This window comes from Shewanella sp. 10N.286.54.B9, assembly GCF_041468565.1.
GTDB lineage: Bacteria > Pseudomonadota > Gammaproteobacteria > Enterobacterales > Shewanellaceae > Shewanella.
Map to the genome: position 1 here is coordinate 57,672 of NZ_JBFRIY010000001.1, position 54,015 is coordinate 111,686.

49 protein-coding genes and 1 other annotated feature (1 of these 50 cut by a window edge) are annotated in these 54,015 nt (G+C 43.8%); of the genes, 12 read left to right on the plus strand and 37 right to left on the minus strand.

All coding sequences use genetic code 11. From position 1 onward, the window contains the following. Positions 1-247, plus strand: the 3' portion of a protein-coding gene (locus tag AB4135_RS00240; protein ID WP_371989386.1) for a cytochrome c. Its footprint begins 203 nt before the window's first position; 247 of the gene's 450 nt are visible here — the last part of the coding sequence; the start codon falls outside the window, past its left edge; its stop codon occupies positions 245-247. A gap of 81 nt (positions 248-328) precedes the next feature. Here the strand turns inward: AB4135_RS00240 and AB4135_RS00245 are convergent, their stop codons facing one another. After that, positions 329-1,006, minus strand: coding sequence for a cytochrome b/b6 domain-containing protein (locus AB4135_RS00245; RefSeq protein WP_371989295.1), 678 nt, complete (start codon positions 1,004-1,006; stop codon positions 329-331). 309 nt (positions 1,007-1,315) lie between these two features. Between AB4135_RS00245 and hpf the strand changes: the two genes are divergently transcribed. Continuing rightward, entirely contained in the window at positions 1,316-1,678 is a 363-nt protein-coding gene (gene hpf / locus AB4135_RS00250; RefSeq protein WP_220738953.1) for a ribosome hibernation-promoting factor, HPF/YfiA family, read from the plus strand. Positions 1,679-1,797: 119 nt separating this feature from the next. Next, positions 1,798-1,916: a sequence feature (Phe leader region), on the plus strand. A 33-nt stretch (positions 1,917-1,949) separates the two neighbouring features. Further along, positions 1,950-3,926 (plus strand): prephenate dehydratase, encoded by a 1,977-nt coding sequence (gene pheA, locus AB4135_RS00255; protein WP_371989297.1) that lies wholly within the window; start codon positions 1,950-1,952, stop codon positions 3,924-3,926. 52 nt (positions 3,927-3,978) lie between these two features. Here pheA and AB4135_RS00260 read toward each other — a convergent pair whose 3' ends face one another. The 11 genes from AB4135_RS00260 to ffh all read right to left on the minus strand — a co-directional run bounded on the left by AB4135_RS00260 (position 3,979) and on the right by ffh (position 15,127). Further along, positions 3,979-5,259: a cation:proton antiporter gene (locus AB4135_RS00260; RefSeq protein WP_371989299.1), complete on the minus strand. Its 1,281-nt coding sequence runs from the start codon at positions 5,257-5,259 to the stop codon at positions 3,979-3,981. Between the two features lie 38 nt (positions 5,260-5,297). Then, positions 5,298-5,636: a hypothetical protein gene (locus AB4135_RS00265; protein ID WP_371989301.1), complete on the minus strand. Its 339-nt coding sequence runs from the start codon at positions 5,634-5,636 to the stop codon at positions 5,298-5,300. Between the two features lie 138 nt (positions 5,637-5,774). Next, positions 5,775-6,872 carry an FAD-binding oxidoreductase gene (locus AB4135_RS00270; RefSeq protein ID WP_371989303.1) on the minus strand — a complete coding sequence of 366 codons (1,098 nt, stop codon included), beginning with the start codon at positions 6,870-6,872 and terminating at the stop codon, positions 5,775-5,777. An 89-nt stretch (positions 6,873-6,961) separates the two neighbouring features. Then, positions 6,962-8,626, minus strand: coding sequence for a hydroxylamine reductase (gene hcp / locus AB4135_RS00275; RefSeq protein ID WP_371989305.1), 1,665 nt, complete (start codon positions 8,624-8,626; stop codon positions 6,962-6,964). A gap of 360 nt (positions 8,627-8,986) precedes the next feature. Further along, positions 8,987-10,126, minus strand: coding sequence for a bifunctional chorismate mutase/prephenate dehydrogenase (tyrA, locus tag AB4135_RS00280; protein WP_371989307.1), 1,140 nt, complete (start codon positions 10,124-10,126; stop codon positions 8,987-8,989). 14 nt (positions 10,127-10,140) lie between these two features. Next, positions 10,141-11,232, minus strand: a complete 1,092-nt coding sequence (locus AB4135_RS00285) for a 3-deoxy-7-phosphoheptulonate synthase (protein ID WP_371989309.1) — start codon at positions 11,230-11,232, stop codon at positions 10,141-10,143. Positions 11,233-11,580: 348 nt separating this feature from the next. Then, complete coding sequence (rplS, locus tag AB4135_RS00290) at positions 11,581-11,934, minus strand: 50S ribosomal protein L19 (RefSeq protein ID WP_020913791.1); 354 nt, start codon at positions 11,932-11,934, stop codon at positions 11,581-11,583. A 36-nt stretch (positions 11,935-11,970) separates the two neighbouring features. After that, complete coding sequence (gene trmD / locus AB4135_RS00295) at positions 11,971-12,717, minus strand: tRNA (guanosine(37)-N1)-methyltransferase TrmD (RefSeq protein ID WP_371989311.1); 747 nt, start codon at positions 12,715-12,717, stop codon at positions 11,971-11,973. Between the two features lie 15 nt (positions 12,718-12,732). After that, positions 12,733-13,263, minus strand: a complete 531-nt coding sequence (gene rimM, locus AB4135_RS00300) for a ribosome maturation factor RimM (protein WP_020913793.1) — start codon at positions 13,261-13,263, stop codon at positions 12,733-12,735. Positions 13,264-13,283: 20 nt separating this feature from the next. Next, complete coding sequence (gene rpsP / locus AB4135_RS00305; RefSeq protein WP_044556030.1) at positions 13,284-13,535, minus strand: 30S ribosomal protein S16; 252 nt, start codon at positions 13,533-13,535, stop codon at positions 13,284-13,286. A 218-nt stretch (positions 13,536-13,753) separates the two neighbouring features. Next, positions 13,754-15,127, minus strand: a complete 1,374-nt coding sequence (gene ffh, locus AB4135_RS00310; protein WP_371989313.1) for a signal recognition particle protein — start codon at positions 15,125-15,127, stop codon at positions 13,754-13,756. Between the two features lie 394 nt (positions 15,128-15,521). Here ffh and AB4135_RS00315 point away from each other — a divergent pair, with 394 nt between their 5' ends. Further along, positions 15,522-16,310, plus strand: coding sequence for an inner membrane protein YpjD (locus tag AB4135_RS00315; RefSeq protein ID WP_371989315.1), 789 nt, complete (start codon positions 15,522-15,524; stop codon positions 16,308-16,310). A 120-nt stretch (positions 16,311-16,430) separates the two neighbouring features. Next, positions 16,431-17,705, plus strand: a complete 1,275-nt coding sequence (locus tag AB4135_RS00320) for an HlyC/CorC family transporter (protein WP_371989316.1) — start codon at positions 16,431-16,433, stop codon at positions 17,703-17,705. Between the two features lie 39 nt (positions 17,706-17,744). Here the strand turns inward: AB4135_RS00320 and AB4135_RS00325 are convergent, their stop codons facing one another. After that, positions 17,745-18,284, minus strand: coding sequence for a DUF962 domain-containing protein (locus AB4135_RS00325; RefSeq protein ID WP_371989318.1), 540 nt, complete (start codon positions 18,282-18,284; stop codon positions 17,745-17,747). Positions 18,285-18,542: 258 nt separating this feature from the next. Between AB4135_RS00325 and AB4135_RS00330 the strand changes: the two genes are divergently transcribed. Then, positions 18,543-19,487: a Dyp-type peroxidase gene (locus AB4135_RS00330; RefSeq protein ID WP_371989320.1), complete on the plus strand. Its 945-nt coding sequence runs from the start codon at positions 18,543-18,545 to the stop codon at positions 19,485-19,487. A gap of 33 nt (positions 19,488-19,520) precedes the next feature. Here the strand turns inward: AB4135_RS00330 and acpS are convergent, their stop codons facing one another. From acpS to rpoE, 11 genes are all read right to left on the minus strand, one after another. Beyond that, the gene (gene acpS / locus AB4135_RS00335) at positions 19,521-19,916 is read right to left on the minus strand and encodes a holo-ACP synthase (protein ID WP_371989321.1); all 396 of its coding nucleotides are present in this window, start codon (positions 19,914-19,916) and stop codon (positions 19,521-19,523) included. Positions 19,917-20,013: 97 nt separating this feature from the next. After that, positions 20,014-20,751 carry a pyridoxine 5'-phosphate synthase gene (pdxJ, locus tag AB4135_RS00340; RefSeq protein WP_371989323.1) on the minus strand — a complete coding sequence of 246 codons (738 nt, stop codon included), beginning with the start codon at positions 20,749-20,751 and terminating at the stop codon, positions 20,014-20,016. A 125-nt stretch (positions 20,752-20,876) separates the two neighbouring features. Beyond that, positions 20,877-21,575 carry a DNA repair protein RecO gene (gene recO / locus AB4135_RS00345; RefSeq protein WP_371989325.1) on the minus strand — a complete coding sequence of 233 codons (699 nt, stop codon included), beginning with the start codon at positions 21,573-21,575 and terminating at the stop codon, positions 20,877-20,879. Between the two features lie 154 nt (positions 21,576-21,729). Then, positions 21,730-22,722, minus strand: coding sequence for a GTPase Era (gene era, locus AB4135_RS00350; protein ID WP_371989327.1), 993 nt, complete (start codon positions 22,720-22,722; stop codon positions 21,730-21,732). Beyond that, positions 22,719-23,396 (minus strand): ribonuclease III, encoded by a 678-nt coding sequence (rnc, locus tag AB4135_RS00355; RefSeq protein ID WP_371989329.1) that lies wholly within the window; start codon positions 23,394-23,396, stop codon positions 22,719-22,721. The genes era and rnc overlap by 4 nt, the downstream gene beginning before the upstream one ends. A gap of 1 nt (position 23,397) precedes the next feature. Then, positions 23,398-24,315, minus strand: coding sequence for a signal peptidase I (lepB, locus tag AB4135_RS00360; protein ID WP_020913806.1), 918 nt, complete (start codon positions 24,313-24,315; stop codon positions 23,398-23,400). Between the two features lie 137 nt (positions 24,316-24,452). Further along, on the minus strand, positions 24,453-26,243 hold the full coding sequence (gene lepA, locus AB4135_RS00365; RefSeq protein ID WP_371989330.1) for a translation elongation factor 4: 1,791 nt from the start codon (positions 26,241-26,243) through the stop codon (positions 24,453-24,455). Between the two features lie 132 nt (positions 26,244-26,375). Next, the gene (locus AB4135_RS00370; protein ID WP_371989332.1) at positions 26,376-26,840 is read right to left on the minus strand and encodes a SoxR reducing system RseC family protein; all 465 of its coding nucleotides are present in this window, start codon (positions 26,838-26,840) and stop codon (positions 26,376-26,378) included. A gap of 13 nt (positions 26,841-26,853) precedes the next feature. Then, complete coding sequence (locus tag AB4135_RS00375) at positions 26,854-27,786, minus strand: MucB/RseB C-terminal domain-containing protein (protein WP_371989334.1); 933 nt, start codon at positions 27,784-27,786, stop codon at positions 26,854-26,856. Between the two features lie 12 nt (positions 27,787-27,798). Further along, the gene (locus AB4135_RS00380; protein WP_248974960.1) at positions 27,799-28,401 is read right to left on the minus strand and encodes a sigma-E factor negative regulatory protein; all 603 of its coding nucleotides are present in this window, start codon (positions 28,399-28,401) and stop codon (positions 27,799-27,801) included. A 26-nt stretch (positions 28,402-28,427) separates the two neighbouring features. Beyond that, positions 28,428-29,006, minus strand: coding sequence for an RNA polymerase sigma factor RpoE (gene rpoE / locus AB4135_RS00385; RefSeq protein WP_371989336.1), 579 nt, complete (start codon positions 29,004-29,006; stop codon positions 28,428-28,430). Positions 29,007-29,434: 428 nt separating this feature from the next. Here rpoE and nadB point away from each other — a divergent pair, with 428 nt between their 5' ends. Then, positions 29,435-31,045: an L-aspartate oxidase gene (gene nadB, locus AB4135_RS00390; protein WP_371989337.1), complete on the plus strand. Its 1,611-nt coding sequence runs from the start codon at positions 29,435-29,437 to the stop codon at positions 31,043-31,045. A 5-nt stretch (positions 31,046-31,050) separates the two neighbouring features. Here nadB and AB4135_RS00395 read toward each other — a convergent pair whose 3' ends face one another. From AB4135_RS00395 to rppH, 9 genes are all read right to left on the minus strand, one after another. Further along, complete coding sequence (locus AB4135_RS00395) at positions 31,051-31,488, minus strand: protein YgfX (protein WP_371989339.1); 438 nt, start codon at positions 31,486-31,488, stop codon at positions 31,051-31,053. After that, positions 31,457-31,696, minus strand: coding sequence for a succinate dehydrogenase assembly factor 2 (locus tag AB4135_RS00400; RefSeq protein ID WP_371989388.1), 240 nt, complete (start codon positions 31,694-31,696; stop codon positions 31,457-31,459). The genes AB4135_RS00395 and AB4135_RS00400 overlap by 32 nt, the downstream gene beginning before the upstream one ends. Before the next feature lie 94 nt (positions 31,697-31,790). Further along, positions 31,791-32,699, minus strand: coding sequence for a transcriptional activator NhaR (nhaR, locus tag AB4135_RS00405; RefSeq protein ID WP_371989341.1), 909 nt, complete (start codon positions 32,697-32,699; stop codon positions 31,791-31,793). Between the two features lie 56 nt (positions 32,700-32,755). Next, entirely contained in the window at positions 32,756-33,139 is a 384-nt protein-coding gene (locus AB4135_RS00410; protein WP_371989343.1) for a hypothetical protein, read from the minus strand. Further along, the gene (nhaA, locus tag AB4135_RS00415; RefSeq protein ID WP_371989345.1) at positions 33,136-34,311 is read right to left on the minus strand and encodes a Na+/H+ antiporter NhaA; all 1,176 of its coding nucleotides are present in this window, start codon (positions 34,309-34,311) and stop codon (positions 33,136-33,138) included. Before nhaA ends, AB4135_RS00410 begins: the two co-directional genes overlap by 4 nt. 324 nt (positions 34,312-34,635) lie before the next feature. After that, positions 34,636-35,487, minus strand: a complete 852-nt coding sequence (locus AB4135_RS00420; RefSeq protein ID WP_371989347.1) for a thymidylate synthase — start codon at positions 35,485-35,487, stop codon at positions 34,636-34,638. Positions 35,488-35,572: 85 nt separating this feature from the next. After that, entirely contained in the window at positions 35,573-36,313 is a 741-nt protein-coding gene (locus tag AB4135_RS00425) for a sulfite exporter TauE/SafE family protein (RefSeq protein ID WP_371989390.1), read from the minus strand. 160 nt (positions 36,314-36,473) lie between these two features. Further along, positions 36,474-38,711 (minus strand): phosphoenolpyruvate--protein phosphotransferase, encoded by a 2,238-nt coding sequence (ptsP, locus tag AB4135_RS00430; protein WP_371989348.1) that lies wholly within the window; start codon positions 38,709-38,711, stop codon positions 36,474-36,476. A gap of 19 nt (positions 38,712-38,730) precedes the next feature. Next, complete coding sequence (rppH, locus tag AB4135_RS00435) at positions 38,731-39,252, minus strand: RNA pyrophosphohydrolase (protein ID WP_371989349.1); 522 nt, start codon at positions 39,250-39,252, stop codon at positions 38,731-38,733. Between the two features lie 691 nt (positions 39,253-39,943). Here rppH and mutH point away from each other — a divergent pair. Further along, positions 39,944-40,615 (plus strand): DNA mismatch repair endonuclease MutH, encoded by a 672-nt coding sequence (gene mutH / locus AB4135_RS00440; protein ID WP_371989351.1) that lies wholly within the window; start codon positions 39,944-39,946, stop codon positions 40,613-40,615. A gap of 123 nt (positions 40,616-40,738) precedes the next feature. Next, positions 40,739-41,815 carry an adenylate/guanylate cyclase domain-containing protein gene (locus AB4135_RS00445; protein WP_371989392.1) on the plus strand — a complete coding sequence of 359 codons (1,077 nt, stop codon included), beginning with the start codon at positions 40,739-40,741 and terminating at the stop codon, positions 41,813-41,815. A 73-nt stretch (positions 41,816-41,888) separates the two neighbouring features. Here the strand turns inward: AB4135_RS00445 and oxyR are convergent, their stop codons facing one another. The 3 genes from oxyR to AB4135_RS00460 form a co-directional block, all read right to left on the minus strand. Continuing rightward, the gene (gene oxyR, locus AB4135_RS00450) at positions 41,889-42,797 is read right to left on the minus strand and encodes a hydrogen peroxide-inducible genes transcriptional activator OxyR (RefSeq protein ID WP_371989353.1); all 909 of its coding nucleotides are present in this window, start codon (positions 42,795-42,797) and stop codon (positions 41,889-41,891) included. A gap of 234 nt (positions 42,798-43,031) precedes the next feature. Continuing rightward, positions 43,032-43,397 (minus strand): Hpt domain-containing protein, encoded by a 366-nt coding sequence (locus AB4135_RS00455; RefSeq protein WP_020913823.1) that lies wholly within the window; start codon positions 43,395-43,397, stop codon positions 43,032-43,034. 220 nt (positions 43,398-43,617) lie between these two features. After that, complete coding sequence (locus AB4135_RS00460) at positions 43,618-44,538, minus strand: TIGR01212 family radical SAM protein (RefSeq protein ID WP_371989355.1); 921 nt, start codon at positions 44,536-44,538, stop codon at positions 43,618-43,620. Between the two features lie 487 nt (positions 44,539-45,025). Between AB4135_RS00460 and gltB the strand changes: the two genes are divergently transcribed. The 3 genes from gltB to AB4135_RS00475 all read left to right on the plus strand — a co-directional run bounded on the left by gltB (position 45,026) and on the right by AB4135_RS00475 (position 52,547). Beyond that, the gene (gene gltB, locus AB4135_RS00465) at positions 45,026-49,474 is read left to right on the plus strand and encodes a glutamate synthase large subunit (protein ID WP_371989356.1); all 4,449 of its coding nucleotides are present in this window, start codon (positions 45,026-45,028) and stop codon (positions 49,472-49,474) included. 6 nt (positions 49,475-49,480) lie between these two features. Continuing rightward, positions 49,481-50,890 carry an FAD-dependent oxidoreductase gene (locus AB4135_RS00470; RefSeq protein ID WP_371989358.1) on the plus strand — a complete coding sequence of 470 codons (1,410 nt, stop codon included), beginning with the start codon at positions 49,481-49,483 and terminating at the stop codon, positions 50,888-50,890. 466 nt (positions 50,891-51,356) lie between these two features. Then, positions 51,357-52,547, plus strand: coding sequence for an AAA family ATPase (locus AB4135_RS00475; protein ID WP_371989359.1), 1,191 nt, complete (start codon positions 51,357-51,359; stop codon positions 52,545-52,547). A gap of 644 nt (positions 52,548-53,191) precedes the next feature. On the opposite strand, the gene AB4135_RS00480 is transcribed toward AB4135_RS00475, so the two are convergent. Continuing rightward, complete coding sequence (locus AB4135_RS00480; RefSeq protein WP_371989361.1) at positions 53,192-53,527, minus strand: hypothetical protein; 336 nt, start codon at positions 53,525-53,527, stop codon at positions 53,192-53,194. Between the last annotated feature and the right edge of the window lie 488 nt (positions 53,528-54,015).

The following is a 54,015-nucleotide window of genomic DNA, read 5'->3' on the forward strand; positions in this document are numbered from 1 at the left end:
TGTAGCCGCTCTTTCAAAGCTACCACTTGAAGGTTTTGTCAGTGGTTCAGATAAAGGTGAAACTGAAGCACTTGCAAAGATCTGGAGTGATAAAGCGGATTTTGATGCCAAAATGAAAACTTTCCAAGAAAATGCTGCGGTACTAGCTTTAGCTGCAGAAAAAGGCGACAAGAAAGAGATCAAAAAAGCCTTTATCAATACAGGTAAAAGCTGTAAAGGTTGTCATGACGTTTACAAGAAAGACTAATCACTGTGAAGATTAGCCATTAAAAAAGCCAACCATTTTAAGGTTGGCTTTTTTATAGCAACGCCGTTATATGCATTACTGTTAGAGCATGTCGATCACAGGTAACATAAAGTAATTCAAGACCAGAGCGCCAATGACCAAGGCAATCACAAATGCTTTTAACAATGGGGCGAATGATAATGGCTTGACCTGCGACTCTGGTAACTGCTTATATCCACTGAACATAGCGGCAAGGATCTTATCCCCTTTTATCATATGTACGCCAACAGCGAGCACATGTATCGCTGCCAATATCAAGAGTAGATCGAAGTTCTTCTTATGTAACCAAGTCAGCCAAGATGCAGTATCACTGCTCACGGTTGCGTATAAGGGTCCTTCAGTAAAAATCTCATCAGTCGCAAATAAGCCGGTCACAAGTTGCACTGACACAATACCAATTAAGGCTATAACCATATAACCGCCCACTGGATTGTGCCCTACAGAGGCAGAAATCCCCTGCTGTTTTGTTTTATGCAGGTATCTAAGCACTTTTCTAGGAGAGTGAATAAACTGACTGAACTTTGCCGTGTCACTTCCAACAAAACCCCACAGCAGCCTCACGCCAATTAAGATCATTAAACTGTAAGCCAATAGCTGATGCCATTCCATCTCGCCAGACTCTGCTGTCCACCACAAACCACCAAGCAGGCACAGCATTCCCCAATGAAACAGCCGCGTTGGAATGTCCCATACTTTAACTTTGACAGTATTTTGCGTCATCGATGATAATTCTCAAAAATTAATTGGTCTTTTGTGAGCATTATATATTGAGCTGAGGGTAAGAGCTATGGGGTTATTTAGGCTAAGATTTTTTGTGAAACGGCTAATTGAGTGAGCCCTTATCCATTCAAATATGAACCTGTTTCTCGGGGTTTTCAAGGAAATTTTGGCAGTTATTGACTATATTTGTCTAAGTGATCAAATAAAAAGCGAACGATTTAAAAGACAGTGTAAAACGTGATTTAGATCACGACTTTCGTTAGTGAGATTGTTAGTCTGAATTCAAGGAAACAACAAAAGGTTCGACATATGATAAAGATTACTAGCAAGCACTTCGAAGTTACTGAATCTATCCGCGAACGTATTGAAGCAAGATTAGCAAAATTAGCACGACACGATGTGCAGCTTATTAATCCACACGTAATCATTCTACAGGAGAAACAAGGTTTTAAGATTGAAGCTTCTGTCGGCATCCCAAGTGCCAAGTTATTTGCCCAGGCGAAACATGAAGACCTATATGCAGCAATCAATGCAATGGGACAAAAGCTGGAGAAACAGCTAAATCGCCTAACACACAAACCAGAAAGCCAACGTCATGCAACACTTAAAAGAGAAGATGATGCCATTGATGACGGTTTTGACGACAACATAGAGGAGGAATACGCAGCTTGATTTCATTATTAACTTTTGTCCAAAAGCGCACCTCTGGTGCGCTTTTTCTTACAAAGTTTTCAAATAGCCCAAGTTTTGATTGACAGTAAACCTTCTCCGCTTTAGTTTAATTCCATGAACAAAATCCAAACTGCGTTTTTTACTTTCTTTTTTATGCCCCCCACCCTCGGAGGCGGAATTTCGGTGTGAAAACGAAAGTGAAAATTCCAAAGCCTCCCACACGGGAGGCTTTTTTGATTCTAAGCGCACTAAATAAGATGTAGAGGCACTAATGAGCAAACCACAACCTTTAAACCACACTCGAGAACAGATAACGTCTCTCGACAATGATCTTTTAGCTCTGCTGGCTAAACGTCGAGAATTAAGTTTAGATGTTGCTCGCAGTAAAGAAGTGGATATTAGACCTATACGCGATACGATCCGTGAGAAAGAACTGCTTGCTCGCCTCGTTAAGCAAGGCCGCGAACAAGGGTTAGATGCGCATTATGTTATCTCGCTTTATCAAAGCATTATTGAAGACTCTGTACTGAACCAGCAAGCCTACTTACATGGCCGCGCCAACCCACAAACTCAACAGCAACAATATTGCGTCGCTTATCTTGGAGCTAGAGGCTCATACTCCTATCTAGCAGCAAGCCGATACTGCGACAGACGCCAAGTAGAAATGCAAGATTTAGGTTGCCAAAGCTTTGATGAGATAGTGCAAGCGGTTGAATCTGGCCATGCAGATTATGGCTTTCTGCCAATAGAAAATACCTCTTCAGGTTCAATCAACGAAGTATACGATGTTCTGCAACACACAAGTTTAGCCATTGTCGGCGAAACTACCATTGAAGTAGGACATTGTCTGCTAGCGAAAAGTGGCACTAATATCAATGATGTAAAGACTGTTTATGCTCACCCACAACCCATTAGTCAATGCAGCCGATACCTGAGTCAGCATGGTGATTTAAAGCTAGAGTATTGCTCTAGTAGCGCTGAAGCAATGGATATGGTTTGTAATGCTCAAGATAACAGTGTTGCTGCGATTGGTAGCAGTGAGGGCGGCGCTTTATATCAACTTGAGGCTATCGAGAGTGGCCTAGCCAATCAAAAAATCAACCAAAGCCGTTTTATCGTTGTCGCCCGTAAAGCTGTTGATGTTCCTGAGCAGTTACCTGCAAAATGCACCTTGATTATGGCCACAGGACAAAAGCCAGGCGCCTTGGTCGAAGCTTTATTGGTGTTAAAGGCTAGAAACCTAAACATGAGCAAACTAGAGTCACGTCCAATACCAGGTACTCCGTGGGAAGAGATGTTCTATCTAGACATCGACGCTAATCTTTCAAGTGAACCAATGCAAGCTGCTCTAAAAGAGCTAGAAAGAACCACACGCTTTATAAAGGTATTGGGCTGCTACCCATGTGAAACGGTTAATCCAACACAACTGACCAATAGCCAATTAATGATTGAACCTAGCACATCAAAGGTAAGCACTATAGCGAGCGCAGCATCGACCAAGGAGAAACGCTATAGTAAAGAGTATAAAACCCAAGCAACCGAGGTAGTTTGTGGCCAGCTCAACATAGGTAACAACCATTTAGCCGCCGTTGCTCAACTGCATTTGCCTTTCGAAATTACCGCGTTCGAGCAACGTGCCAAAACACTAAAAGAAGCTGGATTCCAAGCGGTAGTGATCCAAGGTTTAAGCCAGCAAAGTGAACTGCTTGTATCACTCTCTCAATTTAAAAAGACCTTAGATCAGTTTGGGCTCGTATGTATTTTAATGGTTGAACATGAAACTGATTTAGCCGTAGCAGCTCAGCTAGCTGATGCGATTATATTATCAGGCACGCAAATGTATAACCAAGCAATACTCACTCAGTTAGGGTCATTGTTACTGCCTGTCATCGTTGAACGCAATACCATGGCCAGTGTCGATGACTTGCTAGATGCTGCTGAAGTGGTATTGAGTCAAGGTAATCAGCAATTGGCGCTATGTGAGTCAGGTGTAAGTACCCTGAATAACTCAGGCAAGCCGTCACTAGATTTAGCGGCCTTAGTACAGCTTAAAACAGCTAGCCATCTACCTGTACTGGTCAACCCTAGCTACGCGGTCGAAACTGCGCAGCTAGCAGGCTTTAGCACCGCAATTAGGCAACTAGGTGGCGATGGCATCATAGTCAATCTCGCCAACGTTGAACAGGCAGGTAATAGCGAAGAGCAACAAACACTACTTAACGATCTACTCAACAATTTATACCGCTAAAAACCGCTAATATTAACGGCCGTAAGCACTTATGCTCACGGCCGTTATCGTGTTACATCGTGCCTTTATCTTCGGCATTACTCTTATCAATAAGACGAGGAATCGTTGTACCTTGAACCAAGATGGAAAATACTACCACGGCGTAGGTCATCACCATCAATAGCTCTCGCAAATCAATACTTCCCCCAGATGCCAACATCACACCTGTAGGTAAACTCATCGCCATAGCTAAAGCTAAGCCACCTCTCAGCCCCCCCCAAACTAGAATTTTTTCAGCAAAAGAGTTGTAATGTTTTACTCGCCGAAAAGCCAAATATGGCAAGTAAACACTCACTGAACGGCCTAGCAGCACAATAGGGACTGATAACAACATAAACCACCAAAGCTCAGCATCGAAATCAATAAGCAGCAATAATAGACCTAACAACAAGAACAGCAGTGAGTTAAAGAAAGATTCAATCAACCCCCAAAAACTCTCTAGCGTTACGCACTCGTTCTTTTTAAGCAATTTAGGAATACTCAAATTACCAGCAATAATCCCTGCCGTGACCATGGCTAAAGGCCCTGAAACGCCAATCATATCTGCAAGCACATAACCAGCAGTGGGCAGCAATAGAGTCATCAACAGATACTGGGTTTTGTCTTCAGAGAAGCCCAACATAAAATGTAAGCCTGCGGCGAGAATAGCACCATAAATGACGCCGCCAACCGCTTCTTGTAAAAATAGACCAGCAATACCCGTGACCGTCAACGGCTCAGTGGAAAAGGCAACCTGTGAGATTGCAACAAAAATCACTAAGCCTATACCATCATTAAACAATGACTCGCCTTCAACTTGAGTGGCGATATCTTCAGGCGCACCGAGTTGCTTGATAATAGCCAGCACTGCTATCGGATCGGTTGGTGATATAAGTGCCCCAAACAACAAGCAGTAGCTAAGTTGCAGCGGTAAACCTAATAAACTGGCAACCCAATAAAGCACACCGCCAATAACAGCCGTCGAGATAAGCGTGCCAACAAAGGCTAGAATGAATATCTCCCAGCGCTGCTTTTTAAGTACCTGCAGTTTTATTTGCAGCGCGCCAGCGAACAGCAAAAAACCCAGCATTCCGTTAAGCAACAGCGCTTTAAAATCTAGCTGTTCGAGATCTGTTACCAAACTTGAATAAACCGATACCCCAAAGATCTTTCCTGCCGCTAAGATGAGTAGGCTCAACAATAAGGCTAATGCAGTGATGGTAATGGTTTCTTGCCATCGGTGTAAGCGGGAAGATATTAGTGAAATAACTAAAGAAAGCGCAGATAGCAGACAAAGGATTTCATAACTGGTCACAGGCAGTACTCATAAATTAACGCTAGGCAATGGAAAGGTTAAATACAACGACCTTCGATTAGGCTCAACCAGCCTTTAAAAATCCGGCCACTAAACCACACAGCACCAGCAACATAGAGTGTTGTACTTAGCCAAGGTTGATTACTTAAGTAGCCGACGGCCATAACCAGCAACATACTGATAATTGACCACCGCTGCCATCTAAGATGGGATGCCAGCATAGAGCTTAGGGTATTTGGGCGTTGGTTTAAGTTAATACATAAGCTTAATACTGCGGGGAGTAACACAATTGGGAAGCAGGCCATTAGCCCGTAGAGCATATGAGCAAGGCTTTTGTCTTCTAAAGGTAAAGCTTCAGTATGCGTTGTTGATACCATATTCCACTCCACCAAAAAAGAAAAGGCAGGCGTAAATTACATCACGTCCTGCCTTTAACCTTACTTTCTCATTGTGAGTTTCGCAACTTTCACTACTGATTTATTTGGAATTACTTAACATTCTTTACTGAGCATCGCTTAAAGTTCTAGCGTGACGTTAGACTTTAACTTAGTTGAGCAAGCCAATACGTAGCCTTGTGCTATCTCATCTGCAGTCAATGACATTTGGCTGGTTGATTCAGTTTCACCCTCTACAACCTTACATTTGCAAGCACCGCAGACACCTGAACGGCATGCAGCAATAATAGGTAGACCTTCGGCCTCAACACCATCAAGCACAGTTTGCTCACTAGAAAGTGCCCGGGTTCTGTCGCCAATTTGTAACATAAAGCCGTTCTTTTCATCACTTACAGCAACCTCTTTTGCCGCTGCAAGCTCACCAAGATCGCCTTTAAAGGAACCAAAGCTTTCTTGATTAAACTGCGCCATATTGAAGTTTAATGATTCAAGTAGTGCTTTGACTGCCACCATATAAGGCTCAGGACCACAAACAAATACTGTGCGACTCTGAAAATCTGCAACAAGGCGCTGTAAATTGTCAGCTGATAACCGTCCAGCTTCAGCATCGACATAAGCGCATGGCTCATTATCTAGAGTCTCTAACAGATAGTTAAGTTTAAACTGCTCACTGCGATCAGCCATCTGCTCAAGCGATTGCTTGAAAATCAGATCTTTAGTTGACTTAGCACTATGTAGAAAAGCGATATCAGGGCTAATTTGAGTATCAGCTAACCATCTAGACATCGAGTACATCGGCGTGATCCCGCATCCAGCACTCAAAAACAGGTATTTTTCAGCTTCGATATCGATCAGGTTAAATGCACCATCAGGCCCTAGCGCGCGAACAACATGACCAACATCTAGGTTGTTAGCAAGATAGTTAGAGACTTTACCGCCTTCGATCTGCTTAACTGTAAGCACAATCGAAAATGGCCGAGATGGTGATGAGCTGATGGTGTAGCTGCGACCGATTTTCTCACCATTAATCTCTAACAATAACGTGAGGAACTGCCCTGGTTTAAAGTGAAACTTTACCGGTTTGACACCTTGGAAGCGAAAACTGATGACATCGTGCGTTTCATGCCACTTTTCAACACAAACCAATTGATGTTCGCCAGCCTGCCATTTCTCAGCGGTAAAAGGGGCATTGGTTTGCCTATTGGTACTATTAGTCATATCACTTTAACCTAGTCAATATTACTGATATAAAAATGGCCACATATGAGTGGCCATTTTTACTAACTCATCACCGCCTAAACGGGCAGTTACGCCACGTTTAGAATGCGATTAAGATCCGCTTCTACAGTTGTTGTAGTACGCAGTCCAAACTTCTCTTCTAACACGTTAGCTAAGTTTGCCGTTAGGAACGCTGGCGCCGTTGGGCCAGTCAAAATGTTCTTCACGCCAAGAGACAGTAACGTAAGCAATACCACAATCGCTTTCTGCTCAAACCAAGACAGTACCAAGGTCAAAGGAAGCTCATTGATGTCACATTCAAATGCTTCTGAAAGTGCGATTGCAAGTTGGATTGCTGAGTAAGCATCGTTACACTGACCAATATCCAGTAAACGTGGGATACCGTTGATATCACCAAACTCAAGTTTGTTGAACTTGTACTTACCACAACCTAAAGTAAGGATCAGTGAATCATCAGGCGCTTGAGTAGCTATATCAGTGAAGTAGCCACGCTCCTCTTTATCACCGTCACAACCACCAACCAAGAAGAAATGCTTAATAGCACCACTCTTCACATTATCAATCACGGTTGGTGCCGCAGCCATAAGTGCGTTACGAGCAAAGCCTATAGTGATTAGATGGGGGATCTCATCATAAGCAAAACCTTCTAAAGCCTCAGCTTTAGCGATAACAGCACTGAAATCATCACCGATAATGTGACTAACACCAGGCCAGCCAACAATACTACGAGTGAAGATTCGGTCTGAATAATCGCCCACATTAGGGTCGATAATACAGTTAGAAGTCATAACTACAGCGCCAGGGAAAGTCGCAAACTCTTTCTGTTGGTTCTGCCATGCACTGCCGTAGTTACCTACAAGGTGTGGGTATTTTTTCAATTCTGGGTAAGCAAGTGCTGGTAACATTTCACCGTGAGTGAATACGTTGATGCCCTTACCTTCAGTTTGTTGCAAGATAAGCTCTAGATCTTTCATGTCGTGACCAGACACTAAAATCGCTTTACCTTTTACAGATTTGGTATTCACTTGAGTTGGCTCTGGGTGACCAAATGCATGAGTCTCGCCTTCATCCAACATCGCCATTACGCGATAGTTTAACTGACCAATTTGCATTGCGGTTTCAAATAGCTTGTCGCCATCAACTGAATCTTCACCAAGGAAAGCCATGATTTCGTGGAATTCACCAGCAACTTCATCGTTGGTTTGGTCAAGTACGCGAGCGTGCTCCATGTAAGCTGCAGCGCCTTTAAGGCCGTACAAGCAAAGTAAACGTAAACCCATGATATCTTCATGGACTTCATCTTTACCACGGTTAGGTGCAGCTTGAAGTGCTTGTGTTAGCATCTCAGGTTTAGTTGTGCCTAGTACCAACTGCATTGTTGCTGTTGGTAATTTAGCTTCAATATTTAGCTCTGAACATTTTGCTTCGTAAGCTGTTTGTAGACGGCTACGGAAAGTGTTTGCTTGCGCTGTGTACTCAATAATACGATCATCATCGAAGTTAACGTTAGTTAACGTCGCAAAGAATGCCTTTGGCACAAAAGTATCAATCTCGTGATCGATAACACCAACTTCACGTGCACGTACCGCGTATGCAGATACACCTTGAAGAATGTAAATCAGAAGATCTTGTAGATCTGATGTATCAGACGACTTACCACACATACCTTGAGTGTAACTACAGCCATTGCCCGCAGGCGTTCTAATTGTTTGCTCACATTGAATACAAAACACGACACTTACTCCTAATACTTAATACATGTATATAATTTGCATCTTTAAAGCTAAGTCTACGCCGATTGAAAAATTGCAAAAGCACTTTTTATAGACAAAGACTAAAACTATGAAAGAGATCACCTTAAGCGAACGCTAAATTATAAAGATCGACTGATATTTGACTGATATCAGCCATGGATAAGAATCAACCTAATAACGACTCTCATTCCAGTATTTTTAAAGTAAAGAAGCTTGGTTCGATTTGGTCATTGATTTTTAATTGGTGTATTTTTTAGGGGACGAAGTGGACAGTTTTAGAATGCTAAAAAACCAAAAAGGAGCCGCAGCTCCTTTTATCTCTCATAAAACCAAACTTGGTTAGCCTGTTTTCATGTCATTCACTGATTGCAGCATCGCCCGACTTTCACGTTGGAACTGCGGTGCAAAGTCACCAAACCACTTTGCAACCTCTTCGAACTGCGTAACAAACGCCTCTCGATTGCCAGACTTTAGGATCTGCAATGCCTGTGAGTAATTATCAAGGTAATCACTGATAGCAACTAAGCTTTCCTCTTGAGCAAAGATGATGTCAGCGTAGAGTTCTGGACTCTGGGCAAACAAACGCCCAACCATCGCCAATTCTAAACGGTAAATAGGCGAGCTAAATTGCAACAGCGACTCAATATCGGCTTCCTCTTTATATAGGTTAAGCCCATAAACAAATGAAGAGAAATGGCGCATTGCCTGCACAAGCTGCATCGCTTTATCATGCTTTTCAGGCTCAGCTTCTACAATGCGTGCGCCCCAGATTTTAACCTGTTCGATAAGCCACTGGTATTCAGACTCACCACGACCATGACAAACCACAACAACCTGCTTAGCAAGGCTACCCACATCAGGACCAAACATCGGGTGTAATCCCATAACTGGACCACTATGGGCTGCTAACATAGCTTCAACAGGCGCACTCTTAATTGAAGTTAAGTCTGCAAGAATACAGTTACTCGGCAATTGAGTCAGCTTAGTGGCAATCAATTCACAGGTAATATTGATAGGCACGGTTACAATAACGAGACCAGCGCCGTCGAAAATTGTTTGGCTATTGACCCAATCGTCTTTATCTAATGATTTAACTTCATAGCCAGATAATGTAAGCATCTGCGAAAATAAACCGCCAAGCTTACCTTCACCACCAACAATAACCACATGCCCCAAGTCAGCTTTGACTTGCTTAAAGCCAACATCCTTTTCATTAAGGTAAGATTCGCGCATTAAACGGCGTAAAATATCTTCAATAAGTTGCGGCGCAACGTCCATCGCTTGTGCTTCTGCGCGCCTTTTAGCTAACATATTCGCTTCGCGTTGCGGCGCATAGATAGGAAGGCCAGCACCGTGCTTTACGGCGCCTACTTGCGCTACTAAATCTAAACGTTTTCTGAGTAAGTGCAGTAATTGCTGGTCAACGCCATCAATCAAGCCTCTTAGGTTTTCAAGCTCTGCAGTGGTCTTCTCGTTCATGACTCTCTCTTCCATCAGCCGTTTGCTACTTTCAGCATATCAAACCTTGTAGGCAATACAGAAGCTAAGTCTGCCGCGCCACTGCGCAATAATGTTTCGGTCGTCTGCCAGTCAATGCATGCATCAGTCACTGACACGCCGTAAGCCAGCTCATTAACCGGTAAATCACTACTCTGCTTGCCTGCATTAAGGTGGCTTTCAAGCATTACACCAATAATCGACTGGTTGCCATTAACAATTTGCTTGAATACATCTTCACACACTGGCGTCTGCTTATTATGGTCTTTTGATGAGTTACCGTGACTACAATCAACAACTAAACGCGCATTCAGTTTTGCGGCATGTAATTGCTGTTCACATTCAGCGACACTCGCAGCGTCGTAGTTTGGTGCTTTACCGCCACGCAAAATCACATGGCCATCAGGATTACCCGCAGTTTGTAACAGAGCGACCTGACCCTTTTGGTTAATGCCCATAAAGCGGTGGCTGCTTGCTGCAGATTCTAACGCGTTTATTGCTACCCCTAGCTTACCGTCAGTACCATTTTTAAAGCCAACCGGCATCGATAACCCTGATGCCATTTCACGGTGAGTTTGCGATTCCGTTGTACGTGCACCGATAGCCGACCAAGTGATCAACTCTGACATGTACTGTGGGCTTATAGGATCTAACGCTTCAGTGGCAACCGGTAGTTCTAATTCAGCAAGCCAAATCATCAGTTCACGGGCTTTACGTAAGCCTTTATCAACATCGAATGACTCATCCATATCTGGATCGTTGATCATCCCCTTCCAACCTACGGTGGTGCGTGGCTTTTCAAAGTAAACTCGCATTAACACATAGAATTGATCACCTAGTTCGTCGTGGAGTTTTTTAAGTTTCAGAGCGTACTCTTTTGCAGCATCAATATCGTGGATCGAACAGGGCCCAGAGATCACCAACACTCGATTGTCGCGCTTATGTACGATATCCGATACCGTTTTACGCGCATTAATTACATATTGACTAGCATGAGCAGATAATGGCAACGCAAGCTTCAACTCCTCTGGAGTCACTAATACTTTTTCTGAACTAATATGAACGTTGTTTATTGTATCTTGTTGCATGCTTATCACCTGATTAAATTTGTTACTGCTGCAAAGCAAATTATCTGAATTAACGCCTGATTAAACCAACCAAACTGTAACACTGTACTGCTACACCATTACACTTTAAGAGCACTATGCCAGCGAGCAATACTAAGATCAAGCAGCAAATTCAATTAATGAGCATTTTTGTTGTTAGTTTGACTCTTCGGTGAGGTTTGAACATCAAAAGCACGCATTACTTATGAGTATTTAGAAGAGAAAGAGGCAGAAGTATAAATCGTAGCCAACAAAAAACCGCCATATAGGCGGTTTCTCGTGCGAACACTGCATCTTTTTTTAGCTAAACTAATTATTACTAAAAAGTAATTACTTAGTTGAAAGCTTCTCACGGATACGTGCAGACTTACCTGAACGTTCACGTAGGTAGTAAAGCTTAGCACGACGAACACGGCCGCGACGCTTAACTTCGATGCTAGAGATGATTGGGCTGTGAGTCTGGAACGCACGCTCAACACCTTCACCATTAGAGATTTTACGTACTGTGAATGCAGAGTGAACGCCGCGGTTACGCTTAGCGATTACAACGCCTTCAAACGCCTGTAGACGCTCTTTACCGCCTTCTACAACACGTACTTTTACAACTACTGTATCACCGGCACCAAATTCTGGTACGTCGGTTTTCATTTGCTCTTCGTTGAGCATTTTGATGATGTTATTCATTAAATAAACTCCATACTAGTAATAACTGCGCTTCGACTAAGCATCTTGTTTGATGTCGTCAACAAATTCAGCTAAAAGCTGCTCTTGTTCGCCAGTCAGAGCTAGATTTTCAAGTAATTCTGGTCGTCTTAACAAAGTTCTTCCGAGACTTTGTTGCAAACGCCAGCGTCTAATATGTTCGTGGTTGCCACTTAGTAACACGGCTGGAACATCCAGCCCATCCATACTTTCAGGACGCGTATAGTGGGGGCAATCCAGTAAACCGTCAGAGAAGGAATCCTGCTCTGCCGAAGCTTTCTTTCCTAGCACGCCAGGAACAAGTCTCGATACTGAATCAATCAAAGTCATCGCCGGAAGTTCACCGCCCGAAAGCACGTAATCTCCAATTGACCACTCTTCGTCCACTTCAGTTTGTATAATGCGCTCATCGACACCTTCGTATCGTCCACACACTAAAACCAAACTGGATGATTTTGCTAACTCTTCAACGCCTTGCTGTGTCAGCTTACGGCCTTGAGGAGAAAGGTAGATCACCTTTGCCTCTTTTCCAGCTGCAGCTTTCGCTGCATGGATGGCATCACGTAGAGGTTGCACCATCATTAACATGCCAGGGCCACCACCGTATGGGCGGTCATCCACTGTCTTATGTTTATCATGGGTGAAATCACGAGGATTCCACGTTTGCATCTCTAGTAATCCTTTACTAACTGCACGACCCGTTACACCAAAGTCTGTTACGGCACGAAACATCTCCGGAAACAGGGTTACTACCCCTAACCACATCTGCTCTACCTCGACTTAAAAGTCCGGATCCCAATCCACTAAAATCTGTTTTGCCGTCAAATCCACCTTTTGGATGAACTGTTCGGTAACAAAGGGGATCATTCGTTCCGCTTTGCCAAAGCCATCTTTCGCGTTAGCTTTAACTAGGAGTACGTCATTTGATCCTGTTTCCACGATCTCCTGAACTTTACCCATGTTATAGCCTTTGGTATTCACCACTTCACATCCGATAAGATCTCGCCAGTAGAATTCATCTTCTGGTAAAACTTCCATCTGTTCAGGGGTAACGGCAATCTCACAATTTGTAAGAGCCTGAGCCTGATCCCGTGTTTCTACGCCTTCAAGACAAGCGACTACCGCTTTACCTTGCATACGCCACTGGAGGACTTTAACCTCACGCCATTCGCCTTGCTCTTTTAACAACCAAGGAGAATAATCAAAAATACCTTCAACAGAATCGGTATAGGTAGTGATCTTCAACCAACCTTTAATGCCGTGACTTGAACCTAATTTCCCAAGTACGACGGGTTCTTGTTTACTGCTCATCAATCTATACCTTAACGCTATTAAGCAGCTGCTTTACGAGCGTCTTTGATCAATTTTGCTACACGGTCAGATGTAGCAGCACCGTTAGAAACCCAGTGCTCAACACGGTCAAGATCTAAGCGTAATGCTTCTTCTTGGCCACGAGCTAATGGGTTAAAAAAGCCAACGCGCTCGATGAAACGACCGTCACGGGCGTTACGGCTGTCAGCAACAACGATGTTATAAAATGGACGCTTTTTTGCGCCGCCACGAGCTAAACGAATGGTAACCATGCGTTTTGTATCCTCTAATGATTTGCTTTTTATCAAGCAAAAATAAAAACTGAAACTCCGTGTTCGCGGAGAGCCCCAGATAGAAAGCCGGCAGATTTTACCTGACTGACCGGCGAATGCAACCGTAATCGACGTTTATTACGCCAAAAACGATTTGCAGGCTAGAATGAAAACTCATTCTAGCCTGCAAAATTTTGTACAGGACGTTTAATAATAGACTAGCGGCCCGGCATTTTCATACCCGGTGGTAACATACCGCTCATACCACGCATCATCTTTTTCATGCCGCCTTTTGATGACATTTTTTTCATCATCTTCTGCATTTGAGTAAATTGTTTAAGTAAACGGTTTACATCTTGAATTTGTGTCCCAGACCCCATAGCGATACGACGCTTACGTGATCCCTTAATAATATCTGGACGTTGACGCTCACCGGGAGTCATTGAGTTGATAATGGCTTCCATTTGTCCGGTCATCTTACCGTCTTGAACTTGAGCAAGCGCTTCTGGTGGCAGTTGACCAACACCTGGCAGCTTCTCAATCATGTTCATCATGCCACCCATGTTCTTCATCTGCTGCAGCTGCTCACGGAAATCTTCTAAGTCGAAACTACCGCCCTTTTTGACCTTAGAGGCAAGTTTCATCGCCTTTTCTTGGTCAACGCCGCGCTCGACCTCTTCAATCAGCGATAATACATCGCCCATACCAAGAATACGCGAAGCAATTCGGTCTGGGTGGAAAGCTTCAAGCGCGTCGGTTTTTTCACCAACACCCAAGAACTTAATCGGCTTACCGGTAATGTTACGAATCGATAATGCTGCACCACCGCGAGCATCACCATCCACTTTCGTCAGTACAACACCCGTTAGCGGTAGCGCTTCATTAAAGGCTTTAGCAGTGTTAGCCGCATCTTGCCCCGTCATGGCATCAACCACAAACAGAGTCTCAACAGGGTTTACTGTCGCGTGAAGGTCTTTAATTTCGTCCATCATCGCTTCATCAACGTGTAAGCGACCTGCCGTATCGACAATCACTACATCAATGAATTTAAGCTTGGCATGGGCAATCGCAGCTTTTGCAATATCAACTGGCTTTTGGCTGACATCAGATGGGAAGAATTCTACTTCCACTTCTTCAGCTAAGGTTTCGAGCTGCTTGATTGCGGCAGGGCGGTATACGTCAGCACTGACAACCAATACAGATTTCTTTTCTCGCTCTCGCAAAAACTTTGACAGTTTAGCGACACTGGTGGTTTTACCCGCACCTTGCAGGCCGGCCATCATAATCACTGCCGGAGGTTGAGCTGATAGGTCCAAAGCCTCATTGGCTTCGCCCATCGCATTTTCTAGCTCACTCTGGACAATCTTAATAAACGCTTGTCCTGGACTTAGGCTTTTAGAAACCTCTTGTCCGACAGCACGCTCTTTTACGCTATTAACAAATTCGCGCACAACCGGTAAAGCGACATCAGCCTCAAGCAGGGCCATACGAACTTCGCGCAAAGTATCCTTAACGTTTTCTTCCGTTAAGCGACCACGGCCACTGATATTCTTCAGCGTACGTGACAATCTGTCAGTTAAGTTCTCAAACATTATCCAGTTCTTTACCGTTTTAAATTGATATTGATGGGCAGTATTATAGCGATGCCCAGATATTATGCTACTCAATGAGCCAAGTAACTTGCCTTACATTAGCCCTATCGACGACATTTTATGAAAAAACTGACCTAAGACATAGATTCAGCCTATTTTTGCAACCAATGTCACTGCCCAAATAACCCAAGCTCATGTTAATCTAACCACTGGGTTAGTGTGATTAAAACCCTAGGGCTTATGAATAGAAACTTGTACGTTACGATTTGTGATTCAGTAATTTAACTTATGGATGAATCAAGTTAATATAGATAGCGTTTAGTCTGCTTTGACTTTTGGTTAGGGCCAACAAGCTAATACAACAATTAGCTCACAATTAATAGGTTAATACTCAATGGTTATTTTTTCAGCTTCAGCCATGTTTTTTTACAGTATTGCTTTGGTTCTCGTCGCGACTCGCCTTTTTCACGCTGATGGACCAAACAGGAAGTTAGTTGCGGGCGTAGCAGCCATCGGTGTTGTGCTACACGCAGCTGCACTGTCACAAGCCGTATTTACAGGCAATGGGCAAAACTTTAGCCTGACCAATGTCATCTCTTTGGTGAATTGGATTATCACCTTTAGCTTTACCATATTACTGTTTCGTCTCAAGGTTATCGTAGTGGTACCTGTGGTTTATGCCTGCTCGGTGATCTCTGTCGCCCTTTTATGGCTTGTTCCACCAGAATACATCACCCACTTTGAGATCCACCCAGATGTATTAGTGCATGTTGTATTGTCATTAATGGCATACAGTGCCTTGATGATTGCAGCACTTTATGCAATCCAATTAGCCATCATTCAACACCGACTAAAGAGCAAGAAGCTGGTTATGACGTCTGCAATGCCGCCATTAATGACGGTTGAAAAGCAGCTTTATCACTTAGTGATTGTCGGCGTCATCCTATTAAGTTTAGCACTGGCAACGGGCTTCATATTCCTTGATGACATGTTCGAAGAGGGTAAAGGCCACAAGGCTATTTTGTCTATCCTTGCATGGTGTGTGTATATAGGCATGCTAGCGCAGCAATATTGGGTCGGTTGTAAGATTAGAACAGCCGTAGCGTATACCCTAACTGGTGGAGTTTTACTATCACTCGCCTACTTTGGTGCCCGTATTGTGAAAGAGTTGATCCTCGGTTAATTCCATTCTCGTCAGTTGGCTCAATCGATTCAGCATTGAGCCAAACTTGACATGTTTTCGAAATATCTGTAATTACTAATTTTTTACGGTTTTAATTAATCCACAGCGGAGCTCCAACTTTTGGACGAAATATCCACTGGCGTACTGTTATCTGTTCTGTTCGTCTTGATTTTACTTTCAGCCTATTTCTCTGGGTCTGAAACAGCCATGATGAGCCTTAACAGATACCGTTTACGTCATTTGGCATCAAGCGGCCATAAAGGCGCTATACGCGCGACAAAGCTACTTGAACGCCCGGATAGATTGATTGGACTTATCTTGATCGGTAACAACCTGGTTAATATCCTCGCCTCCTCTATAGCAACTATTATCGGTCTGCGCTTATTTGGTGACGTAGGTATTGCGATCTCTACCGGTGTATTAACAATGGTAGTGTTAGTTTTCGCCGAAGTGACCCCTAAAACCTTTGCCGCTCTGCACCCGGAACGTATCGCATTTCCGTCTAGCCATATTTTACGATTACTACTAGTCGTGCTGCTGCCATTTGTAAAAGCGGTCAACCTGATTACTTCTGCCGTGCTACGACTGCTTGGTATCCGTTCAACCAAGACTTCTGATGCACTAAGCCAAGAAGAGTTGCGCACAGTAGTACACGAAGCTGGAGCATTGATCCCAAGACGTCACCAAGAGATGTTACTGTCAATTATGGATCTGGAAAAAGTCACCGTTGAAGATGTGATGGTGCCACGTTCAGACTTGTACGCGATTAATATCAATGACGAGTTTAAAAGCATTAATAAACAGGTGATTCAAAGCCCGCACACTCGCGTATTGCTTTACCGAGATACTGTTGACGACGCCGTTGGTTTTGTTCATCTACGCGATGCTCTGCGGCTGCAATCTAAAGGCCAATTTAGTAAATCTTCACTTTTACGTGCCGTTAAAGAGCTTTACTTTATCCCGGAAGGTACGCCACTGAATGTGCAATTGAGCAACTTCCAGCAAAATAAAGAACGCATTGGCCTCGTCGTCGATGAGTACGGTGATATTCAGGGATTAGTCACCCTTGAAGATATTCTCGAAGAGATTGTTGGCGATTATACAACCTCGATGATCACCACTCCGAGTGAAGATATTAACGAACAACAAGATGGTAGCTTCCTGATTGAAGCAAGCATCAACATTCGTGAACTTAATAAAGAGATGGAATGGCAGTTTCCAATTGATGGTCCTAAAACCCTTAACGGCTTGATATTGGAACATCTCGAAGAGATCCCAACGGTTAAAACCAGTATGCGCATTGCTGGCTACCCCATTGAGGTGATAGAACTGGGCGATAACATGGTGAAAACGGTGCGGGTGCTGCCTCAGCACTATGCACAACCAAAAGCTTAACTAGAAACGCTAACCGAATGGTTAGCGTTTTTTTATAATTTACTTGGCTTTTTTCGCAGCTTCAAGTGCTCTGCGTTTATCCCGCGCGATTGGCGTAATCTCCGCTAACAACTCTTTTTCAAGACCAAGCTTAAAATAAACTTCTGCCATCAAAAAGAATGGTCCAATTAATAACTGATTCAAGTCATCTACAAAAGCCGGTTTTGCCTTTTCATATTTATGACCGATAAACTGAATGACCCAACCTACAACAAAGGTGGCTACGGCGAGGTAGCCCGCACCGTCATATTGAGCAACAATACTAGAGGTATAAAGCACTGGAATAATGAACAAGGTCAGACCAAACGCCAATTTTGCGTGCAACATGAAGTAATACCCCAATACCAATACCGCAAAAATAGTTGCCACATTAAAGCTAATAACGGGATCATTAAATACTGCGAAGTTGATTGGAATAAGATTAAAGCCTACAAATGCTGACCAGATGATCAGCGGCACCCCAAAAAAATGCGTTTTTATATTACTGGGGTTTAAGTGCACACTTTTATAAGTCGATAGCTGCTCTACAGCGGATTTCATTTTTATATCTCCATACAGGGTTAAGTCTAATTATAGTTATTATTTAACTTATCCTTAACCTAAAGGATTTTGCTCTCTATTAATAGAGCAAATATTCAAAGCACAACCTAGCTCGCCTCACTTTCACCAATGCTACAACAAAACAACGAGCAAAAAACTAATCCAGCTAACTGCAAATCAACTTTTTACAAACTAAATGATTGTTCTACACTCAATAAATGAAACCATACTTTTTATCCCTTTATAGGAAGAGTTGATATGCTCCCGCTAATCAAGTGCGCTCAGCCAGGCGTTTTATCTAACCCCTCTACGCATGTAGAGTACCTCACCTTCTGTTTAAAAAATCAGACTACAGCACGAGAAGAAAAGATTGCGGACTGTTTAGCCGCAATTAATGGTATTGAAAAATCAATTAACCAAAAGGATTTAACGGCAGAACTCAGTATGTCGATTGGATTTTCAGCCAATGCATGGCCACAACTGTTTTCATCATCTCCCATGCCGGCAGAGCTACATCCGTTTAAAGAGATGAGTGATGATGGCCGCCTTTTCCCTGCCACTGGCGGTGATATATTTGTCATGATCAAATCCGAACGTATTGATCTTAACTTCCAAGCCGCTAAATACATAATGAAAAGCTTTAGCCAACTAGCAACGTTGATTGAGGATATACAAGGTTATAAGTATTTAGATAACCGCGATATGATCGATTTTGTCGATGGTACAGAGAATCCAACCGGTGAAGAACGCGCCCGTGCGGTACTCGTTGCAGAAGACCAAGAGCTGCATCAGGGCGGTAGCTACTTACATGTACAACGTTATGTTGATAGACAAATAGATTGGGATAAACAGAGCACCGAGTATCAAGAGCAAGTTGTAGGTCGCACCAAAATGGATAATGTAGAATTAAGTGACTTGCAAAAGCCCGCGTGGGCACACAATGCTAAAAGCAAAGTCGAAGTCGATGGCTTAGAAGTGAAAATGCTTAGACAAAATAGACCCTACGGCAATGCACTAGAGCATGGCACCATGTTCATTGGCTTCGCGGCAACACCGAGTATTATTGAGACCTCTCTTAGCCAGATGATCCACGCAGATGAAGATGGTCACTATGATCGGTTATTAGATTTCGTCGATGCTAAAACTGGGGCCTTATACTTTGTCCCTTCTAGAACATTTTTAGATCAGTTTGATGATGAATAGGTCATTTAATTAGAGCGATATTATTCATGCTCTTTAGTTTTCTAGGATCACCGTTGCTGTCGCATAGTGTTTTTCATCTGCAATCGATAAATGTCCTCGAACGCCACCAAGCGTGCTCAACCTTTCGGCTGCGCCAGCTGTAAACGTGACAATAGGAGCGCCATTATCATTATTGCTAATCTCAATATGTTGAAACGAGACACCGCGACCAATACCAGTGCCTAACGCTTTAGCTGCAGCTTCTTTTGCAGCAAAGCGTTTCGCCAAATAGCGTCCAGGATTAGAAGAGGCGACGAACAAAGCAAGCTCCAGTGGCGTCAATACTCTTTTAGCTAAGCGGTTGTTTAGCAGTTCATCCTTACTCGTTGCAATCACTCGCGCTTCAATGCGCGCAATCTCAACAATATCAGTGCCCAAACCAACAATCATAAATTACCTTTCTCACTAAATTTATAACTAAACAAAAGCCGAGCATAGCTAGACGCTACACTCGGCTTTATCAACTCAAGCTTTAGTCAGCAACGAATTACTCGCCGCGGCGACCTTCAACCATTAGCTGCTTCATATCACGAACTGCTGTCGCTAAACCATCTATCGCTGCGCGGGCTATAATCGCGTGGCCAATATTAAGCTCATACAGCTCAGGAATTGCCGCAATAGGCTTAACGTTATGGTAATGCAGACCATGGCCAGCATTTACCACAAGCCCTTTACCATGAGCGTAAGTCGCCATAGTGCTAATACGTTTAAGTTCAGCTGCCGCTTCAGTGTCAGTTTCGGCGTCAGCATAACAGCCTGTGTGGATCTCTATCACTGGTGCGCCAACGGCAACAGCAGCATCAATTTGTGCTTTATCAGCGTCGATAAACAAAGAGACCTTAATGCCCTCTTCCGATAAGCGCGTGACAGCGGCAGCAATCTTATCTTGCTGGCCCGCAACATCAAGACCACCTTCGGTCGTAAGCTCTTCACGCTTCTCTGGCACTAAACACACATAAGCAGGCTTAATCTCGCAAGCAATATTGAGCATCTCTTCAGTAACAGCCATCTCAAAATTCATACGAGTCTTGAGGGTCTTCGCTAAGGTATACACATCTCTATCGATAATATGGCGGCGATCTTCACGTAGATGAATGGTTATGCCTTCAGCACCAGCATGTTCGGCGACTGCGGCAGCATGAACAGGATCGGGATAGTTAGTACCGCGAGCTTGGCGTAGAGTCGCAATGTGGTCAATGTTAACGCCCAGTAGGATCCGGCTCATGTGTGTTCCTTGATTAAACGAATTTATAAAGCCGCTATTGTACTGCGAGATTTAGTCTATAGCCAGCACGTGAGCAGCTATACCCCATTGAATTATTTGAGTGAAACCTAGTAAATCTCATGGAATCACTTTCTAGAGCTCGCGCTCTTCTTAATGAACAAACTACGTGAGTGCAGCGGCTTGTCACCCAGTGTCGGCGCTAACAGTTGCCGCATCAACTTTTTCGCTTCGGCAAAGTGCTCAGCCGACAACGTCTGCTGTTTAAGTGCGAATAGCATCTCACCAGTGAAGAATTTATGCTGATTATATTGTGTCGCTATTACCGGCATAAAACCATGCTCGAGTTCCAGTCGATAAAAGCCACTGGCCGTCATCTCTGCACCTGACGGGTCATACTCAAGCGACGGCATGGTTCCTAACTCTTGCAGTAGCGCCAGCTCAAAATAGCGTAACTGGCTTTGATTAAACTCCTTTGCCATTGCGATCAACGTCTGATGATAGTTAAAAAACAGCTCTTCAGCGCTATGCTGCACGGTTAGGCAGCGAATAAGCAGTTCGTTAAGATACAAGCCTGAATACAGGCAATCACCCGATAGCGGTACAGCAGGGCTTGCTGCTTCAACTTGTTTTAAATTTTTAAGATCTGACTTACCTTGCAACTGAAAAATGAGTGGTTGAAATGGCTGCACTATGCTGCGAATAGAGTTCTTACTGCTGCCAAGTCTAGCAACAGCATCAACACGCCCTCTGCCATCAACTAACAAATTGACCAACACACTCGATTCACGAAAGGGTCTAGTATGAAGAACGTAGCCACGCTCCATGATTATTTAATTCCGCTTAGTAAAGAGATAAATCTATGAGTAACCATCATAAAGCCATTCAACCACAATGCAAAACACCCAGCACCAGCCGGATACAAAAATGCCCCTTTCTATTGCTAAAAAGAGGCATTATTCAGCGCTATGACTGTAACGGTTACTCTTCGCCGTAACCTAAGCTACGCAGTGCACGCTCATCATCAGCCCAACCCGATTTAACCTTCACCCACATCTCTAAGAAAACCTTGTTATCAAACAATGTTTCCATATCAACACGCGCTGCAGAGCTAATCTTTTTGATGCGCTCGCCTTTGTTACCAATCACCATGCGTTTTTGAGTTTCACGCTCAACGAGTACTAACGCGTTGATCTGATAGACACCATTTTCCATCATTTTAAACTGCTCAATTTCAACAGTACAATCGTATGGAAGTTCATCGCCCAAAAAGCGCATTAACTTTTCGCGAACGATTTCCGATGCCATAAACTTCTGTGAACGGTCTGTGACATAATCTTCAGGGAAGAAGTGTGGAGACTCAGGTACCGATTCAACTGACATATCTAAAATCCGCTGAACGTTGGTGCCTTGTGTCGCAGAGATTGGTAGGATTTCATCAAACTCAAACTTCTTCGATAACTCTTCAAGATACGGAAATAAAGCTTCTTTATCCTTAATGTTATCGACTTTGTTGATAGCTAGAACGGTTTTACGACCATCATTACGGCTCTGCAACTTACGCAGTACCATCTCGTCATCTGGCGTCCAATTCATACCATCAACCACAAATACCACTAAGCTGACTTCAGCTAAAGAGCTGGCAGCTGCGCGGTTCATTAATCGGTTAATGGCACGCTTTTCTTCCATGTGAAGACCGGGTGTATCAATAAACACCACCTGACGTGGGCCGTCAGTATGAATCCCCATAATACGATGACGCGTCGTCTGTGGCTTTTTAGAGGTAATACTGATTTTCTGGCCTAACAATTTGTTAAGCAAGGTTGATTTACCAACGTTTGGCCGACCGACTATCGCCACCATACCGCAATAAGTTACCGCGTACTTTACTGCAGATGAAGGGTTATTCATCTGTGCGAGTAAGTCATCTAGACTCGGCTCATTGCTCTCGGGTAAATCTTTTTCGTTACTCATTTCTTAATTAACTCCAACACTTGAGCGGCTGCACTTTGCTCTGCTTTTCTGCGTGAACTAGCAACCCCGACAACGGCTTGTCTCAAGTCTTCTACAACACATTCAACGGTGAAGGTTTGCTCATGGGCATCCCCTTCAGTATGGACGACTTTATAGATTGGCAGCGGTTTTCTAAACTTCTGCAAATGTTCTTGAAGTAACGTCTTTGGATCTTTCTGATTAATTGGTTCAATCACTTGCAAGCGCGATGCATACCAGTTGAGCACCAATTTACGACATTTCTCTATATCAGAATCCAGGTAGATGGCGCCAATGATCGCCTCTACCGCATCGGCCAATATAGACTCTCGTCTAAACCCTCCGCTCTTTAATTCACCGGGCCCAAGTTTTAAATAATCACCAAGCTTGAACTCAATGGCTATCTCGGCCAACATTTTCCCGCAAACCAGTGTCGCACGCATTCGGCTCAAATCACCTTCAGTTGCCTTAGGAAACTGATGATATAGCGCGTCTGAAATCACAATCGACAAGATTGAGTCACCTAAAAACTCGAGGCGCTCATTATGCTTATTAGAGGCGCTTCTATGTGTTAGCGCCTGATCTAATAATGCTTGCTTAGCAAACTCATAGCCCAATGTACGACATAGTCTAGGGATATTTTTAATCGGTTCCATATTACACTATTCCGCCTACACGGTTAAAACGCACCCCTGTTGGGATCCAAGCTGGCAAAAAGTCAGCAGGTGTTCGGTCAAACTCAAAGCTGATCCATATTGCTACCGCTTTACCGACGAGGTTATGTTCAGGTACAAAGCCCCAAAAACGACTATCAGTACTGTTATCGCGGTTATCACCCATTGCAAAGTATTGACCTTCTGGCACGATAAACTCGGTCAACGGCACATTCTCTTGGCGGTGATAGTAGTTGATCATGTCAGGTCGTGATGGATTGATTAAAATGTCATGAGTCACATCACCAATTTGCTCTTTAAAGCGTAACAATGGCGTACCGTCTTGCGAAAACTCGCCGCGATTAACCGATACTCTTTCAACGGCTTTTAGCTCTGGGCAAGGACTTTGACCTTCTGCACAAGCAGCTTGGATATAAAGCTGCTTATTGCGGTAAACAATGCGGTCGCCCGGCAAACCTACAATACGCTTGATGTAATCAATCTGTGGGTTTTCTGGGTACTTAAAGACGGCAACGTCACCGCGTTCAGGCTTACCGGTTTCTTTTAACGTTGTGCGCCAAACAGGATCTTTAATCCCGTAGCTAAATTTTTCTACCAGAATAAAATCACCAACCAGCAATGTTGGCATCATTGAACCTGATGGGATTTGAAACGGCTCATAAATAAAAGAGCGCAAAATAAGCACGAATGCGATAACAGGAAAGATAGACTTTGATGTTTCAACAAACGCCGATTCGCGCAGTATCACTTCTGCATTCTCTTCACTTAACTCAGCTTCAGCAGCTTGAGCCATTGCCAACTTCTCACGACGCTTAGGGGCAAATACAAGCGCATCAGCCATCCAAACAAGGCCACTGCCTAAAGTGACCAAAACTAGAATTAGCGAAAAATAGGCTGCCATTATTAATTAACTCCTGCCAAACATAATTGAGTAGCGACTAAAATGCCGATGTCACTATGGTTATACGCCAGTAATGAAAGCGCCGCAAACTGCGGCGCAAAGACTAGCGATATATTAACAAATCTTAACGAATTAGCTTAATCGTTAAGCTTCAACACTGCTAAGAACGCTTCTTGTGGAACTTCTACGTTACCCACTTGCTTCATGCGTTTCTTACCGTCTTTTTGCTTCTGCAATAACTTCTTCTTACGTGATACGTCACCGCCGTAACACTTAGCTGTTACGTCTTTACGCATCGCCTTAATCGAAGAGCGTGCAATAATCTGACTACCTACAGCAGCTTGAACCGCAATATCAAACATCTGACGAGGAATAAGCTCTTTCATCTTATTTACAAGAGCAAGACCTTTAGTACGGATCAACCCTTTATGGATGATCATTGCCAACGCATCGACTCTGTCACCATTAATCAAGATATCTAAACGTACCATGTCAGCAGGCTCAAAGCGGACAAAGTTATATTCAAGCGATGCATAACCACGGCTGGTTGATTTTAGACGGTCAAAGAAGTCCATAACCACTTCTGCCATTGGTAATTCGTAGGTCAATGCCACTTGGTTTCCATGATAAACCAGGTTGGTTTGTACACCACGCTTTTCCACACACAGAGTAATAACGTTACCTAAATATTCTTTTGGTACCAGAATATTGGTCTCTACAATTGGCTCACGCATCTCTTCAATGTTATTAATCGCGGGTAGATCCGATGGGTTATCGACATAAATAGTCTCGCCATTGGTCTGGACGATCTCATACACTACCGTAGGTGCTGTAGTAATAAGCTCTAGGTTATATTCACGTTCTAGACGCTCTTGAATGATCTCCATGTGGAGCAGACCCAAGAAGCCAATACGGAAACCAAAACCGAGAGCTGATGAGGTTTCAGGCTCGAAAAACAATGATGCATCATTCAAGCTTAGCTTGTTAAGCGCATCACGGAAGCTCTCGTAATCATCGGTTGAGATAGGGAATAAGCCCGCGTATACCTGTGGTTTAACTTTCTTAAAACCAGGTAATGGCTCAAGTGCGCCATGCTTTGCATGAGTCAGCGTATCACCCACTGGTGCGCCGTGGATCTCTTTAATACCCGCAATAACAAAGCCTACTTCGCCAGTTTTTAACTGTGGAGTATCAGTTTGTTTCGGAGTAAAAATCCCCACACGATCAGCAGTATGAGTCTGACCTGTAGACATAACTTTAAACTTGTCGCCCTTCTTTAATACGCCATTTTTAATACGCACTAAAGATACAACACCTAAATAACTATCAAACCATGAATCAATGATCAGTGCCTGCAGAGGCCCTTCTTCATTACCTTCAGGTGGTGGAATTTGCTCAACAATCACTTCCAACACATCTTTGATACCGACACCGGTTTTAGCCGAGCAACGCACAGCGTCAGCCGCCTCAATGCCTACAATATCTTCAATCTCTTCCGCTACACGGTCTGGATCAGCCTGTGGCAGATCGATCTTGTTCAGAACAGGCACAACGTCCATATCCATTTCAAGTGCGGTGTAACAGTTCGCTAGGGTTTGCGCTTCAACACCTTGACCAGCGTCAACTACCAATAGCGCGCCTTCACAAGCCGCTAAAGAACGTGATACTTCATAGGAGAAATCGACGTGGCCAGGGGTATCAATAAAGTTAAGTTGGTAAGTCTCACCATCATTAGCTTTATAATCCAAAGTAACACTTTGCGCTTTAATCGTAATACCGCGTTCACGCTCAATGTCCATTGAGTCGAGAACCTGTGCGGCCATTTCACGATCGGTTAAGCCACCGCATTCATGAATAAGGCGATCTGAGAGTGTTGACTTGCCGTGGTCAATATGGGCAATAATTGAAAAGTTTCTAATATGCTTCATTATGCTGGGATGACTTAACTCGAAGTTGAAAAGAATTTTTAAGGTGCAGAATTGTACCCGATTGCGGCTTTAATACCAATTTTTATCATGCTTTTGAATTGGAAAGTTATGCCAGAGGCCAAGTATCTGCGGTTACTGCGCTATATCTATAGGCTTACCAAGAGATTTTATAATGATTGGTTGCGCCTTTTCCTCTAAGGCCTTAGCGAATTTCTTTCCTAAGGCCCAAGAAGCGACGCCACCAACTAATGCAAAAGCAATAGACAACAAGTCTTGATTCACCTCTAAGCCTGTAGCCAATAAGTTACCGGTATAAGCACCGATGAAAAAACCGACTAGAGGCAGGATGTAAACCAACATCGCGGCTTTCAGAATAACACTTTCCGGAAGACCGAGTTTTAAGCGTTCTCCAGTTGCAAAAGCACGTTCGGTTTCAATAGAAAAACGCTGAACCTTTGGTGAAAAGGCTTTAGCAACGGCTGAGGTACCGCATGAATCACTGCTGTCGCAGTGATTACAAGCACTCTTCATCTCAACTTCTACAACGACCCAGCCAGAGTTACTGTTAGCGACAACTTTGGCAACCTCTTCCATCATGGTGATAAACCTTTTACTGCAACATAATGCTTTGAGCAATGCGGCTTAACGTTTCGGCTGGCACTTTACCTACAGCAACAACCTCTGCATTACCAACACGTTCAGTAGCAAGCGATAAACCGTTACGGGTAACCAATTCATCTGGAAGTGGCGCATCGCCTGCTTTAGCAACATAAACCGAGATGCTGGCAAGGCCATCACTAATCGCAATGTACTCTACAGCTTCTTTGCTACCAATTAATCGATGCTGATCTTTTACCAGCACTTTAAAGCCTTTCGGTAACCAACCAAACTTCCAATCTTCACCTGCTGCACGTTCAGATTGCGCCATTACTGCCGGCCACTCCTGCTTGTGCGCCTCCTTAAGTATAGATGGCACCTCTTCTAAAACTAATAGCTCGACGACCATAAGCTGCTCTAACAGCTGCTTATCATTATTAATCATGTCAAATCGCAGCGGCAAGAAGGTGTCCATATCAAGCCAAACTTGATAACCATATCGATTATCATCGTTAGGTATGATGCGTACCAATTGTCCTGGTCGTCCTGCAATTCTGCTTCTGCCACCTAATACAAACTGGTATCCAGCTTCTAGATTAGAGATATCATCAGCGAAAGCGGCAGGAATAACCCCTTGAATACGTTTTGCATGAACACTATAAGCAGGTTGGTCATGCTCAATGAAAGTAACAGTATTACCAACTCGAACAGCATTCTTAGGCGGGCCATTTAGGTGTTCTAGAAATGCCACCTCTTGATCTTGAACTTTGCCATGAATATAAACCAAAGGACGAATATGATCGGCTTGAATTTGTATTAGGGATATTTTGAATTCTTGTTCGCGCAGTGCTTGGCTCATATTTTCAAGCCAAGCTTTGGCGGGCATATCTTCCCGCGCCATCGCGGGAAAACTCATGGCTAGAATAGCCAGTAGGATTAGACGCAAGCTAACTCCTTGTTACTGATTGACAGGTATCGTATCTACCTCTCTATTGTCCTCTATAACCGCACCATTATTCAATCTTTGTTGTAACATATGATCTTGAATGTAGGAGTTAATACGACGACGCTGATCAACGACTTGTTCATTAGTATAGCTTTGATTCTGCTGTACTGCGCCAGTCTGCAAGCTTACCGGTGATGCACTACCAATGAGAGGTCTAGTGTTCAAAACAGGTAAAGGAGAGTTATCTAGCAATGTCTCTTGGTTATAATTTTGCACACCAACCACTGCAACCATAGCAACGGTCGCTGCAATAGCATACTGCCCAAATTGCTTAAATAGTGGCACAACTTTACTTGAAGTAGGCTTTGTGGCCGCTTTAACAGCAGTTTGCTTAGGAGCAATAATAGCAGGCTCTTCATCAATCGCAGCCATGATACTAGCACTCAGATCAATAGATACTGCTTGTGGCAGTTCGCCACGCATCGCATCACCAATCATATGATAATCACGCCACTGCTCATGTGAATCTGCATCAGCTGCTAATTCAGCTAACGTTTGCTCGTCGAGTTCACCATCGACAGCAGCAGATACCCATTCCTGACCTAATTTATCCATTGTTCACCTATCTTTTTTCAAGGGTGCTAGCGTTCTAGCAACGGCTTAAGCTTTTTATCAATCGCCTCACGTGCTCTGAAGATCCGTGATCTTACAGTACCAACGGGGCAATCCATGACATTAGCAATCTCTTCGTAACTCATACCATCAAGTTCTCTAAGTGAGATTGCCATTTTCAATTCTTCTGGCAATGTGTCTAAAGTGTCGAAAACGACCTTTTGAATCTCATCTGACAAAACGAGTCGCTCTGGAGATGCAAACTCCTTTAACGCATCGCTGCCATCATAGTATTCAGCTTCTTCAGCATCGACATCATTCGCAGGCGCTCTACGCCCTTGTGCGACCAGATGATTCTTTGCAGTATTAACTGCAATGCGATACAGCCATGTGTAAAACGCACTTTCGCCCCTAAAGTTCGGTAACGCTCGATAAGCTTTTATAAAAGCTTCTTGCGACACATCTGCAACATCGGCCTGATTTCGTACATAACGCGATATCAGATTCACGACCTTGTTTTGATATTTTTGTACTAAAAGGTTAAAAGCGTTCTTATCACCACGCTGCACGCGCTCAACTAATTGTTGATCACTTATTTGTCCACTCATCCGAGCCGACTACTCCTAAATCTAATACTGATTTCTCAGCCGCTCGAATCATATTCACTTATGTAGACTAGCGAGTTTCAAAAAAGTTCTATAAAAATGTGAAAATGTGTCATTTTCTTTTTTTTGGAAGCAAACTTAAAAAGTTGATTACCTGAAAACATACCCATATAACACACCAAAATGCTGTCCATCTGCACTGAATGTTTTACTTGTTGAGTTAGCCATCACAAAAATCTGTTAATCACCCAGTTTTATCACGTTATATTTGATAATAAAAGCAGGCTTAAGGGCTACAGTGTTTGCAAACAGTACTGAAAAATACTTAACGTTAATTAGATACAACAAGTAATATGCGAACTTGATAAGTATCCATAAACGGCATCTTGGTTTAACATAGTCCGAATTCCCAGATGACTCTATGATACCTGATGAAACAAGTAGTTGAACACCAATCTGATATTTTGGTTATTGGTAGTGGTGCTGCGGGGCTAACCCTTGCACTGCATCTCGCTGAAAAATCAAAAGTTATTTTACTTTCCAAAGGTCCTTTAAGCGAGGGTTCAACCTATTACGCTCAGGGTGGTATAGCCTCCGTTTTCGATGAAGAGGACACGATTGAGTCTCATGTTGCCGATACATTAGTCGCAGGAGCGGGGCTTTGTGACGAGCCAGTAGTCAAGTTTACAGCCGAAAATGCACGCGCATCGATGCAATGGCTGATTGATTGTGGCGTCGCCTTCGACAAAGAAGAAACTGCAGATGGCAGCGTCGATGACGCGCCTTATCACTTAACACGTGAAGGTGGTCATAGTCATCGTCGGATACTGCATGCCGCCGATGCAACAGGTAAAGAAGTACAAGTTACCTTGCAAGAGCGAGCCAGTCGCCACCCAAATATCCAAGTGCTCGAACGTTATAATGCCATCGACTTGATTACGACTCGTAAACTAGAGAGGCCTGGTAACCGTGTACAAGGTGCCTATGTCTGGAATCGAGATTTAGAGCAAGTCGAAACAGTAAAAGCACGCTTTGTAGCATTAGCAACAGGTGGTAGTTCAAAAGTTTATCAATATACATCTAATCCAGATGTAGCTTCAGGCGATGGTATCGCCATGGCTTGGCGTTCAGGCTGCCGAGTTGCCAATATGGAGTTTAATCAATTCCACCCAACCTGCCTATATCATGCTGATGCACGCAACTTTTTGTTGACCGAAGCACTCAGGGGCGAAGGCGCCTATTTACGTCGCCCTGATGGCAGCCGCTTTATGCCAGAGTTTGATGACAGAGCAGAACTGGCACCGCGGGATATCGTCGCTAGAGCAATCGATTATGAGATGAAACGTTTAGGTTCTGATTGTGTCTATTTGGATATCACTCACAAACCCGCAGATTTTATTATTAAGCATTTCCCTACCATTCATAAACGCTGTTTAGAGTTTGGTATTGATATCACCACCGATCCGATACCAGTTGTGCCTGCAGCCCACTATACCTGCGGCGGTGTGATGACAGATTTACACGGACAAACCGACCTCAACGGCTTATACGCTATTGGCGAAGTCGCATACACAGGTCTGCATGGTGCGAATCGTTTAGCCAGTAACTCGCTATTAGAGTGTTTAGTATTTGCTAGAGCGGCTGCAGAAGATATTGAAAGCCAACTCGCTAAAATCCCAATGCCAGGCACATTGCCCGCTTGGGATGAAAGCCAAGTATCAAACTCAGATGAAGAGGTGGTAATTGCCCACAACTGGCACGAGCTACGCCTGTTTATGTGGGATTATGTCGGTATTGTCCGTTCTGATAAACGTTTAGAGCGCGCGCTAAGACGCTGCGTGATGTTGCAGCAAGAGATCCAAGAATATTACAGTAACTTTAGAGTCAGTAATAATCTGTTAGAGCTACGTAACCTTGTACAAGTTGCCGAACTCATTATTCGCTGTGCCATGGAGCGTAAAGAGAGTCGCGGGCTGCATTACAACATTGATCATCCTGAGAAAGAAGCATCACCTAAGCCGACAATATTACAACCTAAGTAATCGGCTTACTTTAATCGATTTCGGTAAGCAAGCAGTAATAGACGACACAAATTACGGTAATTTGTGTCGTCTAACATATCTCGCCATACAACTAGCCTTTTTATCTCCTGCTCACAAGCAACATCAAATATCACAGCAAAAGGCGTCACTATAGGTTTGCCTTTAACGATAAAGCTTTGTTGTTGATTCAGCTGCCCATGTCCGTCCGCCGATAAGATAAACTGGCAATTCCAGTTTCTTAAGCGCCAATACTGCCATGCAAAAAAACTACAGCATAAGGTAAAAGTGAGTATTTTACTCACAAAGATAAAAAGCGACTCAGAATAGGGCCAGATTAAAAAGGAGGTTAAGCAAATGGCAGCGATAACGGTCAACGATAAGCGCTGACCGAAAGAGCTATAAAGGTTAAAGCTAAGCTGCTGGGCGCCCACGAACTCTGACAATCATATCTGCAAACTCAGGGTTCTTACAAACTTCATGTCCCATAAACCAAGCAAACAACTCAGGGTCTTCGCACTCAAGTAGTTTAACAAAAACCGCTTTGTCAGCATTCGTCATCGCTTGATAATGTTTTTCAACAAAAGGCTGAAACAACACATCTAGCTCTAACATGCCTCGGCGACAAGCCCATCGTACTCTTGCTATTTTCATGGGTTCTGGCAATGATTCCGACAAGTTTATTACTCCAATCTCTTACAGTGGCGCTAGTGTATACCCAAATGAGCTTTACTGCCAAAACATGTGGTTAAAGCTGCTTAACTTTTACGTCATTCCCCGCAAAGAGTTCAGAAAAATCAGTATTCAATAAACGCTTTACTGCTGGATGCTGAATCATACGTTCGGCAAACATTACATGGTAAACCTCTTTTACCTCGGTCGTTTCCCCAAGCAACATCATTCCACGGTCTAAAATATCCTGCTTATAGATAGAGGGTGCGACGAAAATCCCCTGCTTAAAAAATCCAAATGACTTCATCATTGCCGCGTCATCAAACTCACCAAGGATACTGATATTAAGGTTTTTCTCATCAAACCAGCGCACTAACTGTTGGCCTAATGACGTTCCTCTACTTGGGATCAGCAATTTGCCTTGCTCTAAACATTCAGGAAATGTTTTGGAATAGCTTTCCGCTGAGAAAAAAGCAATACCACTCTCTCCCAGCTGCTTAGACAAAATCTCGGGATATTTGAGGCTTTCACCAGCACAGTCAGACAAAATCATATCTAACTTATGCCCACGAAGTCGCTCCATTAAGCTTTCATGAGTAGCCTCATAACATGCTAAATGCATCGAACCATCACTGGGTACCACAGAAAGTAACACTCGGCTGGTTAACGCTTTAGACAGGGCTGCAGCAATGCCTACTTCAAATAGTATATTCTCATCTCTTTGATAGTTAAGAATATCCATCATCTCATAGCTTAAACTAAACATCTTATCTGCGTAACGGAATACCAACTCTCCAAGCTCTGTCGGTTCAAGTGAACGTCCGACTCGCTTAAATAGGCTTCCTTTCAGCGTCCCCTCTAACACGCGGATCTGTCCAGTGACAGTCTGAGGCGTTAAATGCAGTGCTTCAGCCGCTTTAGCCACTGAGCCTTTCTTTTGGATCATCCAAAAATAGTAGAGGTGATTATAGTTAAGATTTGCCATCTAAAATGCCGTTGTTGATATAAAAAGGGCTAGCACCTGTGCTAGCCCTTAAGGAGTTACTTCAGACGCTGACAATCCATTAGACTGAACATCGCTGTAGTAAGGTCATCAGTGGTTTCGATTTTGCCTACTTTAAACGCCTCCGCTAAGCCAGATACCAGCGCATCTCGATCGGGGATTCGGTTTTGACAAAAAGTACGATTAGCTTCTTGGAAGCGTTTGCCACCTCGATATTTCAATGCTCGAGACTCATAATCATTAGACTCTAATCGCTCGCCAACCGCGGCACCTTTATACATAAGCGCGCCATCAACAACACCTTCTAGATAGTTCTGACAATGTGCATCATTGATATCTAAGTTACACGCTTCAATCTGTGAAGCGGAAGCGGTCGCAGTAAAACCTAAACCCAGTACCAACGCTATTAGTGCAATCCTCATGCTTTCTCTCCTTTTTCAGGCAATACTTTAGACAACCAGAAGTAACCAATCACCGCTGATGCAATTGAGCCTAACAAGATCCCTAGTCGAGCATAGTCACCATACATCGCCCCCTCTCCCACAAATGCGAGTGAAGAGATAAACATCGACATGGTGAAACCGATACCACACATTACAGAGACTGGAATAATCTGCTTCCAACCCACACCATCAGGCAATACAGCAAGTTTAAGTTTCACAGCGATAAAGCTAAATAACATAATACCCAATGGCTTACCGACTAGAAGACCTAACGCAATGCCCAACGGTACTGGCGATAACAATGAACTTAAGCTCATGCCGCTTAAATCAACACCTGCGTTTGCAAAGGCAAAAATAGGCAAGATGATAAATGTGCTCCAAGGATGCAAGCTATGCTCTAAGCTCTCAGAAGGCGATGAACCATCTTTAGCACGTAACGGTATACAGAAAGCGATAATCACACCCGCTAACGTTGCATGCACGCCAGACTTAAGTACGGCAATCCATAAGATTAAACCTAATACCCCATAAGGGCCGAGCGCCGTTACACCTTTTCGATTCAGCCCAATCAAGCCGACAATAGCCGCAGCGGCAACCACCAAGCTAATCGTCGATAAATCAGTACTATAAAACAGCGCGATAATCACCACGACGCCCAAATCATCAATAATAGCTAGTGCTAGTAAGAATACTTTAAGTGCAACCGGCACACGGCTGCCGAGCAACGCCATAATACCCAATGCAAATGCAATATCTGTTGCGGCGGGTATCGCCCAACCAACCTGAGTAATTGGATCGGCATAGTTGAACATTAAATAAACGGCAGCAGGAAATAGCATACCACCGATGGCAGCGAAGGTTGGCAAGGACGCCTGTGCTCGACTTGATAACGCGCCTTCTAAAAGCTCTCGTTTAACTTCCAGACCAATAAGCATGAAGAACAGCGCCATCAGTCCATCATTAATCCAGTGGATCAATGTTTTATCAATATCTAAACTACCGACACGCACCTGCATCTCAGTCTCAAGAAAACCTTGGTACATGCCTGATAAAGGTGAGTTTGCTAAAATCATTGCTAGCACAACAGCAATCATCAATAGAATGCCACCTGCTGATTCTTGGCTTAGAAAATTCCTAATTGCCCGTTCCATATTACGCTCCATAAAATCTCAATGTAACGAGTGTAGCCGATTACTCTCAAGCTGAATAATCGTTTACTTCAGAGTTAAACATCGGAATATCCGAGGTATCCAGTATGGACTTGAGATGACTAAATATCAATCCAAATTGTACATAAAGAATCAAGGGCAATTAAATGGCGTAGAATTGTCGGTGAAGCTATCCTTTTGAACTAAAAAACAACTTAGTTGACTGCTTACTTGTTAAAACCAGCTGTAATATGTGACTAGCTATGCATTTAAAAAAATTGACTCGCCTCGAATATTTCGACCAAAGCGAGTCGGATACTGGCTTAGCTATACAGAGAAGGGGTAGCGGATCCCTTCATGGTGTTCATAGCCTGTTACTTCAAAATCATCCATTGTTACCCAAGTTTCCAAATCTTCTAACGACTTAATGTCGGGGTTTATCGATAACTGAGGCGATGGAAATGGGCTGCGTTTTAGTTGCACGTTTTGCATCAGTTCTAACTGATCTTCATAAATATGTGCATTGACTATTTTATGGTAAGCGGTACCTGCTTTGTGACCTGTTATCTGGGCGATTAATGCTAACAAGGCGAATACCTGCACCTGATTAAAGTTAAGACCTAAGGGCACATCACAAGAACGCTGAAAGCTAGTCAGGTGCAATGTATCACCTAGTAGCGAGAAGTTATGAGTATGCATACAAGGCCTTAGGCACCCCATGTGAAATTCACCAGGATTATAAAAGCTTAGGATTTCCCCTCTATCATCAATCCCTTTAGAAAGGTTATCAACAATTTTACGCAATTGGTCAACTGAACCGCCATCAGGCTTGCTCCATGAGCGGCCCTGTACTCCATAAACCCGCCCCATATCATCAGTGCCCTTACGGTGGGTGTTATTGAGCCACGCTTGGTTGTCGTTAGCATTGGCATCCCATGTCTTGGCACCAATTTTACGAAAATCGGCAGCGTTATCGTAGCCACGGATATAGCCAAGCATCTCAGCAATCGCTGCCTTCCAAAAGCTTTTACGGGTCGTGATCAGTGGAAACTCATTTTTATCTACGTGGTAAACCAAGTCAGCATTAATCACAGTCAAGCAGCGTTTACCGGTACGACTATTCTCAACCCATGTGCCTTCATCAATGATTCTTTGACAAAGTTCTAAATACTGTTTCATTACTATTACCTATAAAAATAAAAACTTAAACCGTATTAATAGCAGTTTAAGGGTGATAAAAAATAACTCGATTGTTGTTAAAGTCTTATGTTAATACCAGCTTTAAACCAACAAAGGCGAGGAACACTGCAAATATTTTTTTGAGTTTAGCTGTAGGCCAATTCGTCGCAGCCTTGGCCCCTAACGGCGCAATAAGTATCGATGTAGTAGCAATCCCCACCAATGCAGGCAGATAAATAAAGCCTATCGTTCCCTCTGGTAGCGTTGCCACATTCCAGCCAGCCAATGTATACCCAATGCTACCAAATAGCGCGATTAATAGTCCGGTCGCTGATGAAAAGCCAATCGCATAGCGCATCTGTAAACCGCACCAAGTAAGAAACGGTATAAGCAATACACCTCCACCAATCCCCATCAAGCCCGCAATAATAGCAATAGCAACAGCAGCTAAAAACAAGCTCATAGTACTAGGCATTGAGCTATTAGTACTTGGACGGAAAGGAAACGCCATTTGAACGGCCATTAAGATAACAAATACAGCAAAAATCTGTTGTAAAAAGCTGGCTTCAATTAGCTCAGAAATAAATCCAGAACAGATGGCCCCCAGCACAAAACCTGGCAGCATGCTTCTAAAAAGCTGCCACGGGATGTTTTCACGTTTGTGGTGCGCCCGAGCAGAAGAGAGTGAAGTAAGAATGATCGCTGCTAGCGATGTTGCAATAGCCACATGGGGTAAGTGTTCGGTAGGGATCCCGACACTAGGCAGTATATGCAGCAAAGCAGGCACCGCAATTAAACCACCACCAATGCCTAATAATCCTGCCATAAAGCCAATAACAGCACCAAGCGCCAAACATATGCTAAATACCACCAGCCAAGTTTCCACGCCAACACCCTTAATTTTGTCTGTTAATGCCCAAAGCTTAAAGCAATCGACAGCGTTATAAAACAGCTAACTGGCTTAAAACAAATTAGCGACTAGCAAATTAGTTAAGCAGCGCCATTAGGCCTCGTTCCTGGCAATATTCAGTCACCAGTGCTTTTACCTCTTCACCAGAGCTCTGCTTAAGCACATCATCTAACAGCAGACTTAGCTCCTTCTTAGATACTCGTCTTAGTAAGTAGTTAATGCGCGATAAACTCGCTTGGTTCATACTGAGTTGGTTATAACCCATCGCCACGAGTAACAGTGCCCCAGCAGGTTCGCCTGCCAATTCACCACATACACTTATAGGTAACTGATTAACGTCACAACGCTCAATAGCGAACTTAAGCGCCCTTAGCACTCCAGGATGAAAACTATCAAAAAGTGCATTCACACTAGGGTTATTGCGATCAACAGCCAACAGGTACTGAGTGAGGTCATTTGAGCCGACAGAAACAAAGTCGACCCGTTTGGCGACTTCATCTAACTGATATAACAGTACCGGCACTTCTAACATAATGCCTACTTTAGGCATTAGAATCGGCTTTCCCAACTCCGCAGTTAGTTCCTGATGAGCCTGCTCAAAATATACCAACGCAAGGTCGATCTCTTCTAGATTACTCACCATAGGCAATAAAACATGCAGTTGGTCGCTGTCACTAGCCGCTTGCAACATGGCTCGTAACTGCACTAAAAAAAGTTCAGGATGATCTAGGCTCAACCGAATTCCACGCCAACCAAGAAAGGGGTTATCTTCGACAATCGGAAAATAATCGAGAGGTTTGTCACCACCAACATCTAATGTACGCATAACCACAGGTTTACCTTTGGCAGCATTTAGCACCTTGCGGTAAACCTCTAATTGCTCTGCCTCTCCAGGGAAACACTGCTTCAACATAAACAGGATCTCAGTGCGGTACAATCCGATACCATCTGAATCACAGCCAGTGTCCGAGTCGATACTACTGATTAAGCCGCTATTGATATACAGATAGACTCGATGACCATCGAGTGTCACCGTCGACAAAGGTAGCTCTGCAGCGTAGCGACGTTGCAAGGCTTTTTCAGCCGCGATTAAACTTCTATATTCAGATAAAATAGTTGATGAAGGCTCAACGAGCAACTGGCCTCGATTAGCGTTGATAACCACTTGGCGCTTATCAAGATTGGCATTCAAAATACCGTTCACGCCAATAATTGCAGGAACGCCTAATGCTCGCGCCAAAATAGCAGCATGAGAATTTACCCCTCCAAGCTCAGTCACAATCCCTGCAAGTTTTTGTCTCGGGAACTCCGCAAGTAAAGTGGTACTGGCTTCTCGCACAATCAAAATAACTGGCGTTTCAGGCTCTAAGAAGATCTTTTCAGGCTCAATAAGCTGCCTAAGGACACGCAAACCTACATCTTTAATGTCACTTGCACGCTCTTTTAAGTAGCGATCTTCCATATCATTAAAATGAGCGATATAACGTTTAGATACTCTACATACTGCAGTTTCAGCACTCCAGCCGAGACGGACTTCCTTAATGTACTCTCCAGCTAAGCTTGCTTTTTCAAGCAACAATAATAGTGCTGTGAAAATAGAAGCTGCTTCTTCATCTTTTTCCCTGTCAAAACGCTGGGATAAGTTACCTAAGGTATCCTTGCAGCGATTCATGGCTAACTTAAGACGAACTTCCTCCTGTGCGATGTTGGCACTTTCACGCTCTTCTAGCGCAAAAGAGAGCTGCCCACCAAGCAATAATGCTTTAGCGATAGCAATACCTTTAGATGCCGATTTACCTTCGTAATAAAGAGGTTGTAGCGCGCCGTGATTGACTAACGCCCTGCGTTTAAGGCCTTTAATCGCCATGGCGAGCTGTGCCGCCAAGGTCATTAAAAAAGCTTCTTCGCCTTCACTAAATTGTCGAGCCCGTGTTTGCTGCACAACAATGACACCGATAACTGACTTTTGGTAAACAATCGGTACAGCAAGAAATGCATTATAAGCTTCTTCAGAGACTTCAGGGATTAACTTAAAGCGGGGATGAGATGATGCATCAGCAAGGTTGACAGCTTCCTCGCGCTGGGCAACTAAGCCTACCAATCCTTGGGTCAATGGTAATTTAACTCGATTGACGGCGCTCTGCTCTAATCCATCAGTCGCAGATAGAATAAGTTGTTGCTCTTCTAAAACATAGACAGAGCAACACTCTGTCGCCATAGCTTGTTTTGTTTGCGTTACCAGTTGCTCCAGTGCGTATTCAAGATCGCGAGCTGAAGCAACAACTTGTGTGATATCCCTAAGTGTTTTTAGCACTAACGCAAACCTCTCTTAACTAATTTCTGCGCATTCCTCTTCTTTTATAGTTCGACTCTTTTACCTGCAAAGGTAACGTTGTCGGCGCAAACTCTTTCATTACTTTACGGTAGACATCCCGTTTAAATGAAACCACTTGTCTCACAGGATACCAATAACTGACCCAGCGCCAATCATCAAACTCAGGATGACCACATGCATTAAGATCAATTGCATTTTCATTACTTTTTAGCTGCAGCAAAAACCATTTCTGCTTTTGCCCAATACAAACGGGTTTACTATCTTGTCTGATCAATCGCTTAGGTAATCTATATCGTAACCAAGATCGTGTTGATGCTAGGATTTGCACGTGTTCTGGCCTTAATCCTACTTCTTCGAATAATTCACGATACATGGCTTCTTCTGCTGACTCACCTTCATCAACGCCACCTTGAGGAAATTGCCAGGAATGTTGGCCAAATCTTCTAGCCCACATAACCTGCCCAGAGCGATTACAGATAATGATGCCCACATTTGCACGAAAGCCGTCACTATCAATCACATGGACTCCAAACTTTTAAATATTAATGAATTGATTGTTTCATAAAGCTTGCGCCGCAGCAAATCTCTGTTTCGCATATTCGTTGGATAAATCAAACAAAAGGCGAACTTTATCAACAGGCACAAAACTATAAGCGCGATCATATCCACAGAATCTGTGGATATCTCTGTTGGAAACTCAATAAAACTCTACAAACCATTGCTGTAACTAGCGACAACAAATTATTTTCCCCGAACGAAAAAGATTAAAAAACACAATAAAAACAACACAATAAAAACAAAGACGTATATAAGAAAAGATCCAACAACCACAACAGCACACAATTTGACCAGTCAAATTAAAAAGGAAAACTTACGAGCATTGATAATGATGTTATTCACAAGTGCAAGTATAACATGGTAAAAAAAAGCAAATAATCACCACTTAATAGCATTGACAGATCACATTCATTACAGTAGCAACCATAAAAACGGAAGTTATCCAGTAAATCTGTGGATAACTATGTTGGAAAATTAGGGAAACAACAGGAGTAAGTTGAACAACTTATCTCTGACTTGAATAGGTAAAACCATTTAACCGTTTAATTTCATCACGTTATAATATACTTGAGCATCGTTACTATTAACCAGAAACCCTTGTTCGAATTTTAACCGCATTTGCTAATCGCCAAAACTTTAGTAAAATCTTCGCCATGAAAAAATCAACACTACCTCCTGATAGCCTCGATGAGCTTATGTCCCGTGCAGAAGCCATGGCAGGGCTGACACTCGGACAATTAGCAAACTACCATCAAGTCGAGATCCCACAAGATCTAAAACGCCATAAAGGCTGGGTTGGTCAGTTAATTGAGCTTGAACTTGGCGCCCTTGCAGGTTCAAAACCTGAACCTGATTTCATTCATTTAGGCGTAGAGCTAAAAACAATTCCGGTAAACCAAGTCGGTAAAGTCCTAGAAACGACTTATGTGACCGTTGCCCCACTGACTAACATCCTCGGTCTGACTTGGGAAAACAGCGTTGTTTGCCACAAATTACAGCAAGTACTGTGGATCCCAGTTCAAGGTGCTAGAGAGATCCCACTGGCAGAGCGTCAGATAGGTTCTCCTGTTTTATGGAGCCCTTCCCTCGAAGAGGCTGCATTATTGAAACAAGATTGGGAAGAGATCATGGAGTTAATTGCTCTCGGTAAAGTCGAAAGCATTACAGCTCGTCATGGCGAGGTGTTACAATTACGTCCAAAAGCGGCCAACAGCCAAGTGCTCACCCAGAGTATTGATCACAATGGATCGCAGTCTCAAACTAACCCACGTGGCTTTTATTTGAAGACTCAATTTACTCAAAAGATCCTTTCTGAGCTACTTTGAGTAAATTTCGCTCCAAAACTGGCATTCATTTGACTTAGATCACAAATACTACTGGATATAGTAAGGTGATTTTCTATAAACTAGCCCATCTTAAAAAAGACGTAGTTGAGTAAACCTAAAACTGTGAGAGCACGTATACAAGCGAAGAAGTTAGCCTTCGCTATTTTCGCTTGGACTGCAGCCATGGCGGCGTTCGTATTTTTCAGATACGCGCAGACTCCAGAACTTCCACAGTGGGCCATTGGTTCCGCTGATTTAGCGACGCTTTCAATTTACATGGGAATTATTTTTGGCAGCCTTCACTGGATGTCTAACCTCATTGCCGATTTCAGCGCGATTAACCGCCTACCCTACGTATTCTCAGTCATATTTAAGGGACTATTTCTTCTACTTGGTGCAACGACCCTTGCGTACATCACCCAGTACTTAAACATGTGGGCTATCGAAAACCACATGACAACCTTAAGGCAGATGCTAACAGCGCATATCTTGTATAGTCCTGCTTTCCAAGCGTTAATAGTGTATTTAGTCGTTGTAAGAGTTGGCCTGGCATTTATCGAACAAATGGCGCTACTCGTCGGGCCAAGGGTTTTATTTAATATTGGTCTAGGTAAGTACCATAAACCACGCTATGAACAGCGCTTATTCCTCTATCTGGATATGGTTGCCTCTACCACACATGCAGAGTCTTTAGGTGATTACCGCTTCAGCCGATTGATCCAAGATAGTTTTAGTTTATTGGCGGATACAGTGACCAACAACGAAGCTGAAATCTATCGCTATATGGGTGATGCAGTTCTCATACATTGGCCGCTAAAAGATGGCATCAAGCAAGATCGCTGCTTTAATATCTATCACGAATTCTCACAGCAATTGAGCTGGCAACGGCTGTATTTTGAAGAGCAGTATGGCTTTGTACCTAAATTTAAGGCCGCTGCCCATTGTGGACAAGTGGTAGCTGCGGTTGTTGGTGTACAGAAACAAGAGATTAGTTTTTTTAGCGATGTACTCAATACCTTAGCAAGACTGCAAGATCAATGTAATCCACTCGGGCAAAGGATGCTGATCTCTGGCTCGTTAAAGTCTCGACTCGATTTTGCCGACACGCGCTATAACCTTAATAGCCTCGGGCCAATCAAGCTTAAAGGAAAGCAGCACTCAATCGAAGTATTTGGTGTGACTCCTAAAACGCCTTCTTAGTGCTTTAGAAACCCTAGATATAAAAAGACCGATATACAGTATCGGTCTTTTACCATTCTCTATATTCAACTCATTAATTATTTTGCTCAAGCAACTTTTGGATCTCTAATCCGAGCGTTCTAAATGTTAGAATCCGGCTCGAGGTTTGACGCCAAACTAGGCCAATATCTCGGTATGGCGTATCGCCTGGAGGCGCCATAGTCGTTAGCTCAGTATTGTTTAAGATCCCTGCATCTATCGCCATTTGTGGCAAAAAGGTGGTGCCTAACTTGCAGTTAACCATCTGCACGAGGGTATGCAGGCTTGTTGCTGCAAACGGATTAATCTTGGTGCTTTCCCCTAACTGACAAGCACTGATAGCATGACCGGTAATACAGTGTTCAGCCTGCAGTAAAAAGATACTTTCGTCAGGCAGGTCCTGATAATCTATAGGCTCATGAATCGCATCGCTGAGATCTTCATGCACCACCATTTTAAAAGGGTCAATACCCACCTTCATACTGTGGTAACCGCTAGTATCAACAGGTAAGGCTAATAACAATAGATCCAGCTCACCTTTACCAAGCGCATCCACCAACCTATCGGTGGTGTCTTCTTTAAGGAACAGGGTGAGATTTGGATAAACCTCTTTGCAATGCTGAACCACTCGACTGAGAAGAAAAGGCGCGATCGTTGGAATACAGCCCAAACGAATTTCGCCCGTCATCGGCTCGCCTTGGTGTTTAACAAGCTCGACCAAGTCATCGACATCAGTCAATAATTTACGTGATCGCAATACCACCTCTTCACCAATAGCGGTAAAAATAAAGGACTTGTGGTCACGCTCAATCAGTTGATGACCCAATTGTTCTTCAAGGTTCTGAATACCACTGGATAAAGTTGACTGGCTAACATGGCAAATTTTTGCGGCGCGATTAAAATTTTGTTCTTGATGTAAATTAACCAAATAAAACAGGTTTTTTAAACTCGGAAGATGTTTCATAAAGCAGATTACCAATGACATTATTTATCGAATAGTTCAATTTAACCTTACCATAGATTACTTAAGGCATCCTTGAAAATATCTAACAGAATGTGAAGCGGCGCAAACAGTCGCAATAAAGTTGACGACTTAACGATTGAGAATATCTTGATATATAGATAGGGAAATAGATAGGTAAAAAAATGGCGCTGCTTAGTCAACTAAGCAGCGCCATTACAATATTTAAATCAGAGCTTATGCTTTTGATTCAAGATATTGCTTTAACTCTTGCAGATCACTAGAGCCATAGTTAACAATTTCATTTAACCAAGTTGAATGCTCGTCAGCCCAAGCTGCCTCTTCGCCATGTTGAAGAAGTTGCGCAAACTGTTGGATACGTTTAAGGCCAACTGATCCAGCAGCTCCTTTAAACTTATGAGCTTCACTACATAGTGTGTCTTTATCGTTTGCTTCATATGCATTGACTAAGTTACCGACATATTCAGGCATTAACTGTTCAAACAATACAACACTTTTAAGTAGCGTACCTGCGCCAATTGCACTGCAGTACTGCTCCAGTGTATTAAGATCCAAAATTGATTCTAATTCAGCTGTTGCCATTTAGGCACCTCTCAAAATGATTGCCGTGTAATAAAAAGACGATTTTACCACATAATACCCGCTAAAATGCTAGGCGCAACTACTAGTGTCATATGTAGTTAAATTCATTGCTAATTTAACTTTATCTTAACTTTTTTGTAATTAAAAAACATCACTCTATGCGATATGTCGAGATTTTTGCTAGCGCAGATCCAACTGCATCACAAGTTGCTTACGCCACTTAACTAAGGTTGGTTTTCAAATAATGGCCTTGGCCACCTTTAGCTGCTAAATCATCGACAATAGCGACTAAACCATCCCAACGAAAAGCACACCAATCAGGTGCTAATAACATTGGTTTTTTTGCATAGGCGGTAACCCGATGGAAAATAATATTCTCTGGGGTGTGACGTATTAGCTCACCGACACTAAAGGCGTAATCCTCTATCGCTAATAACTCCATCTTATTATTACGCCATGCTTTGGCCATGGTGCTGCCCTCTACAATATGCAAAGGATGTAACTTTAAGCCATCAACACCAGCCTCGAGGACTTTATTAAGTGTTACGAGGTAATCGGCATGCCCTTCACCCGGTAGCCCCAATATCAAATGGGTACACACTTTAATGCCACGCTCTCGAGCCCGTTTAACCGTATCAGCATAAACTCCAAAATCGTGACCACGATTGATTTTCTTCAAAGTTTTATTGTTAGCGGTCTGCAGCCCTAGCTCCAACCAAACATCGAGCCCTTGCTGCTGATACTGTGCTAACAATTCAATCACTTCATTTGGCACACAATCTGGCCGAGTGCCCACACACAGACCAACGATATCGGTATCTTGTATCGCTTCATCATACTTCTGCTTTAATACTAAGTACTCGTCATAGGTGCTAGTGTAAGCCTGAAAGTAAGCGATGTACTTAGACGGTTTGGTTGATAAGCGCTCACGCCCTTGAGTTAGCTGCGCTTGAATAGACAACTCTGTTTTATGTTCATGGCTAAATGATGCAACATTACAATAAGTGCAGCCACCTTTACCTAGGGTGCCATCTCGGTTTGGGCAGGTAAACTTTGCATCTATCGTCAGCTTACGGATCCGCTCCCCATACTGCTGCTTACACACACTGCCAAACGTCTTAACGTAACTATCCAAGCCCAAAGCCAATCACCCACTAAAGAATTTGCGCCATTCTATTCATTTCTTTAAATCATTTATTAGCGCTAGCTCAAATAACGGTAATTTCGCTGTCATCTTTATCTGGTAAACATTATTTGATAAGTAACAGTAGCTTCTGCATAAATAGTCAAGAATGAAAGTGACTATCATTTCACTGTATTTGCAATAAAAATAACTTTCTTGAAATCGACAACAATCACCCTACTTGTTACAAATTGGTAAACAACTTCAAGCGTTGAATTTAAAATTCTTTTTATTCATAAGGTTATAGGCAACATTTTACAGTTTACGTAAAGGTAAACCCAGTCATACAAGCGTATGAATTAACTGGCAATGCTTAAATGTTATGCAATAAATTGGTTTGACCTTTAGCAAACTTAAGGTTAATTTGATTGATTCGGGTGAATATCTATAGAATATTTTTGCGTTATCTCCCGTGTTGTAGTCAGTTGAGGTTAGGAGTATACCAATGAGCTTATATCATCCAAGTTTTGAACGGGACAATTGTGGGTTTGGGCTTATTGCTCAAATGGACGGTGAAGCGAGTCACCGTATAGTACGTACCGCGATTCACGGATTGGACCGCATGAAGCATCGTGGTGGTATTGCCGCAGATGGACGCACAGGTGATGGTTGCGGATTATTAATGCAACTACCTACAGAATTTTTTAAAGCTATTGCAGCAGAAAATGACTGGCATTTAAGCCGTCGTTTTGCTGTTGGTATGCTTTTTCTTAGCCAAGATGAAGAGCTGGCATCACAAACCAAGCATCTGCTAGAACAAGAGTTACAAAAAGAGACCTTAAGTGTCGCTGGCTGGCGTGATGTGCCCGTCAATACAGACGTACTCGGCCCAATTGGCAAAGCTAGCCAACCTCAAATTGTGCAAGTGTTGATTAATGCACCTATTGGTTGGCGCGAAAAAGATCTTGAACGCCGCTTATATATGGCAAGACGCCGTGTAGAACAGCAGCTCAATCATGACAAAGACTTCTATATTGCCAGCCTATCAGGCCAAGTTATCGTCTATAAAGGCTTGATGATGCCTGCCGACCTGCCCGCTTTTTATAGCGACTTGGCTGATATTCGTTTGCAAAGTGCTATCTGCTTATTCCACCAGCGCTTCTCAACCAACACCTCACCTAAGTGGCCACTAGCACAACCATTTCGGTATTTGGCCCATAATGGTGAGATCAACACCATTACTGGTAACCGCCAATGGGCTAAAGCCCGTGCTTATAAATTTCATGCACCGCTGTTACCTGACTTGCAACAAGCTGCGCCTTTCGTCAATGAAACCGGCTCAGACTCCTCATCACTCGACAATATGTTAGAGATGCTGCTTGCTGGCGGCATGGACCTTTACCGAGCCATGCGTTTGCTTATTCCACCAGCATGGCAGAGTAATCCAGAGATGGATCCCGAGCTCAAAGCGTTTTACGACTTCAACTCCATGCATATGGAGCCTTGGGATGGGCCTGCTGGCATCGTCATGACCAATGGCCGTCACGCAGCTTGTGCCGTCGACCGTAACGGTCTACGTCCATCGCGATACGTGATCACTAAAGACCGTATTTTAACCCTCGCCTCAGAAGTGGGTATTTGGGACTACGCGCCCGATGAAGTGATAGAAAAAGGTCGTGTCGGTCCCGGTGAACTGCTGGTACTCGATACACTTAATGGCCAGTTATATTCTTCGTTTGAAATCGATAACGATCTAAAACGTCGCCACCCATACAAAGAGTGGATGGCTAAAAACAGCAAGATATTAAAACCAGCGGAAGACTTCGGTCCTAATGATCAAGGCAAACGTGAGTTTAACGATGATCAACTGCTGCAGTACCAAAAGCATTTTGGCTATTCACGTGAAGAGTTAGAGCAGGTCATTTGGGTACTGGCACAGAAAGGTGAAGAAGCAACAGGCTCCATGGGCGATGATACGCCAATGGCTGTGTTGTCTAAAAAGTCACGTACCATCTATGACTACTTCCGTCAAAAGTTTGCTCAAGTCACCAATCCGCCTATCGATCCATTGCGTGAAAAACACGTGATGTCATTAACGACTTGTGCCGGTCGCGAGCAAAACCTATTTAACGAAACAACCGGTCATGCTTACCGCGTGATGTTCAGCTCACCAGTGCTACTCTTTAGCGATTTTAATCAGCTAATGGCATTGGACAGCACCTACTACCGCGCCAATACTGTCGACCTAAACTACGACTTAGAAGAGGGGCTTGAAGCCGCTGTTAAGCGTATTTGTGACGAAGCAGAGCGTCTAGCTCGAACAGGCACAACGCTACTTATTCTGTCAGACCGAGCTACCGCTAAATCTAAACAGGTTATCCCAGCGGCAATGGCAGTGGGTGCAGTACAACAGATTTTGGTCACTAAGAGCCTGCGCTGCGACACCAACATCATTGTTGAAACCGCATCGGCAAGAGATCCGCACCATTTTGCGGTGCTACTTGGCTTTGGCGCGACCGCCATCTACCCCTACTTGGTGTATGAGTGCATTTCAGATCTTGCCCAGCGCAACGGCGTAGAGAACACCCGCGACTTAATGCTTAACTTCCGTCAAGGTATCGATAAAGGTCTGCGTAAGATCATGTCGAAGATGGGCATTAGTACTGTGGCATCTTACCGTTGTAGTCAGCAGTTCGAAGCGGTTGGTTTAGCTGACGAAGTGGTCGACCTTTGCTTTAACGGCGTAATTAGTCGTATTCAAGGGGCAAACTTTGCGCTGATTGAAAAAGATCAGCAGTTGTTACATAAGCATGCCTTTAGAGCGCATCAACAGCTTTCCCAAGGCGGACTACTTAAGTACGTTGAGGGCGGCGAATACCACTGTTTCAACCCTGATGTGGTTAACACCTTGCAAGCCAGCCTGCGCGACCAAGACTATGTAAACTACAAGCGCTTTACCGAGTTGGTTGATGACCGCCCTATTGCGACTTTACGTGATTTAATTAAGGTCGAAGGTGACTTGTCTGCAATCGATGTTAACGACGTTGAAGCCGCTAAAACTCTTTACACTCGCTTTGACAGTGCCGCCATGAGTATTGGCGCATTAAGCCCTGAAGCGCACGAAGCACTCGCTGTTGCCATGAACCGTTTAGGCGGCCGCTCAAACTCAGGTGAAGGCGGAGAAGATCCACGCCGCTTTAACAGCGAAGGGAACTCAGCGATTAAGCAGATAGCCTCAGGTCGCTTTGGCGTTACCGCTCACTACTTGGTGAATGCTGAAGTGCTGCAAATTAAAGTGGCACAAGGTGCGAAACCCGGTGAAGGGGGGCAACTTCCAGGTGATAAGGTCAGCGTTGAGATAGCCGCGCTGCGTAATGCTCGCCCAGGTGTGACACTGATTTCACCGCCGCCGCACCATGATATCTACTCTATTGAAGATCTCGCTCAGCTCATTTTCGACTTGAAGCAGATTAACCCTAAAGCATTGGTTTCAGTCAAGCTGGTATCCGAGCCAGGTGTCGGCACTATTGCTACCGGCGTCGCTAAAGCCTACGCCGATATGATCACCATTTCAGGCTATGACGGCGGTACAGGTGCAAGCCCTATTACTTCGGTCAAATATGCCGGTAGTCCTTGGGAGCTTGGCTTAGCTGAAGTACACCAATCTCTAGTTGCCAATGGTCTGCGCCATAAGATCCGCCTGCAAGTCGATGGCGGCCTAAAAACCGGTAAAGATGTGATTAAAGCCGCGCTACTTGGCGCCGAAAGCTTTGGTTTCGGCACTGTGCCGATGATTGCACTAGGTTGTAAATACCTACGTATTTGTCACCTAAACAACTGTGCTACTGGTGTCGCAACCCAAAATAAACAACTGCGTAATGAGCACTACCATGGTCTACCTGAGCGAGTGATGACTTACTTCGAATTTGTCGCACAAGAGATCCGCGAGTATATGGCTGATCTTGGTGTCAGCGAATTTGAGCAACTTGTTGGCCGTAGCGATTGGTTAAGCGCGATTGATGGCGAAACCGCTAAACAACAGGCACTCGATTTAGCGCCAATTCTGTATAAACCTGAAGTACCTGCTACCTCAGCGGTCACTTGGCGCGAGATTAATCCGCCATCAGACAAAGGTGAACTCAATCAACGCCTAGTCGAAGACTGTAAAGAAGCAGTATTAGCAGGCGTGCCTATTTGTGAAATCTTCAACATTAACAATACCGACCGTTCAGTGGGCGCTAGCCTTTCTGGCTTTATCGCTACCCATGTAGGTCGTGACGGCGCTAAAGCGCCCATCACACTTAAGTTTAATGGCAGTGCAGGTCAAAGCTTCGGCGTGTGGAATGCATCAGGTCTTGAGCTTATGCTCTGCGGTGATGCCAACGATTACGTCGGTAAAGGCATGTCAGGCGGTAAGATTTCGGTTTATCCGCCACTAGGTAGCCCGTTCAAAACCGAGCGTTCAACCATTTTAGGTAACACCTGTTTGTACGGTGCATCTGGCGGTAAGTTGTTTGCATCGGGGCAAGCGGGCGAGCGTTTCGCGGTGCGTAACTCTGGTGCTATAGCTGTGGTAGAGGGGCTAGGTGATAACGGCTGTGAATACATGACAGGCGGCATCGTAGTGGTACTTGGTCAAACAGGGGTTAACTTTGGTGCAGGTATGACCGGCGGCTTTGCCTATATCTTCGATCAATTTGGTCACTTTAACCGCCGCGTTAACACCGAGATGGTCGACACTCACAAAGTACAATCGCCAATTCAGCAGCAACATCTGTGTGAATTGATTGAGCAGCATGTTAAAGAGACCAACAGCGAACATGCCAAGATGATCTTAAATGATTTCGAGAACTGGCTAGATTGCTTCATTTTAGTGAAGCCTAAGAATGTTGCAGTTGACGACTTATTAAAGTTAGCGCAACCAGAACCTGCACTAGCAGTCAGAGCGGGGTAATGAACGATGAGCAATGATTTCCAGTTTATAGAAGTTGGCCGTAAAGACCCAACTAAGCACGCAGCCAAACAGCGTGCTACGCAGTTTATTGAAATTTACCAGCCCTTTGCCCAACCACAGGTAAAAGAGCAAGCAGATCGCTGTTTAGACTGCGGTAACCCATATTGTGAGTGGAAATGCCCACTGCACAACTACATCCCTAACTGGCTGCAACTGGCCAAGCAGGGACGCATTATGGAAGCGGCAGACTTAGTCCACGAGACCAATACCCTGCCAGAGATCTGTGGCCGTGTTTGCCCACAAGATAGACTCTGTGAAGGGGCTTGTACCCTTAACGAAGAGTTTGGTGCAGTCACCATTGGTAATGTCGAAAAATACATTACCGATACCGCCATATCCCAAGGCTGGCGCCCAGACATGTCAAAAGTCACCGCCCGCAAAGAGCGAGTGGCAATTATTGGCGCCGGGCCTGCGGGCCTTGGCTGTGCCGATATCTTAGCCCGTAATGGCGTACAAGCTGTTGTTTATGACAAGAACGTACAGATTGGTGGCCTGCTGACCTACGGTATTCCCTCATTTAAGCTCGACAAAGAGGTGATGCAAATTCGCCGCAACGTGCTCGAGGGCATGGGGATCGAATTTAAGCTTGGGGTTACCGTTGGCAAAGATGTCGACTTTAAAGAGCTAATAGAAAGCTACGACGCAGTCTTTTTAGGCATGGGCACCTACACCGCGATGAAAGCCAACCTCGTTGGTGAAGATGCGACAGGTGTACATCAAGCGCTGCCCTACCTTATCGGTAATACCCACAATGTGATGGGCACCGAATGTGTTGATAACCCCTATTTAAGCCTTGAAGGTAAGCGAGTTGTGGTTCTCGGTGGTGGTGATACCGCCATGGATTGTGTTCGTACCGCCGTGCGTCAAGGCGCGACTCAAGTCACTTGTGCCTATCGCCGTGATGAAGAAAACATGCCCGGTTCACGCCGCGAAGTACAAAATGCCCGTGAAGAAGGGGTTGAGTTTCTGTTTAACCGCCAGCCAAGTGAGATCAAAACGGTTGACGGCAAAGTGGTTGGTATCGAGTGCATCGAAACCGAGTTGGGGGATGCCGATGACAGCGGTCGCCGACGTCCACAGCCGATTGCAGGCAGTGAACAAGTGCTTGAAGCCGATGCGATTATTATCGCCTTTGGTTTTCAGCCAAGCCCAGCTAAATGGCTCGGTGACTACAACATTGAGCTTAATGATTGGGGTTTAGTGAAAGCGCCCAAAGTGGCCGATAATCCATTCCAAACCAGCAATCCAAAAGTGTTTGCCGGCGGCGATATGGTTCGCGGATCAGATCTTGTGGTCACTGCCATTGCCGAGGGGCGCGACGCCGCTATGGGGATCCTCAACTACCTAGAGGACTAGTGGTAGTCATTGGTAGTAACTAACAAGAAACTATGGCGTCAATATGGCGTTAATCAATTAAAATGTTGTTTGTGATTGGCGTTCCGAATGGAGCGCTTTTTTTTACTTAATACATAGGTAAAAAGAGCACCGATTTCAGCGAATGCCAAATTCTGTGTTTGGCACCATCGGCCATATAAGCTCAACAAAAAACCGCTTATTAAAAGGTCAGTTTGGTATCCATACCTGTCGTTAAAGTGCTTGATAATTTCGTTATCTTTCACACTGTTTTCAATGGTCTCAGTCATTTTGGCACTCCGTTAGAAAGTACAATTATCCAGCACTCGATAAAAGCTTACTCTACCCATACATTACGCTTTAACCACGTGCTATAGCGCACATACTGAGGATACCTTGCTAGTATCCTCAACTATGTTGGTAGTATTCTCTAAGACGTCCATTCGGCATTTATAAGAGAAGTATCCAAATGAACCAGTTATTACTGCAAGTAACGACACTCACCAACGGTGATCCTTTGTTAACCGCTGTAATTGTCGGCGTACTGACATTAACGTTAACTGGATTAGTGGCCTATATATTAAAAGATATCCCTTCGAAAATACTAAGCTGGGTCAGCAGCCTGCTGTTCATTCGGCTGACTATCGACGACAGTCAGCAGGCCCGCGCAGAGATATTTAATAAGCTGTCCTTTTTGATAAGTAACACTACCGTTCCGCTGTTTTCACGCTCTATCTCTGAGGCGGTGTATTTTGACTACAGTGCGAGTTACGACGGTCTTGTTAGCGTTAAGTCCATTGGTTACGGCATGCACCTGTTTAAATACGATGGTTGTTTCATGCTGGCGACTCGATCCAAGGTAGCTAGCACTATGGCATACGACACGATTACGATAGCTGTACCATGGTGGTCAAAAGATAAACTACATCACTTTTTAGAAGGTGCTCGTGGAGACATATCTACTGCGCCAAAAGTGAATATTTTCGAGGAAACAGAGTGGTGTCGCTATGGCACATTAACATCATCGGGTTTTAAAGAACTTGTGCTAGATGGCGGCTTTAAGCAGGAGTTACAGCGTGAAGTTGGTGACTTTGCCAGTAGAGGTAAATCGGTTGTCAGCAAGTTGACCCTACTGTTACATGGACAAACAGGTACAGGTAAGACGGGGATAGCGAGAGCCTTAGCCGTTGAGTATGCTCGCGATCTATACATACTTAATCTTTCTACTGTAAACGATGTCACTGTTCACAAGGCGATTAGAAAGATACCGCCTGGCGCTATGTTATTGATTGAAGACTGTGATTGTGTAAAGGCTACGGTATCACGTGCAGCAGAAAGTAACGTCGATAATCCACCACTGACCTTAGCTGGCGTACTTAACGCGCTAGACGGTGTTATTCCTCTTGAAGACTGTCTTGTCGTCATGACCACTAACCACCTTGAGAGTCTCGATCCTGCATTGATCCGTAAAGGTCGTGTAGATGTCAGTATTGAGGTACCACTAATAAGTGCCAAACAAATCAATGAAGACTACCAAGAGCGTTTCGGCGCAGTGCTCAATAGAACCGAGCCTATGTTAGGTTGTGAAGTATATGAACTGCATCGCAGAGCCAGCTTAAGATATGGTGTGTGTTGTAAACCTCTAGGTTTATTAGGGTGACCTGCTTTGATCAGATAGCACATCAGTGGTTCCAATGACCTGCAGTCGGCTCATGTGCTGATCCTGCTAGTACCGAGGTTAAGAGGATATATAGCAATCAAGCGTAATTCAGCAGTATTGAGCTTTTGCAAGTCACCATGAATGTCTCCCTATAGGCGCTGCTAAATCATCCATGATTTAGCAGCTTGCACAGCCCAACCCAGATGAGTATCTAGCAAGCCCATGTTAGTAGCTGACTCGTTTTTAGACAGAAATGACTCATCACCAAGAGTTTAAAGGTCAGTCAAGAGAACGTATTGCAGTCATATGTAATTCACCTGCATTGAGCTTTTGCAAGCCGCCGTGAATATATCCCTATAGGCTCTGCTAAATCATCCATGATTTAGAAGCTTGCACAGCACAACGCAGATGAACCGCTAGCATGTAGCGGCGGGTCGATTATTGTACCTAAACGTATTGAAGCATTTTCCTAAGCACGATTAGCTTAGATGGAAAAGGTATGGCAATCGGATATGCAGTAACGCAGTAACGCCCATTTAAGGGGCTGATAATTGTTTGCTAAAATGTGTAGCGAAGCGAAACCGAGCAAACTGTTAGCAGTCCCGCTTTAAATTCTTGTTAGGTTTTTTTGCACCAAACCCAAGTTACACGGTGCTTGCAGTACCAATTGCAATATACTTGCACTTATTAAAATCTAACTTTGCTTCATTAAGCTGCGCTTGATCTGTGACAAAAGCTAAACCAATTGGTAGTTTATTAAAGTCACTACCAATCTCTGTTCCCTCTAAGCGAGCAGAAACTACTATATGACTGATAATCCGAATGCCAGCGTTAACCCATTTTATTGGTGCTTCTAACTCAGCCAACCAATAATCTGGACGATCGTCACCGGGTAACATACGAAGCAACTTTGCATCGAATGGAGTCTGTTTGATTAGCTCATTTGGGGCATAATCTACATCAAATACTCTGAGCTTCATGAAACACCTAACGCCCACGTTAAGGGGCTAAAAATTTGTTTGCTAAAATGTGTAGCGAAGCGAAACCGAGCAAACTGTTTTTAGTCCCGCTTGAACTGCTTGTTAGTTGCTTGATATTTAAAGCAATAAGTTAACAACACACTACCATGTTTCTATACCTTACGGAAGAATCAAAAAACTTCCCGCACTACACACCAAAGCCCGAACTTTGAGCCTTAAAGCTAAAGCTAGTTTGAGCATAAAAACGTGAAAGGCGAAAACTGGATTGGGCAAAAAGGAAGAGTGATATTTACGGCACTTCCATTGCCAAACCAAAGATTGAACCAGATACGAAACTACGTATTAAGCACTAAACTAGCAAATAAATAATACTGATTTAGTGCGGGCAACTAACAGCTTATTCATTAGTCGCTCGATAACGTTCTTAGCAACTCGTTAATTTTTTAACAAGCTATCACTGCTAAGGCATTGCTGTAAATAGATAATTT

Bases quoted from the DNA above. Each gene is read 5' to 3' on its own strand.
- recO (WP_371989325.1), bottom strand. From the start codon at position 21,575: ATGGAGCGTGGCTACGTTCTTCATACTAGACCCTTTCGTGAATCGAGT.
- AB4135_RS00285 (WP_371989309.1), bottom strand. From the start codon at position 11,232: ATGCAACAAGATACAATAAACAACGTTCATATTAGTTCAGAAAAAGTA.
- AB4135_RS00245 (WP_371989295.1), bottom strand. From the start codon at position 1,006: ATGACGCAAAATACTGTCAAAGTTAAAGTATGGGACATTCCAACGCGG.
- AB4135_RS00270 (WP_371989303.1), bottom strand. From the start codon at position 6,872: ATGACTAATAGTACCAATAGGCAAACCAATGCCCCTTTTACCGCTGAG.
- rimM (WP_020913793.1), bottom strand. From the start codon at position 13,263: ATGAGCAGTAAACAAGAACCCGTCGTACTTGGGAAATTAGGTTCAAGT.
- rplS (WP_020913791.1), bottom strand. From the start codon at position 11,934: ATGAATAACATCATCAAAATGCTCAACGAAGAGCAAATGAAAACCGAC.
- AB4135_RS00370 (WP_371989332.1), bottom strand. From the start codon at position 26,840: ATGATGGAAGAGGTTGCCAAAGTTGTCGCTAACAGTAACTCTGGCTGG.
- nhaR (WP_371989341.1), bottom strand. From the start codon at position 32,699: ATGGCAAATCTTAACTATAATCACCTCTACTATTTTTGGATGATCCAA.
- rpsP (WP_044556030.1), bottom strand. From the start codon at position 13,535: ATGGTTACCATTCGTTTAGCTCGTGGCGGCGCAAAAAAGCGTCCATTT.
- mutH (WP_371989351.1), top strand. From the start codon at position 39,944: ATGAAAAAATCAACACTACCTCCTGATAGCCTCGATGAGCTTATGTCC.
- AB4135_RS00325 (WP_371989318.1), bottom strand. From the start codon at position 18,284: ATGAAATCCGCTGTAGAGCAGCTATCGACTTATAAAAGTGTGCACTTA.
- pdxJ (WP_371989323.1), bottom strand. From the start codon at position 20,751: ATGAGCCGGATCCTACTGGGCGTTAACATTGACCACATTGCGACTCTA.
- pheA (WP_371989297.1), top strand. From the start codon at position 1,950: ATGAGCAAACCACAACCTTTAAACCACACTCGAGAACAGATAACGTCT.
- lepB (WP_020913806.1), bottom strand. From the start codon at position 24,315: ATGGCAGCCTATTTTTCGCTAATTCTAGTTTTGGTCACTTTAGGCAGT.
- AB4135_RS00265 (WP_371989301.1), bottom strand. From the start codon at position 5,636: ATGGTATCAACAACGCATACTGAAGCTTTACCTTTAGAAGACAAAAGC.
- lepA (WP_371989330.1), bottom strand. From the start codon at position 26,243: ATGAAGCATATTAGAAACTTTTCAATTATTGCCCATATTGACCACGGC.
- trmD (WP_371989311.1), bottom strand. From the start codon at position 12,717: ATGTGGTTAGGGGTAGTAACCCTGTTTCCGGAGATGTTTCGTGCCGTA.
- era (WP_371989327.1), bottom strand. From the start codon at position 22,722: ATGAGTAACGAAAAAGATTTACCCGAGAGCAATGAGCCGAGTCTAGAT.
- rnc (WP_371989329.1), bottom strand. From the start codon at position 23,396: ATGGAACCGATTAAAAATATCCCTAGACTATGTCGTACATTGGGCTAT.
- ffh (WP_371989313.1), bottom strand. From the start codon at position 15,127: ATGTTTGAGAACTTAACTGACAGATTGTCACGTACGCTGAAGAATATC.
- AB4135_RS00330 (WP_371989320.1), top strand. From the start codon at position 18,543: ATGCTCCCGCTAATCAAGTGCGCTCAGCCAGGCGTTTTATCTAACCCC.
- acpS (WP_371989321.1), bottom strand. From the start codon at position 19,916: ATGATTGTTGGTTTGGGCACTGATATTGTTGAGATTGCGCGCATTGAA.
- AB4135_RS00480 (WP_371989361.1), bottom strand. From the start codon at position 53,527: ATGAAGCTCAGAGTATTTGATGTAGATTATGCCCCAAATGAGCTAATC.
- oxyR (WP_371989353.1), bottom strand. From the start codon at position 42,797: ATGAAACATCTTCCGAGTTTAAAAAACCTGTTTTATTTGGTTAATTTA.
- tyrA (WP_371989307.1), bottom strand. From the start codon at position 10,126: ATGAACGAGAAGACCACTGCAGAGCTTGAAAACCTAAGAGGCTTGATT.
- AB4135_RS00400 (WP_371989388.1), bottom strand. From the start codon at position 31,696: ATGAAAATAGCAAGAGTACGATGGGCTTGTCGCCGAGGCATGTTAGAG.
- AB4135_RS00410 (WP_371989343.1), bottom strand. From the start codon at position 33,139: ATGAGGATTGCACTAATAGCGTTGGTACTGGGTTTAGGTTTTACTGCG.
- AB4135_RS00455 (WP_020913823.1), bottom strand. From the start codon at position 43,397: ATGGCAACAGCTGAATTAGAATCAATTTTGGATCTTAATACACTGGAG.
- AB4135_RS00380 (WP_248974960.1), bottom strand. From the start codon at position 28,401: ATGGATAAATTAGGTCAGGAATGGGTATCTGCTGCTGTCGATGGTGAA.
- nadB (WP_371989337.1), top strand. From the start codon at position 29,435: ATGAAACAAGTAGTTGAACACCAATCTGATATTTTGGTTATTGGTAGT.
- AB4135_RS00420 (WP_371989347.1), bottom strand. From the start codon at position 35,487: ATGAAACAGTATTTAGAACTTTGTCAAAGAATCATTGATGAAGGCACA.
- AB4135_RS00315 (WP_371989315.1), top strand. From the start codon at position 15,522: ATGGTTATTTTTTCAGCTTCAGCCATGTTTTTTTACAGTATTGCTTTG.
- AB4135_RS00475 (WP_371989359.1), top strand. From the start codon at position 51,357: ATGAACCAGTTATTACTGCAAGTAACGACACTCACCAACGGTGATCCT.
- nhaA (WP_371989345.1), bottom strand. From the start codon at position 34,311: ATGGAACGGGCAATTAGGAATTTTCTAAGCCAAGAATCAGCAGGTGGC.
- AB4135_RS00425 (WP_371989390.1), bottom strand. From the start codon at position 36,313: ATGGCAGGATTATTAGGCATTGGTGGTGGTTTAATTGCGGTGCCTGCT.
- AB4135_RS00470 (WP_371989358.1), top strand. From the start codon at position 49,481: ATGAGCAATGATTTCCAGTTTATAGAAGTTGGCCGTAAAGACCCAACT.
- hpf (WP_220738953.1), top strand. From the start codon at position 1,316: ATGATAAAGATTACTAGCAAGCACTTCGAAGTTACTGAATCTATCCGC.
- rpoE (WP_371989336.1), bottom strand. From the start codon at position 29,006: ATGAGTGGACAAATAAGTGATCAACAATTAGTTGAGCGCGTGCAGCGT.
- gltB (WP_371989356.1), top strand. From the start codon at position 45,026: ATGAGCTTATATCATCCAAGTTTTGAACGGGACAATTGTGGGTTTGGG.